The following is a 47,951-nucleotide window of genomic DNA, read 5'->3' as shown; positions in this document are numbered from 1 at the left end:
GCAGTAGAAGATTTGCTGAGAAAAGCATCCTAGCACTTAACATTTTTGTGTCCAAGATATTGACTCAGATCCAGATAGTTGAGGATACGTTTTTAATTCATCATTTGAAAAATATTCATTTACCCCAACTTTTCCAGCAGTAATGCTTACCTTATCTGCTTCTTCCTCATTACTATTTGCGATTGATTTGTATTCAGTTTTTACAGTATTAGGTCCTTAATAAATACCACTTTCTTTTCCCTCTTTGTTAAACTTAAAAGCGAAAACATTCACTGTATGTACTGAATTTTCATCAGTTTTAATATCGATTTCACCAGTAATTGCTAGTCTATCTCCTACTGTTTTTTCTTCCAATCGAAGCTCTTGAAGTACCCCTTTAATCACTACTTCATTTGTCGCTTCACGTAAAGTTGTTTGATTTTCACTCATTAATAATAATCCTCCCATTATTTTTACTTTTTAATTTTATAGTCAGATTAGTACTGGAGGACTCTTGTTTACCCCTACCCCACTTGATCACCTCTCTTATACGACTAATATGCCATTATAAATTATATATACATATTTTTATTTTATTTTTTCTATCTTATAAAATGAATCTTTTATTTGGAAGAGAAGAAGGTACACCCCATCTAAACAACTTCTTTGACAAAGATAGTTATTTTGAGCATGGCTAAATATAATTTTCAGCCATGCTCAGCTTTGATAATTAATCATTTGCAATACTCTCTTCTAGCATCTCAACATCTTTAGCTTCTATTAATATTAAATTAAGCTCTTTTAAATCATATGATTTTATCACCGCCAAATTTGAATTAACGTCAACTTCTAGTATTTCGTCACCGTTATATTCCTTTAAAAAGAATGTGGATATATTATTCGAGCTAATTTCAAATTTTGATACCTGTTTGAAAATTAATTGTCTAGGAATAATTTCTGGTTCAGTTTCTTTATACCCCCGTTGTCTCCAATTAAGCAAGTCAAGGCTAATAACCACCATATTATCATCAGGTTTATACTCGATTTTATTGATTAAACTATCGTGAAAATCATACATATAAAACAGTTTTTCTATTTCCATATTATTGTCCTCCCGGAAGTATATGAGAAGCGTTTGACCCTTTGCTAACTGGATTTCCATTTACATCCAAATATAAATCTCTGTTGCTTGTAGAATTTGGATTAAAGATGTGATAATGATCTTTGCCCTCAAAACCTGGTGCGCCTTCTCGCTTTTTATCAAATCTGACTCTGAGTCCTGATTTGGGGTCGTAATATTCTCTAGAGCTAGTATTGCGTTTTAATTCTGGATGGGTCACATCCTTCCATCCATTTTTTAATAATTGTTGAGGATCTTTGGGCAGCTTAGAAAAATCGAATTGAGTCTTTGGCTTCGGCTGATTGCTGCTTGGGCGAGGAACACCTCCGCCTTCTAATTTTTTCCGCAAATTACTTGCAATTGCAGGACCTTTTACAAATTTGTAGCTTCTTGTTGAACTAATGCACCCGTTAGTTGAAGAATAAATCAATATTTGAATGAAGGATTTTCTCTTATATTCAGAAAGACTTCATCTAAATCCGATGGCTGTAAGTAGGTTGTATTATAGAAAAATCGTTTATCTATTCCTTTAATTTCAAATTCATTCACTAATTCTAAACATCTTACTCCCATCTGATGTTCTTTAATCCTTAAAGCATCTCTTCTCAACAGTTCACCACTATCGACCCATAAAACAACATATATAATTTCTACGTTTTTTACCTCAGCATAAATCTTTTGAGAAAATTTTTCTACTTCTTCTGGGAAAGCAACATAATCAATGATTACATCCTTATTTGCCTGTACAAAATTGATACTTAAATCAGCTATATTTTCCCAAACTAACGATAGTGATTCTTTACTTTCCCAAGGTGGAAGATATCCGCCAACAACCATATGATTTATTAAATCACCTTCAATATAAGCACTATGATCAAACTGTTCTGCAAGACCCTTTGAAGTTGTGGATTTACCTACTCCTGCTGGTCCAGATATAATATAAATTTTATTCATTATTTCCCCCCACTTTTTATATGTACATATGTAATTCAATGTTAAAACCTTGAAGTCCTTGTTCAACTAAACTGCCCCGTTAGCCACTCATGCAGCGCTGCTGCACCAAAGATGATGAAAATGGTTTGAATCGGTCCATACTTCTACTACGGCTGGAGAGGAAGGTCGTTTTAAGTTGGTGCTACGAGCCCATCCGTAAGCTATTTGACGTTTGAGCTGTGCCTCTAATTTTTATTTTTATCGTTGGAAACTTTTGAATAAAAGAATCAACCTCTATTAAATACTCCTTGCTTGGTTTCAAGTCTACATAATCGGACTTGGTTACATATCTCTTTTTCCCTTCAGATCGAGCAGCTTCTTCTTGATCATATGTATGCGACCAGCTATAGAATTCTTTTAACTCTCCATCTTCCAACACCAATGAATTACATTCTATTGAATTTGAAATAAATAATTCAATCTCTTCCTTTTCTTTAATTTTAATACCGATTTTCACTATCGAAACTAACTCTCGCAAACACTCTCTATCCCTCCATATCTTTCAGATCATCAAACCATTCCCTGAAGAAATCTTCAAAACTCATTTTTTTTTTATTGAAGATTCATGGTTCTTCATTGCCGAATGTGACTTCTAATCCCAATTGCTTCCTCAACTCCACTGCTCGTTGTTATTCTTCATCAGTCACAATGTTCTTCTCTCCTATCCAATGAAAGTCAGGTTTTATTGAAATTATATGTATACATATTTTTATATTATTATCTTAATGTATTCATCATCAGTTGTAAATATCTATTTGATAAAATAAAAAATAAAACCCCTAGAGGCTAGGGGATAAACTTAAATACTATACAAATCATTTATTGCGTCTTTATTGACTAATTCTTTCAATCTAGAAAAGTTATAATCAAAGCTATTGCCGCTTTGGACTTTAGGAATGTTAAATCTAATACAAATTTCAGTTAGCTGCTCTTTATCTAATATCCCATCCCTCTTTAACAATTCATAACCCATATAAATCATTCCTGAGCGAATAATTTTAATCGCAGTAAAGCTGTTAATACCAAAATACTCCCCTAAGCTAGTTAATCGTCTTGAAATAACATGCTTACCAATCGAATCCATATTAGCAACTCTAGTATTTGCATTCTTTAACACAAATCCAGTGTCTAAAAGTTCTAGCGTTTCTTTTCGATTTCTTGAGCTATCTGGGAGTTCATGACCATTATTTTTGTAATAATCCTTCTGGTTATAAGCTAGCTTAATATATCTCATTAACATATCCGAAACTTCTATTTCTCTAGCTGAACCATCAACATTTCTTACCAGTACTTTATTTAGCTCTTGATCAACATCTTCCCATTTTAAATGCCTAATCTCAAAATTTTCTTTGCCCGCAAATCCCTCAAATAGTGCTAGTGGAATTACTGTATCTTGGGGATTTACCCCAAAGTCTACGATATCGTAAATCTCTTTCTTCGAAAAATATTGTCTGAAAGTCTTATCAATAAATGATTCCTCAAAACCATGAGTGTTTTTTACTAAACTAATTGGATTAATGTTGTTTTCTCTATGTCCATTAACAATTGCCCAGTCAATGTAGCTATTTACAATACTGATATTATTCCTGCTTGCTGCTAAAGTTGTTGGACTTAAATGATCAAAAAGATCTTCTATTTCACTAATATTAAATCTGGCAAGATCTTTATTTTTCTCTTCCTCAATGTCTCTGCTTGCTTTCAATATTCTTGCATAGGTTTCATAAGTTCTAATCGTATCTACAAATTGACTCAAAAAGGCTATTTTTAATTGTTCATTATAATAACCATCCTCATATTTAATATTAGACATGATCAATCTCCTCTTTGAAAATCAAATTTCTAAAATATTTTTTTATTTTGTTCTTTGGATTAGTGGTAATATTCTTTTTCGCATCTAATATACCCAAGTCTTCCCATAGTTGATTATCCCTAGAAAAATCTACTTGTTCTACAAACTTCAAAATATCATTAGCAGGAAGATCTTTATCTTTCAAGCGCTTTGCCATTATCACATACGCATAAAACATCTGATTTGAATTAATCAATGTTTTTTTCTTAGTCTGAAGTATATTCGTAACAAATTCTTCAGGATATCCTAGTGCAATAGCATCAAACGCTTCTTTCAAATACTCTACTGCTTTTTTTGCCTCAATAATATTTTCTGGATTAAAAACTTCGTCAATTACCGAATCAAGCACATTAAAACTAACTAGCTGATCATTAACTAAAACATCACTTGATGATATTTTATCACCAATAATACACTCTTCTCGCAGTTGTTTAACAACATAAGAAGACTGACTTTGACGCATTTCAGCAAGTCTAGATATACTTTGACTGGTAAATGTATTAATTTGCGAGAATAGACTTTGTGCTTTTTTCGTACTGTAATTAACTACTCTTAAGCCAAAAGTCATTTTAATTCCTGGATTAATCTTTAAGGCGTTAATTGTTGCGGTTAATCGATGAAATCCATCTAAACAATCCAATTTAGTACCTTCAGTTACAGTTAGGGTTCTATTCTTTGTGTCATAAATGAGTTCCTGTCCAGTATCTGACGAATTCAAACGAGCATTAAAAGTAATTACTGTTCTAAATAATTTTCCTTCTATAATTAAATCAGTCATTTCTTTTACTGATTTCTCGTTTAGCTTAGGAACTCTAATGATTCCGGTTGGAGTTTTGCTAGATTTAAGAATCTTAGCTTCACGTTGAGTGTCAAAGTTATATTGAATAATATTCCCTTCTATTAATGTAAGAAGTTGTTGTGCATGTATTGAAGTATCATAATCGTCTAACTCAAATTGTGTAACATTTTCAAAAGTATAGGGCAATATATCTGGATCACTAGATGAAAAGTCTTGTAATTTTGCTTCCTTAATTTCATTTTCAGTAAAATAATTCATTGGATTACTTTTAATTTTCAAATCATAATCATCAATAGTTTTAGATAAACCTAAGAGCAACAAGCATAATACACTGTCACTAATGTTTTCTAGTGGAGTCTTATTACTAATAATTCTTTGAGTATCTGCAAGACCTATTCCAAACTCTGACATAAATTTTTTTAGTTGGTTTACTTTTTTTCTATTTGAGTGTATTTCAAGAGAAAATGCTTCTGATACAACTGACTCAATCATTTCTCTAGTTATCCCTGTTTGCATTTTTCCAACTCCCTACCATATACATATCTTACTATTATTCTTTATTAAACAATTATAGGTATCACTACTGTTAGTATACCATGCAAGGCGATCATTACAATATTATATAATTTTATTTAGTATATTCTATCGAAGAAGAATAGACTTTAAAACTGTGCTCATGCGTAGCAAAATGTAAGTCAATAAACGCTAAATCCATATTCAGATTTGAGAGCATCCAGTAAGCACATGTAATGGGATCTTCCTCTTCTATCTCACTTCTATTACTCAAAATAAGTTTGACATGAATATTTAAACTATAAAAGTTGTAATCATCGCATTCTGATTGAATTTTTTCACTCTCAATATTCATAATTTCAAGACTGAGTTTTTCGCCATTAGTTAAATGTATTGATATATTTTTATTCAGTATAGGAGAAAGAATACTAAATTCTGAATCATCAACCCCTACTTTTATTTGTCCGAAAATACTAACCAAGTTATTTCTGTATTCACATAAATCGAAAATCATCATGTACTCTCCCACTTTTCAGGAACGTACGTTTGTATATTCATATTCTATATCTTTTCTGAGACCGAAGCAATTAAAAATATGTGTCTTATATAAGTAAAATAGATAATATCCATTTACAATAAATCACAAAAATAAGCCTGTAGAAAGAATAATAGGGCGCTCAAATGAGCACCCTTATTTATTGTTAATGTATTTCATTACATTATTTTAAGAAATGATCATGGTAGTTTCCTGCCCTATAAAAGTTCCCAAATGAATCTCTATTAGGAAATCCATCTTTGTGAGTAGCTTTAATAGGCATTCTACTACTACATGAATGGCACCATGTCTCAGTTGAACCTTCATAAACATAATGATTTCCTTTATTCATACAGATAGGACATTCATATCTCAATCTAAATCTTTTTTTACCATTGTTATCAATTTTTATGCCAGTTTCTATGTAATCTGTTGCTGTTTCTTCTTTCGTTTCTTCTTTCGTTTCTTCTTTCGATTCTTCTAACTTTGTTAATCCTTCAATCATTTTCTCTCGTATATCTTCACTATTCTGAATAGGTTCGGTTTTAGTTTTATCTTCCTCTTGTTTCATTGCTTCAAAAAAATTGCTATATGCTTTACCAATCTTATCAAATTCTTTTATAGTATCTAAAATGTCTCTTTCAATCCCAAAAAGATTAAATACATTTTGTATAATGACTAATTTGGATAGATTCTCAGTTTCTTGAAGCTCAATTTCTGCTGCTTTACCTTTATCATCTTTAATGGAAATCTTTACAGTTAATGACATGTAATCACCTCATGGAAATGATTATAAATCACTAACTCATTACATAGCAATGTAGAACTGCATACTATAAAACTAATCTTTTATTGGAATATCTCAAATTTCCCATTCTTGTTTAAATAGCACTTTTTTAATGTGTGAAGAACTTTATTTGGAGATAATATGTAATCTGGCTGCTTTGATTTTGTTAATCTAAAGCATTTCAACTTATGATTATTGTCTCGCAATAGGTTGAGAAAATCTTCATTCTTGGTTGTAACAGAATCATTACCCCAAAATAATATTACCTCGTCTGCTTTTACTACTGCATCATGAATGAAGGTAAAATTATACTCATCAAAATAACGATCGTGCTTTATATCGTCCTTTTTTGGGCTAACCATTGGATACAAATTGACTACCTCAATGCTTCCGAACTTATCTTCAATATGTTCAAACACCTTTGATAACGTTGAGCCAAGTCTAAATGCATGTGGGTTCAATCTAGCAGGATTATACATTATTATAGTTGCTTTTGGTTTGTTTCCATCCCATTCTCTATACAAATTGTACCGATGTAGCTTAGTTTCATCGCAAATATTTCTGGCTACAATTTTATCCCACATATCTGACATTGCAATGCCTCCTCATAAAACCCTCATTTCATTATGACTAATACTTAGGTAGTGTAATTATACTCTCAGGAATTTTCTCTATTGGTAAAGTAGAATAATATGGGATAGTGTCTAACAGTTTTTCATTAAGGCTACTTAAAGCCTTACTAGATTCTTTAATAATATCTTCTTTATCGTAGTTATTGCAGTCAAAAACATAGTCATAATAGGGTGTTCTACTTGATCCTTTTAAAGTTGAACGAAATCTATTTTCAACTCCAAAAATGTCCTCAATTCCTAATTCTCTAAAAGGGGCAAGATAAATTCTTAAAGTGATTCCAGCTATTAAATTCTTTTCATAACTACTCCTTCCACCAATATATTGGACTGCTGCAACTTGAAGGTGTATATTTTTTGTGCTATGCTCACTTCGGATCTTGGAAGGAAATAAAAAAGGAACACTTTCAACTCTCTCTCTTTCAAATTTCATTGTATCCACTACAAATTTCAAATCATTGAGTTGTTTACAAATCTCCCAAAATAGTTCTTTTCCTTCCGGATTCAATTTCATCTTATACCCACCCCTTATATGATTAATATTTGAATCAATTGAAATCCCCATTTTACCCCGAATAAACAAAGGGATTATTCTCAATCATGCTTGACCACCTACGCCCAGACACCTCTGGCATTAAACTTCAATTAGTTTCCCAGTTATAAACGTGTATATCTTCAACGTCGCTCTCATTAATCCTATTAATAAATTGTGAGTTACACGCTGGTGCATGAGCATAAATTAGTAACTTTTCTACACAGGCAATTTGTCTATTCCATTCTTCGTTCTTGGGTGTGGCATTACCACACAATCTCCCTACGTATATTTCACCGTTGTTAGCATCCATATTTAAATACCAGGTTTCCTGTCCAATTCTAGTGTAGAAAGTTTAGTTAGTTCTTCTAACTTAGTCCTCCACTGAAGATCAATTTTCAAGTTTTTCTCGACCGTCCTTCCGATCAAATTACCCTTTGATCAGATTTTTCCAGTTTTTTATTATATATTGCTTATCATTAATGTGCGTTGAATCAATTTTAATTACTTCGAATTTGGTGACTTCTCCAGTACTATAAATATTTTCAGCAATTTGCTCAAGCCATTCATATACTTCTTCATAAATATTCTTATTCGCATTGATCACGGCGGCTGCTGTGCCAGATAACCTCACTTCAAACTTAGGAATTCCATTTTCTTGAATTCTAATCCCACAATAATCTCCAACAGGTAATTCATATCCTTGACCAATTTTTATAAGTTGCATATTATCTTCCCCCTAATTAAATCACCGTTTTATTTACCTTCAACGAAAACCACTTCAACTCCAGTCTCATGTAGTTGGCTCACAATATTTGCAACCTCTTGTGGTTTCCTAGAAAAATGTGAATGGTCAGCTACAATTACTTTCTTAAGTTCTCCGTACTTTGCCTTCTCAATTAGAAGATTCAATCGAGGCTTATTAACGGACAAGTCTGATACTCCACAATCTGAAAATATTATTAAATCACCATCTTTAACATCATATATACATTTTGAAATTTGTCGCTGTATTGCCTCCGTGTCATGTGTTCCAGTACGTGCATATATAGCTACCATATATCATTTTCCTTTCAAATCTTTTCATTTGTTCCTCGTCATAAGTTTGCAATAAGGAGTCTAATAAATCTGCATCCAGAGAGACATGAAAATAAACTCCTGGACTACTGCTGCCTTTATAAGCTATCGATCTCCGTTAGTTCAATCTAAGCTCCATTCTTCTACTCTTCGTTGTCATTCCGATTGATTCATAAAATAAAATTGCAGAAGCATTTTTCTCCGATACCCCTAATTCAATACTATCAACCTTCAGACTTTCCCCGAAATCAATAACATATTGCATAAGTCTCTTTCCAACACCCTTATTTCTGTACGTTTCGGAAACACACAAACTATTTACAAATAATATCTTTCTCGCTTTCACAAATGAATTTTCAGTTATGTCTTCTTCCTTCGTCACAACTACTCCGATTATCTCTAAGCCTATGGTAGCCACAAAAATATGCTGTTTGACATCAATTAGCTGGCTTTCGAAGATTTCTTTCCCGACTGGAGTTGGGTTTTCTATATACAAATCTGGTCTTTCAAAAACGTGTAGATCATGAACCTGCCTGAACAAAGACAACAAAGACCCGTAGTCATCTTGATGAGCGTTTCGGATAGATATATCCATATTTCTCCCTCCCCCGGTCAGTTAACGTATTTTACCACGCTTACTCTTTAACCAAAATAGTTTTATTGAGCATTTCTGCCCGTTAGCGTAATGACTACAGTTAGCCCATATCTTTATTTTCTTAATCTACAACATTATTTTCAGTGAACAACAGGTTCCCGATACTCAGATATTGTGCAGTGCCGTTAAAGCTGGAGTGCTCCAATTCTATAGAAGTCCAGGGAATAAAGCTGGCTTCATGCCTATAACAGGTGGTTTACCTAAAGGTCATTCCTCAAATATCATATCAATAGCTCAGTTTTAACCCTACTCCAACTTCCTGTAAATAAGTCACCCTAGAAAGAGCTATTTTTGCTCGTAAATCTGTACAATGACAGGCATGTATGGTCAAAGGTTTTAGTTGCTTAAAATAATTTACTGTTTCATCTAATTGGTTTTTCTCTGTTTGTAGTAAATGGAAACCACCTATAATATCAACAATACGGTCATCGCCACATATCTTTTTAGCATATTCGACAATATTACAGATACCGGCATGTGCACAACCAACGATAATGATAAGACCCTCTTTCATTTTATAAACTAATGCGCTATCATCTATTAAATTGTCTGGTGTTCCATCTTCTAAAAAGCCAATTGTATCATGTCCTTCATAATCAAAGTATCGAGGGATTGTACTTAAAAACACGAGATTTTCTGTTATCCATACAGGTTCTCTCGACAACTTTATTCGAAAATGGTGTGATAGTTTTTTTTCGCTAATAATACTGCCTATCTCCCCTATATTCGGCTCTAGTTTGCTTTGGAAAGCTTGCTTATGTGCAATAATTGTTGGTGAATTAACAGGTAGATTTTCCAACCTCGCTTCAAAATGAAGTTGTACTAAATGGAATAACCCCCATGTATGATCCACATGACCGTGTGACAAGGCAATAAAATCAAGATTTCTTAAATCAATGGCTAGTTTTTGAGCATTTTTTAAAACCGCATCCGAATAACCCGTATCAAATAGAATTCTTTTCCCATCAGCTTCAATAAATGCAGAAAAAGCAGGTTCAGCAATAAAATATTGATCGATAAATGTATTATTATCAACAAGTATTGTCAGTTTCATTTCCATGGTTTCTCCTCCAATAAAATCATAGTTTTATTCTGTGCGTACTTTATTTGGCACCATAGTCCTATTATATCACCCGTAAAAGATAGCCAGGATTTTATTATTTATTGAATAATTGAGTAATTGTAAAAAATAGAATTCCTACCACAAAAACCACTCCTATACGACCATAATATTTTCTGCTCCACTTGTGGCAATTTGGTAGGGCTGCAATCCATGCATAGCCTTTTTATCAATAAGCCCTAAATTAACCATCATAGAATAGTTAATCTGTTCCATAGTCTTTTCGTCAAAGTGTGCCACTTTTTCGATGAGTCGTGTTTTATCAATACATCTCAATTGTTCCATCAATACTACTCTATCTTTCTCCAGCCCATTTTCTTTTGCGTTAATCTCAACATGTGTTGGTAAATTTGTCTTCTGAATCTTACCTGTAATGCAAGCAACAATTGTTGTTGGAGAAAACTTATTCCCAATATTATTTTGTATTACTAACACTGGACGTAGCCTACCTTGTACTGATCACGTCTCGGGAAGATCTTGCCGAATTAATTCAGTATTCATATGAAGCTAACCAACCAGATATCAGAGTTATTAGAATTGGTAGAACTGATAAAGATGCTGATGATGCTGCATATAAGATTTTTAGAGACTCAGTAGATCCTGACACAATAGAATTAAGACCAAAAGAAACTTATACTGGTAAAACAAGGGATGGGGTTATAGTTACATATCGAGGTTGGTCAAAGTCTGGTGAACCAACGTTATCCTTTGGAGGAATAAAAGGTTTAAGAAAGTTAAAATTCATAGCTGAATATTTTTAAAATAAGAATATTAGTTGGGAGGAAATGTTCTTGTCAAACAAGATCACACATATAAAGGACGAGAATGAAATTAATCAAATAGAGAAGATTTATAGGAGTGTTTTCAAAGGAAATGACGCTTATGAGGAAATGTTCCAATAAAATGATTCTCTTTCTTTTATTATTTACCCCCAACCTAGTTTTTATATCGACGAAGATTTATTTCACATTGTAAAAAATACTTCAATTTCCATGGGAGATACCTATTTCTATATCTCTGAAGTAGAAATAGATTCGATAGATCAAATTTCCGAACAAAATCATTGAAAAATTCCTGTTACTACTACTTACGAAGAATATTGTTCGACTGATCCTCTTATTCTTTATGAAAACGTGTTTTATTCACCTAAAGGGAAATGGGGGTTATTTATCTGCCAGAATGATTTTGCAATCGTAGGTGGCAATCAGGAATTCATTAATTTAATTAAAACTGGGTACCCACATTGGGAAGAAGGTTTAAGCTCGTATTATAATAATTTACATCCACGCTTTAGGACAAACGATAAAAAATGGGTTCAACAATACCTACAACAACGAGAAAACCTTTTTATAGCCGCCCAAGAATTCGCCAAATTCACTCCTCCTTCGGTTCCCTGTTGGAGGGTAATATCATTTTCTCTCTTTTTTTGACATTCCTACTAACTAAGTAATTGTTTGCATCTCATCCAATGCCAACAGTTTAAAGTAATAATAGTGAAAAACAAACATGCCATTTAGTGAATGATTTGTTGATCCACTAAATGGCAATGAAATGCGTATTTTATTTAATTCAAAATTGCAGTCTCTTAATTTCTTCATAAATTTCATCTAGTGTTTTAAAAACACCAATTTATTCAATATTCATATCCTTTACTTCATGGCTCTGATATTCTTTCTTCCCAACTCCGAACATTTCAATCAACTGTCTCTATTTTTTATTTCTTTTCTTTTTATCTAACTTTTTCTTTAGATTAGCTAAATCTTGTTTCAAGGTTCTATTTTCCGCTTCTAATTTATCTACCTTCTCGTATAGTATAAGTTTCTCATTGTTCTGCTATTCAGTTCCTTTTTTCTTATAGCTTAATAAGTCTTTTAAGAAAACACCCATTGAGATTGCCAGTCCAATAAATCCAAATGAGGCACTGAAAATGGTAACAAAATTGGGGTTGAATGATCCCTTTTGTTGAACAACTATACTATTGTCTGATTTTGGTTCGCCATTTACTTTCACTACTGTACCATCATTATACTTTACCACTACTGTGTCAGAATAATAAAGTTGTTCATTCGTTTTAGCTAACTGCATTGCAAAGAATACTATGATTGCTATTTCAATTATCATAACTGCTGCGAGCAAAAATAAGATTATTTTTTTCGGAATTCCTAAAATTTTACCAAACACAAAATCTCACCATTCTCACCTTTTTTCTTCATATTACTTTACAACCTAAAATTGTTTAATTCAACTGAATAACAATTTAATTCACAGGATAATCTTATACTTTAGACTTATTTGACCTCATCTCACTTACAAAACTAACACCATGATTATGTTAAACGACCTTCAAGAATCGATTGAAAAACTCTGATTTTTTATTAGTTTCAATTCCCCTCCTCTTATAGTATAAAAAGACCTTATATCCTTCCTCTGTATTATAAACTTTGACGTAATATGGAGTTTTCTTAATTTGAAACTTGATGTCAAGAATCATTATCCAATCCCCTTCTTCTTGTGGATTGCAAGAACAAAGAAAAGCTCTTCAAAGAATGAAATTCCACTTTTATTGGCTAGTTTGGTATAAATCTATTATCTAGGAATATACTATTAATAGAACGTGATAACCTGTTTATTTACTATTTGGTAAGTAGGCAGGTTATCGTTTTTACAAACTAAATCTTGTTGTCAGGATAGTAGAGAAAATTTGTTTGTCTTTAAATTTGCATGAAGTATCACCTTATGATAGTCGCTCAAAAAAATCTTACAAAATATTAAGCGTGAAGCACCTACTATTTTAGTTCATCTTTTGATATTGGACTCTGATTAATTTTGGTTTTGGTGCTTTTTTTACTAATCTAAACAATAATATTCCTTTTCTCAGTCTCACTGAGTTAAGGAATATTATTGTTTAGATTAGTATATTTATTTTCTTTCATTAAGACCAGTAATATCCCAATCACTTTTTTTAATCTTGAGACTTAAGTCTGTAGGAATAAATTCAAGGGAATAGACAGAATATCCAAGATTAAAAAAATCTTTAGGAGAGTATTCTATTTCTGCTTCTTGATCACAAAATCCATATTCAAAATTTACATATTTATATATATGCCTAACCATAGAGCAGATGAAATCTTCAGCTTCTAGAATCAAAGATTCACTATAATCTGGTATAATGTCTTCCTCTGAAATGTCAAGGAGAAAGCCTTCTACGTTTTTTTCTCGAATGATACGAAGGACGGTTGAAAATGCATTATCTTTAAAGCTTTTAAAAGATAGGCTAATTTGTACCATAAAAATAGATTCAATTTCTGAGTAAAATTTGTTCAATGCAGCATTATCTGGATTATCTACTGTTATCCAATTAGCCGTCTCCTTTTCGGTACTATATTGAATTCGATCAACTTTTATATCATATTTGGTTTTTAGTGCATTAATAAGATTACTGCACTGTGACTTTAGATTTTGTTTATTAGGGTCGTACACCAAACCAATCGAAGTATTAGCCCCCATAGAAGCCCTCCTTATTAAGAAAATGTCCTCTAAAAGGAATGTGTAAGATTAAATATTATCAGGTTTCAAACTCTTCCTTTTAGAGGACTATTTTTGATGTTAAATCTTTTTACGCATGTCTTTCTCTTTTAATCGCCGCACCATTTTCCCGATGAAAATTTAACTGATCTTTAGTAGCTTTCCATCCTGAAATAAAATCTCCATCCATTTCAGTATATACCATTAAGTCGTTTGGTTTAATCCAAACAAGAACCTGCTGTCCATGATATGTAGATACATAGATCTCAGTTGCTGTTTGAATATGCCAGTCAACTGCATCTAGAAATTTTTTTGCATTTTCTTTATTGTATGAACCATACACGCCAAAATCTTTTGCATGTTTATATTTTGCTTGAATCTGCTTATCATCAAAATAAGGTTCGATTGACTCTGTTATACCATTAATGATTAATTTGATTATCTTACCCCATACCATTGGTTGAATTTCATCATTATTTTTTCTTTCTGCATTAAAGTCATAATCTGATAGCTCTTCTTCGATTTTATCAACAATTTCTTTTTCTTCAGGAGTAGTATAGTTGGTAAGCTCAATATTTTTTGGAGGTTCCTCTTCGCTAGCATAAGTGTTTTGCATCGGTAAGATAGACGTTGATACAAGAATGACAGTTAAAGCAATAAGTAACTTTTTTGATAAACTTTTAAATAAATTCAATATTTTCCACACCTTTCTTTTTTTTCCAATTATAAAACCATTTTATTTAATTGCAACATAAATTCATAAAATTTGTTGTTAATAAAATATTCTCAATATAGATCATTGTATTATTCATCAAGGTTTTTTGGAGGTTAGTATAGTTACTAGGACCCATCATAGTTAAGTTCTTACAATGAACATGGGAAGAGATAAGTACAGTTATATAATTCTACGAACAAGAGATTTAACGAAATTTTTAAGAGAGCAGTTGCCTAGAATTTTATCATACTGGTCAAAGGTAAAGAGTTTACCTAGCAAATACTACATATACAGCGGGAATGGGTAACAGATATTATCTGTATCCATACTCCACTGTTAGGTGTGTCTATTACTGGTTTAACCCATCACCAATTCCCCTCTTAAAAAACATTATCTTTTTTATCATCAGAAGGTACTATAATTAAATTTTTGTTAACTGGAACGACTATATTTTTACAAGGGCTACATGGTTGATGTTTAAGTTCCTTATCTTGTATCTAGATTCCTTAACTAGAATTCTAGATTAGCTTTTCTTCCTTTGTTAAATTTAAACATTATATATTTATTTTATTTAAATCATATACGTAAGTTTCGCATCAACTTGGAAAGGATCATAATCTTGACTTGCTGCCATAATATTATGATTCTGCCCAAGTGCTTCAAACACAAAGAAGCCAACCCAATTCTCTCCGAGTTTTTGCATATCAATTTTTTCCGACATTCTATCGCCCCATTCTCAACAACATAGATTTATATTTATTCATCTTTAATGAACTGAATGCAAATTTCTTTATCGTAACCATAATTTCTACATGCAACCCATCTGCAATTTTTACATGTAAGCACTTTTCATTACCTCCCTTGTAAATAAAATCGAGATTTTATTTACTCACTTCTTCAATCAGAATACCATTATACCCATCCTCGCCATTCAGCAGAAGTAAAGGTCATAACCAACAAACTGGCGAAGAAATTGACATCCCTGAAACCAAGGCTCCTGCATTTAAAGCATCTAAACCACTAAAAGAACTTATTAAATAAAATAAAAATATTATTATTCAATAAATATAAAGTTGTCCTTGAGACTATTTTGATTTTGCAAGAGGACAGAAAGGTTACCGTCACGCCCTAGTGGTTGAAAGAGATGTGGGATACGCCGCCCCACCCTGCAAGTTTTCAGAACAATTGTGGAAATATCATCTAATTCGTAAAGGGTTACACCGTCCCTCAAACGGTGTTTACTTATTTTTAGGATAACAGGAGGATTTTTATGGCAAAACGTGTTCACTCTTTAAGTTTAGAAGGGAAATTCAGTCATGAGATTGGTTTAAGTGAAGAGGCAGTAAAAAATATAGACACAAAAGAAACTATGATTCTATATTATAAACTCTATGATCTGCTTAAAGAATTTGATGGTAAACAAGTCAGTATCACTATCAAAGAAGAAGATGAAATCGAAGCTGCCGATGCTGCTGGGTGATTAATCACCGTGCCCTCGGTAACGATCAAGCCCACTCCCTTTTCCGCCCGTCGCCTGTAGTAATGTAAGACATCCTCGCCCGGCACTCCGTCTGGTGAAAATGCTCGTGTCTTTGGCGCCATAACAATTCGGTTAGATAAAGTAAGTCTGCCTATTGTAAGAGGGTGAAACAATGATTGAACTGAGTGATTTTCTTTCAAAAGATGCCTCCTTTTGGTTAGCCCAACAGTAAAATAAAGCTCTACATGTTTCTTTCCACTCCCTTTTTGAAAGTCGTTCAAATTATATTGGCACATACAACTTGACAACATAATTAATTTAGTAAATAATTTATTTTTATAATAAGTTAAAAGGGGCTTGAGTTTCATGAGCACAGACAATAACACAGAACTGGATAATGATAACGTAACGAAAGAACTTGCTCTTGTATTCGGGCAGTTGAAACGCGTCGGAAATGTATTCATTCCCTCAAAGGATCTCCGACAAAGCGAAACAAACTTGCTTGTTTACCTGACCTATCTATGTCCTCCGGGCTCAAACGGTATAAAAGTCTCCGAACTAAGTAAGCAGTTAAAAATAACCTCAGCAGCAGTTACACACGTCATCCACAAGCTTGAACAGACCGGGTACATTACACGCACGATCGCTCCTAATGATCGACGGTCTGTTCTCGTTACGGCCACTGAAACCGGACACAAGTTTGTCAAATCAAGAGAACAAGAGCTTTTTGATCGTTTTCAGCAGTTACGCGAACATCTAGGTATTGATGATACCAAACAGCTGATTCGGATTTTAGCTAAATCCGTACAATTCCTTAGCTCTTATCAGGATATTCACGAGGCCAAAGCATAGTCCAATCACGGGCTATGCTTTTATCATGCGTTAACCTTATAAGATCCTTCTTCAATCTCTTTGAGAATCGATTTTGAAGTGGCTTTCCATTGTAGTTGCTGTTCAGCTCTTGATCCAGATATTCTTTGATTAATACTGGACCCCCAAGCAGCAGGTCCGATTACTTTAACCGCTTCTTCATACGTCCACGATTCAATTTTGTTTTCTACTCCGGCTATTTTTCCAATGGAATTCATGAGCTCTTTCGTTGTAATCATTTCTCTGGATGTTGCATTAAATAATGAGCCAGGTTGTGCTTGCGAAAAAGCGCATACATAAAGGTTCGCCAAGTCATCGACGTCGATTGTTGACCATGCATTTTGTCCATCATTTATATATTTTGCAGATTGCAATTGCTTCGTTAGTTTAATTGTTGCTTGAACTAACCCACCTCCGCGTCCATAGACTAGAGTTGGACGAATTACAACCGTACGGATATTACGCCCAGCAGCTGCCACCACTTCTCTTTCCTGATTAGCTTTCCAATTCAAAAAAGGTAAAGGATTCAGATCCGAATCCTCGTCAACGATATTCTGAAAGGTATCGTTATAGATTAAGGTTCCGCTTGTATAAATGAATGGTTTTCCACTACCTTCTAAACCATCCAACATTGTCTTAACTGCGGATACGTCGAGCTTTTCCATGTCTGGAGTATGTGATATTGCCGTATGAATAACACCGTCGACTTTCCTTACACTTTCCTTTAGCAAAGATAAATCAGCAAGATTTCCTATAATCGGATCGATCCCCATTTTAATTAACCGCTCAGCTTTCTCTTGTGATCTTACGAGTCCAGAAACCTGATAACCTTCAGATAGGAAATGTTGTGCTATTACTGATCCAACATACCCCGTGACCCCTGTAATGAATACTTTCAATATAAAACCTCCTTCACATATAATTAATTTAGTAACTAATATACTTTATGTATTATTTAGTAATTTTAATATTTTGTCAATACATGAATAAGAAACATTTAAATATTCCGCCAAATAAAATGCTATCTCCGTTGAATAAACATTATCATCATCCACTTCCCCAGATTTTCCTCAAACCAGTATTTCTTTTTATACAGATTTTCCAATTCCCTGCGTATACATATAGTATGTACTACGGAAAGCGGGTGAGCGAAAATGAAGCAGAGTGCTATCGTACCGTCCAAAGCGATTATGACCGAATCAACGGAGTCACCCAATCGGATTCAGGTCGTCTTTCATCATCCAGCTTCTCAGCCTGTCAAGGAAACAGATGCTCTCGTGGATACCGTTCGTTCAACTGCTCCTGACCAGGTTAAAGTGGCAATTAATGAATTAGAAAAAATGATTGGGCTCGGGGAGGCTAAACGAGTTATGTATGAGATCTATGCTCTCCTTCGCACCAATCGTGAAAGATTGAAGCACCAACTACGAACGGATCAACAGGTATACCATATGGTGTTTAAAGGTAGCCCAGGTACTGGTAAAACTACGGTAGCTCGCATATTTGGGAAAATACTTAAAGAAATGGGGATTTTAAGTAAAGGGCATCTAATTGAAGCAGAGCGTGCCGACCTGGTGGGTGAATATATTGGGCACACTGCTCAGAAAACACGCGATCTAATAAAAAAGGCGATGGGAGGAATCCTGTTTGTCGATGAGGCGTATTCGCTTGCACGCGGTGGCGAGAAGGATTTTGGCAAAGAGGCGGTGGATTGCCTCACAAAGGCGATGGAGGACCACAAGAATGACTTTATCTGTATTCTTGCTGGGTATACAGAGGAAATGGAGGAATTTTTACAGATCAACCCGGGTCTCCCCTCACGTTTTCCGATACAGATTCACTTTGAAGATTATCAGGTGGAGGAACTACTGGAGATTGCGGAAATGATGGTGTTGGAAAAAGAATACCTGCTTTCTCCTCCGGCTAAAGAAAAAATCCGGACTCACTTACATAAGCTGCTACAAGATCCCTTTTTAGTTTCGTTTAGCAATGCAAGATACATACGGAACGTGTTGGAGAAAGCAGTCCGGGCTCAGGCAATGCGATTGTTAAAGAATAACCAGCTCACCAGAGATGACCTCATGATATTACGTGCAGAAGATATAATGCTTGGAACGGTAAGGCCTTAAAGTAATTGTTTACTGATAATGTCCCATTTAAAAAGCATCTCGGTGATCCACTGAATATGCTTTTTACATAGTAAGTAGTACAGAAAAAAGCGATCAGCTAGAGTAGGTAATCTGCCCCTGATCGCTTTTTTGTCCCTTCATCCAATTCAACCTTGCACAGACATTCTTTACCCTACTATTTTTTTACCGTAACTCTTCTTATCGCATACTCTGCGGCTGACGTTCCCGCCAATTTTCCAAATACAGCACCAGACATTAAGCCTGAACCACCTGGATAATTACCGTAGAAGATGCCTCCGATCATTTCACCTGCTACGAACAGACCATTTATTGCCTCCCTATTTTCATCCAACACTTCCCCCATTGAATTAGCATGTACTCCTCCAAAGGAGAATGTGATGCCACACGTTACAGGAAAAACGTAGAAAGGACCTTTTTCAATACGTAATGCCCAGTTTGACTTCGGAGGTGTAATACCTTTTGTGCCTTTACCATCTTTTTCAGTAGGGTTATAACTCCCCTCTTGAACGGAATCGTTATACTTTTTGATTGTTTGTAAGAATTGCTCCTTGTCTACGGGGAGTGCTACAATCTGATTGTTTTCCTTACATAATTTATATGCACGAGATTCATACCATATCTCGATACCTAATTGTTTGGCACGAGCATTCAAGTGCTGAATTAAGCCAACACCTTTATTTTCCGTTTTAACAGGAAGACCTCCCCAGAAATGATGGATACCGCCTTTTTCAAAGGATTGATTATCGTAAATGAGTTGAAAGTTTATTCCATGACTTTTCATCCAGGCAATGGTTTCATACGATTTTGTAACGAGCTGCTCTGCCAATTCAGGTGTACTCTTGCCCCCTGTCACTCTCATCAGATCTTTCAGATACTCGGTCGTATTGTATGGGGGAATATATATGTTTGCTGCTTCTTCATCTGTCATTTCCGGCATGATTGCTCTAATATCCTCCAGCCCATTGAAGGCGAACCGTATTGCACCATCCGTAAAGAAGGAATTTCCCCCTCGTTTGTGCTCTGGACCTTTTTCTAACACTAGTACCTTTGCGCCCTTTTCCCTTGCAGAGATGGCCGCACACAGGGCTGCATTACCTGCACCAACTATTACAACATCGCTTTCATATGATTGGCTTATAACACCTCTAGCCCCCAGATTAGATAATTGATTTAATTTTCCGAAAAATCATTTATAATTACATGGTAATGCCTTTTTTAAAATAAATAAAATATGCTATTTTTATCATTATCAATAAATATTTTTTATGAAGTATGGAGGATATCTATATGGATGAAAAGGACTGGCTACTCCTTCGTATCCTGTACGAGGAAAAAAATATTACGAAAGCAGCACAGCAATTATTTATGTCTCAGCCAGCTATTACATATCGACTACAGCAGATTGAAAAAGATTTTAATACACAATTGGTTTCTCGTACAAAGAAAGGTGTCGAATTCACGGCACAGGGAGAAAGACTTGTTCAATACTCTACTGAAATGTTACTACAACTGCGGAAACTGAAAGAAGAGATTATTAATATGGATGGACAAGTACGGGGGATGCTTAGATTAGGGGTTTCAGGCAATTTTGCCCGTTATCAATTCCCTCCCCTGCTTAAACAATTTCTCGTTCTCTATCCAGATGTAGAGATTAATTTACTTACTGGTTGGAGTACCGAAATCATGCAATACATTCATAGAGAAGAGATTCATATTGGAATCGTACGTGGAGACCATCATTGGCTAGAAGGCAAGCATCTACTAGCGGAAGAACCCATGTGTATTGTCTCCAAAAATGAAATTGATATCGACAATCTTCCTGCGTTACCAAGGATAAATTACAAAACCGACCCATCATTAAAGAATACGATCAGTGCTTGGTGGCAAGAGAAATATGACGCTCCACCTCTAGTAACTATGGAGGTAGATCGGATTGAGACATGCAAAGAGATGGTGCGAACCGAGTTGGGATACGCCATTTTTCCATTAGCATGTCTGACTGAGAGTGATCAGCTACACTATAGCCTCTTAAGAACCTCAAACAACGAAGTTATCAAGAGAAAAACCTGGGTCATTTATCGCAAGAGCTCCATGGAACTATCTATTATAAGAGCCTTTATTGAGTTTATTACCAGTATGAACGTGTCGGTTCTAGTTCCTAGTTCAGTCAAGTAATCTATTCTTCTGAAAACAGCCAAGAGAGGGCCACTTTTTTTCAAGTAGTACCCTCTCAGTTTTTGTTTAGCCTACTATCGAAACTGTTATTTAGCCATGTCTAATGCTACTAATAATTCTTTAATCATCTGCTCCTGATCCTGTAAAAAGGCTGAAAAATCTACTGAGTTTTTATAATCGCCTTCCCAGCCATTTGATTCGAGTACTTCCTTCCATTCTGCCGATCCTGTTAACTTATTGATTTTATCATTCCAGAACGTTAACGCCTCTGGACTCATTTCTTTTGGTCCAAAAATACCTCTCCATATCGCAAATTCTGCATCAATACCTAACTCCTTCATTGTTGGTACATCTTTTAGCTCACCTCCCAGGCGTTCAGGTGATGCGACTGCTAACACTCTTACTTGTCCTGCTTTTACAAACTGTGTTACCGATGAAGCATCCGTTGCAATTACATCTGCATTTTCACCTAGCAGGGCAGTCATCGCTTCACTTGTTCCATCGTAGGAGACGTATTTGATCGATTTATGATCAATCCCAGATTTATAGGCGGGCAAAATGCCTACCAAATGATACATGGAACCAGGAGCAGAACCGCCAGCAATGGTAATTTTCGAAGGATTGACTCGCAGGGCGTCCAGTAATGAGGAAAGGTCTTGATATTTGGAATCTGACTTAACTACAATAGAACCAAAATCCTTGGTTAGTTGCGCTAATGGAGTAGAGTCTTTATATCCAAAGGGACTATTTCCATCTCGTTTTAAATGATTGATCAAGATTGGAGGAGAACTTGTGAACAGTTTATAATCATTCTTAGTATCCTTTGTAGCATATTCCGCCATAAATACCGCTCCGCCACCACCAGGCTTATTTTCTACAAGCATGGGTTGTACAACAAGCTTAGTATCCGCCATTCCTTTCACAAAGGTTCGTGCTGTTCGATCCCAGCCACCTCCCGCTCCAGATGGTGCTACGACAAGGATTGGTTTAATGGGGTAGTTACTCTTTGCCTGCGCTGATGCATTCGATTTATCGGAATTATCCGAATTAATACCACAAGCAGAAAGGCTTATTGCCAGGATGCAATATAGTACCCCTGTTATCCAAGTGCGTCTTATCTTTTTCATGAAAATCCCTCCAATTCCAAGTGATCGTAAGCACTTCCAACTATATTTACTCGTATTCTGTGGGTATTGCGCTCCGGTTCCCCTTTACATTTATTAGGTAGAAATAGAAATTATCATAATAGAATCAGGAGGTATTTTACAATATTTGTATTTTAAATGAACCTTGTCCCGCTCTTTTCCCAGATAAACTAAAAACCGTCCCCATAAAGAGGACGGTTCACATCGAGCTCAGGCGTATTAAGGACTAGCGGTAATTTTCTTTAACTCATCTACCTCCATTATAGAGTAGACCCATTAAAGCCAACCGTAACCCACACTTTGGTGTATCATTTCATTGTCCACGGCACATCAACCTCCATCAAAGACTGTTGCGCGTATCTAATTACATGACAACCGAGCTCGATGATAATAGTATGACCACTGTCCCCATTTCTATGCAAAGGAAATTCATTTGTTTTCCCTCTACTCTCATGTTACACTGTTCAATGATTTCCAATTTTCAGCAATTTATTGAGGGGGATTTTTTTGAATCAACTGACACAGGGTGCTTATGCCTCTAAAGGTTTGAATGTCAAAGAGATAGCCGGGATTACTCAGCTACATTCCATGTGTAACGATCATGATCAGATTCAGATCAAAATTAATCAAGACAGCCTTAACAACCGCCCCGCCGATCAAATCCATGATTTTATTCATGTAGAAGACGGTAAAGTCGTAGGCTTCCTTGGCTTGTACATTTTTAATAACAAAGAGGTCGAAATTAGCGGAATGGTTGACCCTGCCTTTCGTCGCAGTGGAATTTTTACTAACTTGCTTACAATGGCTGAAGAAGAAATCCGCAACCGAAAGATTCCAAAAATGATCTTCATGTGTCAAGAACATTCTCACACGGGAAAAGCATTTCTAGAATCAATCGGTGCCACCTATTCTTTTTCTGAGTACTGGATGCAATGGAACGAAACATATGGGATTAAAAAAATTATACAACCTCGTATTGCCTTACGAAATGCCACCATCGATGATTTACCTTTTATCATGAAAGCGGATACAGAATGTTTCAATGAAATAGAAGGTGAAATCAGCCGTAAGTTTGCCATTGATTGTATCGAGGGACCTTCTCAACATGTTGAGATTGCTCTTGTGGATAATCAGCCAATTGGAAAGATAGCGGTCATGTTAATACCTGAACGTGCATTTATTTTTGCTTTTGCCGTACTCCCGGAATTTCAGGGGAAAGGCTATGGCTCTGAAATCTTGCAAACCGTCGTATGTGATCTACAAAAACATTTACCTAGTAAAATAGAATTGGAGGTTGCAACGGAGAACGTAAACGCCTTGTCCTTATATAGACGTTGCGGATTTGAAGTCCAATCAGCTAATCTCTATTACATCAAACAATCGGATGTAGCGAAACAAGCATAATTAATACGAAGAGAGATGATTGCTTCCTTTGGCTGTAGTCACTTCTACACCTAATTTTTCCATTTCATCCTGAAGTTGCTTAGGTGTACCCTCATCTGTAATTACTACATGGATGGACGATAATGGACAGACTTTTGAAAAAGCATCCTCACCCATTATGTCATGGGACGCTAGACAAAATCGTCTACGTGAGACCGCCATCACAGCTCTGCTAAAACTGGCAAGCTCAGGTGTAGAGGTACTTAAGCCATTCAAGCTGACTGCATCCGCAGTAAGGAAGCAGATATCAATAGTAAACTGCTTAATCATCTCATTGGCGATTATATCTGTCATTATCCCTGATTTCTTAACTAATCCGCCTACCACATAAACGTCTATTTTTTCCCACTCTCGCAAATGTTCTGCAATTTTAATCGAGTTCGTAACCACTGTCATTTGCAAATGTTGAGGTAAATAGGAAAGCATGCTGTTGTGAAATTGGCTACCTCCCAGAAAGATCGTATCATTTTCCTGAATGTAGGAAACGGATGTTTTTGCTATTGCATTAATATGCGGAACACCGTCTTTCTGGCGATAATTGGTGGAATGTGAAGACTTGCGCACAGCCGAAAAGGGAATTGCGCCTCCATGGGTTTTTTTTAGAAGACCTTGCTCCTCTAAAATAGATAAATCCCTTCTAATTGAATCAATGGATACTTGGAATTGATCAGCCAGATCTTTTACAAGAACACGTTGGGAATTATGTAAAATCTCAAGGATTTTCTCCCTTCTCTCTTCAGCAAACATAGAAATCTCCTACTTTCCGAGTATATTCATTTCCATTTTATTCCGTTATGCGCAATTAAGTCAATATTTACCTCGAAGTCCTTCGCTATTATGCATGTTTTCATGAAAAAAATCAGGGTACCCACAGGGCACCCTGATCTCTTTTCTCACGAGATTGCTATTGCTGTGATTGTTGAGTATCAGACATCAGAGAAACGGGACGTTGTGGTGTAAATGTAGAGATTGCATGTTTATACACCAATTGTTGTTTCCCTTCCGTATCAATGACGATCGTGAAATTGTCAAAGGCTTTGATATAACCACGCAATTGGAATCCATTTACCAAATAGATGGTAACTGCGATATTTTCTCTGCGAAGATGGTTCAAAAACGTATCTTGAATATTGATCGTCTGTTTCATGGACAATACCCCCTAAAAGGACTTGTAAATTATATATTCTGCGAAAACGGGAACATTCCTTCCATCTCGCAGGTAATTGTTTGAAACACTTGCTCGTGAGACTCAGGTTCTGTCAAGTCATACCACGATATTTCAGGCATACGCCGGAACCAGGTAAGCTGTCTTTTGGCAAAATGTCGCGTACGCTGCTTAATATCTGAAATAGCTTTATCAAGGGTTATTTCTCCGTACAGGTACGGAATTAGCTCTTTATACCCGAGACCCTGCATCGCTAACAGATCAGGTGAGTATCCAAGATCAAGCAACTGGCGAACTTCTTCCACCAATCCCGCTTCAATCATGAGGTCAACTCGGTGATTGACGCGTTCATACAGTTTTGACCGTTCCATGGTTAACCCAATTATCTTTAGATTGTAGGGAGAATAGGCAGCCTGATGTTGATGATCTGACATACGTTTGCCCGTTAGTTCATAAATTTCAATCGCTCGAATTACCCTGCGGACATCATTAGGATGAAGCCTGTCAGCCGTAATCGGGTCATGTTCGCGAAGTCGCCGATGGAGTGCTTCAACCCCTTCTGTATCTGCAAACAGTTGCAATCGATCCCGTAATTCAGGATCCTGATCCGCCTCCGAGAATTGGTATGAGTGGGTAACGGACTGTATGTATAATCCTGTGCCTCCTACAATGAACGGTAATTTTCCACGGTGATTTATTTCAGAAATTAACTGACGTGCTTTCGCTTGGAAAATCGCGACAGAGAACTCTTCATCCGGCTCCATTATATCAATCATATAGTGGGGAATAAGAGAGCGCTCTTCCTCTGTTGCTTTTGCTGTTCCGATATCCATCTGTCGATACACTTGCATCGAATCACCGGAAATAATTTCTCCATTAAAATGTTGGGCAAGAGTGAGACTTAAAGCTGTTTTGCCAACAGCAGTAGGCCCAACTATCACGACCAGGTTTTCTTTTTTATGCATGATCAACTCCCCTCCATTTTATCTATATAGCTATAAATCACTTGATGCTCTCGTTTACGATAAGGAGTGAATCTCAACTGTTCGTGTAAGGTTCCAGTTGGTTCTTCTTTTAGAACAACACGACGCCTAGCAACCCGTAACGCCTCTTCAATGGTTGCCATGGTGACGGCGGATTCATTGGCATGATATCGTAATGTGGATATTCCATTTGACTCTGAGACGGCACTTGTGAACATCGGATCAAAATAGACGACATCAAAAGAGTTGTCTGGGTAAGAGGATAAGATATGTGAATGATTACCCTCGATTACCTGTACTCTTCTCATGGCTTCCAGTAGACCTGAAGTACCATTCGTCCAATGCTTCAGACCATCCCTTACCAATTTGGCAATCATCGGCTCTGATTCAATTCCTACAACTTTACCCTGTGGACCTGCCCCATAGGCAAAAACGATAGAATCTGCCCCTAAACCAAGGGTTGCATCTAAAATTGCATCTCCTGGTTTAATTTGGCAAACGCTCAACATGATATCATTATCGCCGCGTTCCAGCCTCTTTATACGGAAGGAAGCAGTGTTTGGATGAAAAAAGAAGGCGGGCTGCCCTTTTCTTTCTAGCCTCGCTCCTTTGGTTGTTACGATCAGAATATCATCCGTTTGGTATTTAAACTGAAGACGCTCTACCGAATCGTCACCACGTTTTACTAAAGGAGCTTGAAACAACTGGGCTAAATCTTCAGCGTGTTTACGTACTTCATCTTTTGGATCGCTGTTTGTGGTAACAATCATTTCATCACTCGTTTCTTACATTCATGCTAAAATATTTATGCTGAGGTGTGTGACATAATATGTACCTCATGCTTTTACATACTTCCTATAGTAGCAAAAAAAGTTACCTCAAACCAATTTATATTGAACTTTCTTAAAGAAAAGGTTCAGTTAAATGATAATGTTAATTTATCAATGTAAACAGGACTCATTTTCAGTCCTTTTTTACTTTTTACCTGAATGTATTTTTTCTTTCTTTCATATGGCTTTTTGACAACAAAAAAATTCTTCGCAAAAAGCAATCACGATGAAATGACTGATTCTCACAAAGAGTTGGTTACCTTACATAAATGTTATCGAGTAGGTTGCGCAAAATTAGCAAACCCCTATTGCCTACGGATACTTCAAAAAAATAAGGGAACTTAAAAACAGTTCCCTTTCGTATTCCATAAAAGCCATTTATGGAATACGTGTATTCATGTTAGTTTAATTGTCTAGTTTTACTAATGATTTGAATAAAACCTTTGCACTTTTTTCAATGTCTTCTTCAGATGTAAATTCTTTAGGATTATGACTTATTCCATCTTTAGATCTTACAAAGATCATTCCAATTGGGAAGCATTCTTTAAATTGCATCGCGTCATGGCCGGCACCGCTTGGTAATGAGATAACTGTTTCATCAATTTCTTGAATACTCTCTTTAATAACGTTTTGAATATTAATATCACAATGAACTGGATCTACACGTTGTAATTCAGTCACATGCAACTGTAATTGACGCTCATTTGCGATTGTTTCAGCAAATTGTATTATGTCTCTCTCTACTTGATTTCGCTGGTTTTCATCTATATCTCTAATGTCAATTGTCCATTCAACTTCACCGGGAATAACATTGACACCATTTGGTTTAACAATTAATTTTCCAACAGTCGCCACCGAAGAATCATATTGTTTAGTAATTTTCTCAACTTCAGCGATGATTAAACTTGCTCCTACTAAAGCATCTTGACGTTGATTCATTGGGGTGGTGCCTGCATGTTCAGCCAACCCTGTTAATTGAAATTTAAGCCATAAAGGTCCGGCAATTCCAGTAACATTTCCAACTGCCACCCCATTACTTTCTAGTACTTTTCCTTGTTCAATATGGACTTCTAGATATAATTTAATATCCTCTAATTTAGCACTTGAGAGAGGTTTTTTATCGAAACCGTACATAGCAATCGCTTGTTCAATTGTTACTCCGTCTTCATCCATTCTTTGTAAATCAATTGTTGATAATGTACCTGCAATAGCTCTACTCCCAATCATACCAAATCCAAAGCGAGTTCCTTCTTCATCTTTAAAGGCAATGACTTTCACTGGATGTCTGAGATTTATTCCTTGTTCCTTTAATGAATGAATGACTTCAATGGCTACTAAGACTCCTAAACTACCATCAAATCTTCCTCCACTAGGTACTGTATCTATATGTGATCCCAATAGAATGGTAGGTAAATTTTCGGTTCCGCCTTGACTTCCAATAAGATTACCAACTGTATCATAGTGAACAGTTAACCCAGCTGATTTCATATATTGTTCAATTAGTTCGTTGGCCCTTTTTTCATCATCTGTATAAGAAAAGCGATTAATTCCTCCATCGGTTGCTCTTCCTATTAATGATAATTCTTCTATATGTTCGCTTAATCGTTGTGTATTAATCATTTGAATCCGATTCCTTTAATGTAAATCTGAAATGGCAGTTTCCTTGTTTTAAAACATATTGATCATGTTCAACTTCAAATTTAGGATTGTATCCGCGAGCTACAGCAGGGTCAATCATTTCACAATACAAAATGCCATATTCGTGCATGTTGTCGTCTCCCCATTGTTGCCCAAAAGGACAGGCTGTAAAGTTTTGTTCGATTTCTTCAGGTTTGAAATCAGATGTATATGTGAATAAATCACTTCTACCCATATCATAATTAGACAAGTAGTTAATAATCGTATTTTTTTCTCCATTTGCACGAGCTCTTTGAGCAATTCCTCGGCCTCGTTCTTCACCGAATGTGCGAACCCCTTCACGAATAGTGTCTTTTCCTTCATCGTCAAATTGTTCAACGACTGCTTTGCTTAGTTGTGCAAATAATTTTGCCATTAATGCATATATGGTAAGGTCTTTATATTTGTTCCGAGCATTATGATTACTTGGAATATAGTTGAATAATGTATGGTTTTCTCCATCAACAGTTGCTGTTTTTGCAATTTCTTCTGCATCTTTATATCCGAAACATTCGACTGCTTGTTGAATAGAGTCTTTTCCTTTTTCACCATATTTAGAAACGACTGATCTTTCTACATGCGTAAAAAGTTTAGCTGTGATCGCGTACATGGATAATGGTGGGATGATCATTTTTGTATCATTCAAATCGAACACTCCTCTATTTATGTTTACACAATAAAAAATCTTTCAAGTGAACTCCCTATAATCAGTATTATATAATCTTCTATTATTTATTTCAATTCGCATCTGTTTACTAGGAATTAAATATTGACAATTACTATTATATAACTTAAATTTAATTTACTTAAAACAGATAAGTTTACTAGAGATTAAAAATGAGGGGAATAAAATGAACTTTACAGGTAGCTTTATCATTTATTTAGAAGTAGTAATCTATTTACTAGCAATGTTAGGAATTGGCGTTTATTTTAGTAGAAAAAAATTAGATCATGATGATTATTTTTTAGGTGGAAATAAATTACCTGGTTGGGCATTAGCTTTTTCTGAAAGAGCAACAGGTGAATCTGCCTATATGTTTTTAGGAGCAGTAGGTTTCATTTATGTGACTGGTCTATCAGGCATTTGGATATTGTCAGGTATGTTTTTAGGGGTGGTTTTTTCCTGGTTACTATTAGCGAAGAAATTTATGAATGAAAGAAAAAAATATAACGTCTTTACATTACCAGATTATTTAGCTGTTAAATTTCCAAAACACAGTAACATAATTCGGGTATTATCAGCCCTAATTATGGGAACATTTTCAGTCTTTTACATAGCAGGCCAATTTTCGGGTACGGGTAAAACCCTATATTCGATATCCGGTGTGGATCTTACAATTGGAACTGTGGTGATTGCATTAATTATTATTGCCTACTCTTGCATGGGAGGTTTTATGTCCGTTGTATGGACGGATACGGTACAAAGTTTTTTAATGGTGTTAACATTTATCATCGTTCCGATTGTTGCATTTATCCATATTCAAAATAATGATTTATCCATCTCTCTTGCTTTGACTGAAATGGGGAATGGGGCTGATGATTGGTTTGGAGGATTAACTGGGTTAGCCTTAGGAGTAATGTTGATGACCAATTTCTCGTGGTTCTTTGGTTGGCTTGGTGGACAACCTCAATTAAGTTCACGCTTTATGGCATTAACAAATGAAAAGGAACTTCGAACAGCGAAATGGGTTGCATTTATATGGACACTGATTGTTTATGTAGGGGCGTTTTTAGTAGGGATTTTCGGTTCAGTTCTCTATAAACAAGGTACAATTAATGATGCTGAAATGATTTTGCCTTATATGGTTTCGGATTTATTACCTCCTTGGATAGCAGGAATTATTATATCTAGTATATTAGCTGCCATTATGTCTACAGCTTCATCCCAACTTTTGGTGGTTACTACATCAGTGAGTGAAGACATTATTCATAAGTCCATGGGAATCAAGATGAAAAGTAGCACATTAGTTAATTTATCTCGTCTCGTTGTTATTATAGCTGGGATATTAGGTCTTATTATCTCGTTAGTTTCTGAATCCGTCATTTATGGTGTTGTAAGTTTTGCTTGGGCAGGCATAGGTAATACGTTTTCTTCTGTGATTTTGTTAATTTTCTTTTGGAAAAAAACATCGGGTATTGGTGTAATTGCAACAATTGTTACGGGTTTTCTCAGTGCGATTCTGTGGTCGATTTCACCGTTAGAAGCTATTGTTTCGGCGAAGTTTAGTACTTTCTTTATCTGTATCATTGTTGGTATAGTTGTAAGCTTATTGTTCCCCGATCATAAATCAGATGCAGTGCTTGAATCCGCAAATTAATCAAAGGGACTCTCTTAGCATAAGAAAGGGAACTTCTAATCAAATGAAGTTCCCTTTCCTTATAATAAATTCAACAATAATCTTACTATTGCCTTCCGGAAAAAACCTTGATCACGGATGATGTGTGGCATAGAAATGAAAATCTTCTCCTCCGGGGGTTACTGGTGGGACACATAGTACTTCTTTTCCTAACAATTCACTGGTACCCCTCCCCATTTTGCTAGAACTAGTAGAGCATTATCAGGAATGAAGCGACATTTTTGCCAACTGGCGTGAACCATAAGACAATCGGTGAACCGTTTGACTCGCATTTCTAATAAATCGAATCGCTACATTCAATCGACCACGAATGAAGATGAAGCTATCTTCCGCTACGGAACGAAGCGGATAAGAATCTTCTCCACATACGAGAACCAATGATTCCCCTTCCATTCTGATCTCTACCTTTTCTCCCTCTCCCGATTCATATCGCCCAAAGTAATCTGATATACATTCTTTTTCGAGCGGGTAATCATAGTAGGTTCCTGGAAGTGCATCCATATGACGTCCTTGAAGCGAATTAAGTGCACCGATCATCAATTGTTTAGAGGGTCCACCATCCAGATTCGTTAACACAACACCAGTTAGAGAGTGTTCCGGAGTGAAGAATATCTGGGCAGCCACTCCCTTAATTCCTCCACCATGTTCAATCATCGTTACACCATGGTAATTGGGAGTCACCGCTAGTCCATATCCGTAAAATCTGTCTCGATCAACTTGCATATGTGGTTTTATCATTTCTGCTACACTATCTGCAGAGAGGATTTGTGTATTCTCCATTGAACCGTGTAAACGGAAGATTTCAATGTATCTCAGCATATCTCTTACTGTTGATTTGAGAAATCCAGCTGCTCGCATAACAGGGGACTCCCACCAATTAGGGGAATACACTACTTCCGTTCCATCCTTTGTTTTTCGTGGGGTATAGAGGGGAGCCACTTCCTGAAGTTGGTCCAATTCCTGAGGTAGAAACACACTGTTAATCATCCCGATAGGCTCCAAAATGTTCTCTCTCATATAAACTTCATATAATTGCCCACTCACTCGCTCAATGATGGCACCCAGTAACGCATAGGAGTCATTGGAATAACTAAACTCAACTCCTGGTTCACCCAATAATTCAATCTCTAACTCTGCAATAAAATCCAATAGTTCTTCGTACGTATCAATTGGTTTTAATGTAGCAATTTCTTTATAATCCTCATTCTCTAAAGACTCCTTATCTTCCATCATACTGCGCTGCGTCGCATTGAAGAGAGTTGGCAAGGGAGGCAAGCCTGTTGAATGCGTCATTAAGTGATGAATGGTCATTTTTTCTGTCCATTCAGAACCACGAATACGGAATTCCGGAAGATATGTCACTACCGAGTCATGAACAGAAAGCTTCCCTGCTTCCTGCAACTGCATGATTGCCACACAAGTCATCGATTTGGTAATAGAACCAATTCCAAAGACTGTATCTATTGTTATCGGCAATTCGCCAGCAGGATCTCGAAAGCCTATATTCTTTTCATATACCAGCTCGCCACCTTTTGCGATACCGATTGAAGCACCAGGTAATTTGAATTCTTCTATCAACGTCTTTGCATAATCCTCAAAGTTGAGAAATGATGTTGCCATATTCATACCGTATCATTCTCCTTATGGGTTCGATTTTTCAATGACGTAATAATGTACAGGATCGGTACTTCGCAATAATCCAGTCACCAAATAACCTTTCGAAAGAGCATGTTGGAATTGATCTCTCAAAGCGAATCGCCATTCTCTGATTACCTCAGGCTGCTCTTTTTTCATCTCGTGTAGATGGAGTGGGACGGGAACAAGATATCCAGGCTCAGCCTTAAGCTCATTGTTCTTGCTACACTTCGCATAGTTACCCAAGCGGGACCACTCCATGAGTGAAGGATAGTACTTCCACTCTTCTTTTTCTAATATTGTTCCTTCAGAAGCTTGCAACACACGGGATGCGGCTACATCCCACTCAAGTAAAAAGCGATCTGTAGGCAGTCCTTTATTAACTTCATCATTCATTTCTCCGTAATAAGAAGGGATATAGGTACGAATGATTCCTCCTAACTTGCAGAGGTTGAGAAACGCATTTCGTGTTTCTAATGGATCGAACGTCCATGTGATTTTCTGATAGCCGTAATCACTTGCCCATACTCGCTGTTGTTGTTTTAATTGATAGCCGATTCCCAGATCACGATATGCTGGATCGATCGCCATCATATGAGAACACATGGTAACTTCCCCATCCTTAAAACCAGGAAAACCGTAACAAAATCCAATCAAATTTGACTGATCGTAGGCTCCGATAACGACCCCGCCATTGGAGATACTTGCGATAAGTTGTGGAGTAGGTGTTATATTGTTGTTTCCCCAGACGTTACGTTGTAATTCCTCAACATCGTACATAAGACTTGCTTCCGTTATTGTTTTAAACTCAATCGATCTACTCACACCTACACTCCTTATCCCACACTCTCTGTAGTCTTCTTGCTGTAGCTTTTTTGGTGGACAAGAAACTTTTTGACGCTATCCTCTTTAATCTCATAGCCGATCCCTGCACCTGTCGGAACTGCAAGCATTCCAGGTTCGATGAGAGCCACTTCTGGTTCAACGATGTCTTCGATCCAATAACGATTAGAAGCAGAAGTATCTCCTGGTATCGTGAAATTGGAGAGGGAAGTAATGGCAATATTATGAGCACGTCCTACACCTGTTTCAAACATTCCTCCGCACCAGACTGGGATGTTTTTCGCTTTACATAAGTCGTGGATACGTTTTGATTCAGTCAAACCACCCACTCTGCCTACCTTTATATTGATGATTTTGCAGCTTCCCAGTTCAATTGCTTTTCGCGCATCTTCTACAGAATGAATGCTTTCATCTAGACAAATAGGCGTTTGCAGCTCTTTTTGCAGTTTAGCGTGATCAATGATATCGTCATGCGCTAGTGGCTGTTCAATCATGATCAGGTTAAATTGATCCAATTCTTTTAATGTTGCGAGGTCATGCAATGTATAGGCGGAATTAGCGTCAGCCATCAATGGAACATCGTATCCAAATTGCTTTCGTATTTCTCGCATCGGTTCCACATCAAATCCGGGCTTCACTTTTATTTTTATTTTCTTGTAGCCTTCTTGAATAAAGCCTTCAACTTTTTCTAAAAGCAAATCAACTGTTGGTTCTATGCCAATACTCACACCAACATCGATCTTTTCTTTCTCTCCGCCCAAGCCTTTGGCTAGTGAGATGTTTTTCTGCTTGCAATATAAATCCCATACCGCTCCCTCAAGAGCAGCCTTTGCCATATTATTTCGACGAATGGGAGCAAACAACTCTGCCACTTCTTCTGGTGACGTAATCTCAGCAGTAAGTAATTTGGGGATGAGAAATTGCTCTAGCATATACCAAACTGTATCCGTGGTCTCTTCGTTATACCAGGGAAATGCCATAGAAGTACTTTCTCCGTACCCTACTTTACCGTCACTACTATAAACGCTGACCAGTACTAAATCCCGTTTTGACATGCGTCCGAAACTGGCTTCAAAAGAAGCCTTAAATGGAATGTGTAATCGCTTAAGTTCTACTCGTTCAATATTCATCGCTCAGTAATCCCTCTTTCTTTATGGTTGTTTGTATAAATAGCAAGATACGAAATGACCCGGTTCTACTTCAATCGCTTTGGGACGCTCTGTTTTACAAATCTCCATACAGTGCGAACACCTTGGATGGAACGTACAGCCCCGAGGAGGATTAGACGGATTAGGAACATCTCCATGCAGGATAATCCGTTCCGATTTTTTCGTTGGGTCCAGTTTCAGTACGGCAGACATGAGTGCCTGCGAATAAGGATGATATGGTTTTGAAAACAGTTGATCCTTCCTACTAATCTCCACAATTCCTCCCAGGTACATTACAGCGATTCGATCGCTAAAGTGCCTGATTACACTTAAATCGTGTGAGATAAATATAAAAGTCAGGTCAAGACTCTCTTGCAAATCCTTTAACAGGTTAAGAATTTGTGCCTGAATTGACACGTCTAGGGCAGAAACAGGTTCGTCTGCAATAATTAGTGATGGCTGCACGGCAAGAGCCCTTGCTATTCCGATTCTTTGACGTTGCCCTCCACTAAATTCATGGGGGTACTTGTCAGCCTGGTTAGGATTTAAGCCAACAAGCTGCAAAAGCTCCAGCACTTGCTCTCTTCGCTCCATCCGATTCGTATTTTGATTGCGAACAGAAAGGGCTTCCTCCAAAATTGAATATACAGACATTCGGGGATTAAGCGATGCATATGGGTCTTGAAATACTAGTTGCATCCGCTTGCGAAGTTTACGCAACTCTCCCTGTGAAAGACCTGTTACTTCTACTCCTTCAAATTTAATAGAACCACTGGTTGGTTTTATCAGTCTAAGAATGCTTCTTCCTGTCGTCGATTTGCCGCAACCACTCTCCCCAACAATACCCAATGTTTCCCCTTTCTTCAATTGAAAAGAGACTCCATCAACCGCCTTGATGGATCCAGAGTTGTGTCCGAAAAAACTTTTTTGAGAGGAAAAGTACGTTTTTAAATCCTCCACTTCCAATAACCATTCACTCATATCGCCAACTCCTCGTTTGCATACAACCAGCACCTGACTTTTTGATTGGCTACATTATTTAGGGGAGGCTTTTCTTGCAAGCATTTCTCATGAGCATGTTTGCAACGTAAAAGAAACGGACAACCTCTCGTCACCTCTCCTAATACGGGAACATTGCCTTCGATCGGATCAAGCCGCTTATAATCCTCATCCATACTGGGGACTGATTTCAACAAGCCAACTGTATACGGATGCTTTGGCGAGTTGAAAATTGTCTCTACATCTGCTTCTTCAACAATTTCGCCATAGTACATCACCATGACCCGATCTGCCATTTCTGCCACGACACCCAGATCATGTGTGATTAACAGGATTGCAGTACCATAATTTTGCTTTAATTCGTTCATCAGCTCTAAAATTTGCGCTTGAATCGTCACATCTAGTGCCGTTGTCGGTTCATCTGCAATCAAAAGATCTGGCTGACATGCCATTGCCATTGCAATCATGACACGTTGTTTCATTCCGCCAGAAAGCTGATGTGGAAACTCCCGTATGATTTTATCCGCTCGTGGGATTCCTACTTTTTTCAGCATCTCGATGGTTTTTTTTTCTCGCTCAGCCTTCGAATAGGTGGTGTGTAATTTATACGCCTCCCCGATCTGCTTGCCAATGGTATGTACCGGATTAAGAGAGGTCATTGGTTCCTGAAAAATCATCGATATTTCGTTTCCGCGTAACGAGTTCATCTCTTTGCTAGTGAGATGATTGAGTACTTTATCTTTAAAGCGAACGCTTCCGTCAACTAAACCGACTTTTTTAGAAATAAGCCCCATAATAGAAAGAGAGGTTACACTTTTTCCACAACCAGACTCCCCAACTAATGCTACGGTTTCGCCCTTATTTATATGAAAGCTCACGTCATTAACAGCTGTGAGAACTCCTTTAGATGTCTTGAATCGCATGAACATTTTGTCAACTTTCAATAGTGATGACTTCACTTGTCTTCCCCCTTCCTTTCGTCATGTTTACCAAACGGTCACTAGTTAGCTGTTCAGAAAGTGATCATAAGCCACTCGTGCCAATCGTCCAATTGTACGTTCGCCTTCCTCTAGGGTCAGGTTCCCTTCAGAAAGAACAGCGATGGTAAACATTCCTTTATGGTATGGGAGATAAATGATTCCTACATCGTTTACTACACTAGCAAGAGTTCCCGTTTTATGAGCAACTTTAGCTTCAGGTGGCAAATAATAAGGCAAGCGGCTATTAAATTGTTGACGGAACAAAATTTCCATCATGCCCTCACAGGCATCCTCAGAAATGATCTTCCTTGTAGCAATTAGTTCAGCTAATTTTGCCATGTCATGGGGTGTACCTACGTTATTTTCAGGATCAGATTGGAAAGCGATACTGTTCGGATCAAACTTCCACGCTGTTATTCGTTTTAACGCTTCCTGTGAATAGGGCTCTGGCTTCAACCCTACGCTAAGGGAAAGCAAATCCCAGCAGCTATGCCGGATGTAGGTTTTTTCCAGCCCAAGCTCACGCATATAAGACGTTGTCTCATCAGTCCCAACTAGCTTTAAGATACGATCGGTAGCTAAATTGTCGCTCACGATAATCATCAACATCGCCAAATCTTTTACCGTTACTTCAACGCCCGAATCAAGCTGCTGAATAACTCCAGAACCGGGTACGAGATCTTCCTCAGTTATTTTGATACGTTGTGTCAGCGATATTTTTCCCTCTTGAACATCACGATACAAGGTAGCCAGAATAGGGATTTTAAAGGTGCTTGCCAGTTGAAACAAGCGTTCTCCATTTATCGTCGCCGTTTCATTGGTTTGTAAGTGTTTCACCGCAACTCCAAACGTTCCTGACGCACCCTGAATTACACTTTCTAATTTTTGCTTTAGACTCAATCCTTTCTCCTCCGATCATTAAGAATTATCTAGTTCTGTTTCGGATCTAGCGCGTCACGCAATCCATCTCCGAGCATATTAAAAGCCAGAACGACCAACATAATGGCTAGACCTGGAAAGAGTGACATCCACCATGCCTGACTCAGAAAGGTACGACCCACAAAAACCATTGCACCCCATTCTGGTGCGGGTGGTTGCGCACCTAATCCCAGGAAGCTAAGTGCGGCAGCAGACAAGATACTCTCACCAAATAATAGTGTGGTCATGACGATAATAGGCGAAAGAATATTAGGAATAATGTGACGAGATATTATCTTATAATCTCTAATTCCCAATGCTTGAACCGCTTCAATATATTCTTTTTCCCGTATTGATAAAACAGCAGAACGTACAACTCTTACATAGGAAGGGATCGCAGCTATTGCAACGGCAATCATTGCATTCGTTAGCCCAGCACCAAGTACGGCAATGATGACGATAGCAAGTAACAACGCAGGGAAAGACATAAGGATATCCATTACCTGCATGATGAACATATCCAATTTCCGATAAAAGCCTGCGATAACCCCCAACGTAATCCCTACAACGGTAGCTAATGTAACAGAAATTAGCCCCATCATTAATGAGATTTGACCCCCATGCAGGATTCGAGAGAAGATATCTCGGCCAAAATCATCTGTGCCCAAAAGATGAGTGGCACTTGGAGCCAGTAGCCGATCTTCAAATTTCATTTGATCAATGGGATATGGGGCAATATAGGAAGCAAATACGACTCCCCCTATAAAGAGCAATAAGATAACCAGCCCTCCCATTGCCGTTATGTTTTTGGATAAACGTTTCCAGACCAGAATCCAGTAGGCTTGCGACTCTACTTGCTTGGGTTCTTGCGCAAGTAGCTGAATGGGCGGATTCGTATCTACATGCCATTCTGTTACCTTACCATTCACTATTTCCTCTCCTCCCTACTCATACCGAATCCGCGGATCGACAAAACTATAAACGATATCAATCGTCAAATTCACAACAGTATAAATCATTGCCATGAACAGGACCACTCCCTGAACAGTTGGAATATCCCTTTTAGAAATAGCTTCAATAGCAAAATTCCCTATTCCAGGCAAGGCAAAAACAGTTTCGGTAATGACTGCTCCTGCCAAAAGCGATCCAAATTGAATACCAATCAGTGTGATTACAGGGATAATCGCATTTTGCAAACCGTGGGAGAATACTCTGGATAAGCTGGGAGCCCCTTTGGCTTCGGCTGTTCTCATATAATCCTGTTTAATTACATCCAGCATACTGGAGCGAGTCATTCTAGCAATGTTTCCGATGGAGAGCAGGCTCAGTGTAACAGCTGGTAGTACAAGAGAGAAAAATCCTTCGTAACCTGAAATCGGAAACCATCCAAGCTTATAAGCAAACACCCAAATAAGAAACAATGCAATCCAAAAACCGGGAGCTGAAATACCAATTAACGAAAACATGATAATGAACCGATCAAGTAGGGTATTTTGCTTAACTGCTGCTATTACGCCCATCAACACCCCAAGAACTGAACCCAAGATCACACTATAACATGCTAGCTGAAAGGTGATTGGGAAACGGTTTACGATCTCTTCCCAAACTGTGATCCCTGTCATCAGCGATGTTCCTAAATCGCCTTGGATAAACCTCGCTAAGAAATCAAAATACTGCACGATAAGCGGTTGATCAAGCCCAAGCTGTACTTTCATGGCATTAATCGCTTCATCTGTTGCATATTCTCCCATGATATAACGTACAGGATCGCCCGGGATCATGTGGACCATCAAAAAAACGAGAATGGAGACCCCGAGCAGTGTACCAAGTAACGAAACGAAGCGTTTCAATAGATATTTTTGCAAGCATACACACCCCTAGCCTACTTCTTAATCAGCTTGATATCCTGAAAGATAATTCCCGTTGATGTAGATGTCTTGAAGCCTTCCACATCACGATATGCTGTTACGACTTCTTTACTGTACAGCGGAACCCATGGAGATTCTTTCACCAAAAATTCTCCAACTGCTTCATATGCCTGTAGTCGCTCATTCACATCAGTCGTTTGACGCCCTTTCACCAAAAGCGGCTCTAGCTCAGCATTTTCATAATGTAATCGTCGTGAATTTCCTTTTCCGAACATTAAATAAAGAATATCGGGATCAGCTAAACCGTACATCAATAGCGCCATATCATGATTGGCCTTAGTAGCACGATCACGAAGCGTTTGCAGATCAGTAACGTTAATTCTTAGATCTATGCCAACCTCTTTTAGTTGACTTTGTAGTATTTGAGCAATTTGTTGCAAGACTGGCTCTCCTGCAACCAGCAATTCGGGACTAAATGGTTTACCATCCTTATCCAGAATCCCGTCTCCGTTCGTATCTGTCCAACCTGCTTCAGCAAGTAGTTGTTTGGATTTAGCTACATCGCGTGCATACATTTCTTTTGCTATATTTTCAACTTTTTCACTATATCCCGGGATGGTTGGAGGCAATGGTCCAAAGACCGGTTTAGCCAGTCCATTCATTGCGTACTGTACAATTGGATCGCGGTCTACTGCCATAGCAATTGCCTGTCTAACCCGAACATCTTGAAACATCGGATTTTTATTATTAAAACCCAGATACTGAATACCGATATCAAGATTCTTAGCAATTCCAACACCCGGCATGCTTTCTAATTCCTTCACGAAATGTGGAGGGACTTGTTGGAAAACCTGAATAGTGCCTTTTTTGAATTCCAGCATTTTGGTGTCATCGTCCTTAATAAAACGGAACATGACTTCGTCCAAATAAGGCTCACCTTTATTTTCTGCAAATTCAGGTGACCATCTGTACTCTTTATTCACTTTGTAGCTTACAGAGGCACCTCTTACTTTTTCCTTGAAGATTAACGGGCCAGTTCCTGATGGATCGTCTCCGAACTTATCGCCCAATTTATCCAATCTTGTGGGATCAAGTGCACCCATGAAATCAGATACCGTGCTTAAAAATGGCGCATACGGCTCACTCATCGTAATTTTCACAGTATATGGATCTGGCGCTTCTACTTTTACCAGAGGACCAATCAATGATTTATTGGGGGAAATTGCAACAAATCTTTCAATGGACTTTTTGATATGCTCAGCTGTCATCGGTTCACCGGAATGATATTTGACATCCTTGCGCAGGTTAAAGGTCCATACCTTTCCGTCTTCTGAAACACTATATTTTTCTGCAAGATGAGGAACAATTTTACCCGATGCATCGCGTGCCAATAAATTGTCGTACATTCTCATGTTGGCATCATCAACCCAGGTTGACAGCTGGGTATCTAACGTATCAGGCTCCATAGGTGCCGCAATAACCAATGTTCCTCCTTTGCCTGCAACACCCTGACCATCCTGACTCTTTGTCTGTGGCTGTCCCGCGGAAGAACAACCTGCGAGTATTACTGAACAGGTTACGAGTAGCGAAAACGCTTTCTTTAATCCATGAAATGTTTCTTTCATCTTCCACTTCCCTCTTTTCTTCGATAAGAATCAATCTTGATCTACAAACGGGTAAAACTGGTGGCTTGCTTCTTCATATTTGCGTATTCGTTTTTGTACCTTTTCACGATCAACATAAGCCACTCCACTGATCAGAGCGTTAAGGACAGAAAACATCGTGGACATTCCCTTAAGTGTGGTCGGTAATGGAGTCGTAACTTTAAGCAATAAATCTGCCACAACTCCAATGGGAGACAGTTCATCATCTGATATCGCCAGAACCTTGGCTCCTTTTTCTTTTGCAGCCTGGGTAAAACTGATCGTTTCCTGCACATATCTCGGGAAAGAAATGGCAATCACTAGGCAATCCTTGGAAGCCTCTGAAATGTAGTGATTAGCATCATCAACCTGTCCCTGATACAAAAAAGTGTTGCCCTTTACGACATTTAAGGTGAAATACAACCATTGGGCTGGGGCAAACGAGGAACGAAAACCTACCACATATATTTTTTTTGCTCGGATAATACTTTCAACGGCACGATCCATCAGTTGGATATCGATCTGCTCAATAGATTGTTGAATGTGGATCAAATCTTGTTCCATATTGTAGATGAACAGATTAGACCCTTGGCCACCTTGTTCTGTCGAGTCATGATATTTCAAGAGTGGGCTATCCCGCTTCACTGGTGATAGCAAGTGTTTTCTAATTTCATTTTGTAACTCACTATATCCGGAATACTCTAGCGCGTAACAAAGTCTAATGACAGTCGTTTCACTAGTCTTTGTAAATCCGCCAATTACTTTGGCAGGATGCAGGGCTACTTCTTTTGGCTCATCCAAAAAAAATTTTGCTACCAGTTTTTGCTGATTCGTTAAATGATTGAAATGTTTACGGATTCGATCATGTACGTTTTCCAACTTTATTCTCCTTAAGCGTAGGCAAATTCTCTTAGCCGTTAGTATTCTGTTTCTTCATCCAGTGGGTAAATCGGGCGACTTAGATTTTTATAATCAAAGAATGAAAATTGAAGCGTAGTTAAACCAGGCGAGTCAACAGTGATAATCTGTTTGCTAATTGGTTCATAGGCAGCCCGGAAATGTTGACTGGACTTCAACGCAACAATTTTATAGCTTGTAACATCAATGCCATGTAGTAAGAATATTTGTTCATCCAGAACCTGTGTACTGACTGAACAAACGAGGATATCCACTCCCTGAGACTGTAGGCGCACAGATTTTCCTAGATTGAAATGCATACCTTTTCCCATTGGGGAAGAAGTAACATAACAGCCATCTGTTAGAGACTTGACATAAGCTGTAAGCTGAATCGGCTCGCCATGCAGATTATCTACCTTTCCCCCAAGTTTTACTGAGATTGTAGCTCCCACACCAGCATCATGAGCTATTTGGGCAATCTCAGGATCGCAAATGCAGCCAAAGCAGGCATTATCCAACTGTGCCTCTAGCATTGCTCGTAAAAGGTAGGTACCGTCTCCCGGTGTTCCTCCACCTGGATTATCTGAGGTTTCATTGATCACGATGGGCATTTCTTCCGCTGCCAGTGCTTGCTCTATCCCTTCTGCCGGTGTGTTCACAAGAGGGCAGAAGTCATTCCTTCTGGTCCATATTTCATTTGCTACTTCTTCTGCTATCTTTTTGGCTAAATCTTTGTCACCCCTGGTTATAGCAACAACTGAAACTCCAACCTCCGGGATATCTGTATAGGGAAAAGCGTGGAAAAATGCACAATCGATAACGTCAGGATGCTTCTCCCACTCCCAACAGATCGCATTAATATCTTTAGCTGGTGATTGATTCGTGGTAGAAGTCGTAATCATTAAGGGAAGTTTGGTTACATGTACTGCCGTTTTAAGTCCTTCCTGTACCATTTGCCGTGCAAGATCAATTGCCTCCATGCCTCGTTCGTAACAATCGATATGAGGATATAAGTGAACACCCAGTAATGCATTTGCTTCTTGGGCCATTTTTTCGGTCAAGTTTCCATGAAGATCAAGAGTAACGATAAGAGGCAGATCATACCCAACTTCACTTCGAACAACTTGAAGAAGGTCACCTTCCATATCGCTGATTCCTTCAACAACACCTGCTCCGTGAAGTGACAAGCAGATCGCATCCACCTCTCCAGCTGCTTTAATGCCGGCAAGCAATTCATTTTTTATGGCTTCATATGTCTCTCTTGTAATCGTGCCCGATGGTGATGCGGTAGTCGCAAAAGTAGGAACTACCTCTATCCCTAATTCTTCCGCTCGATCAATCATCCCACCCAGAAAATCCCTGACACCTCTATGGTTAGGAAGAATGGCATCTCCACGTGACCACTCCCATTTTTTAAACAAATCAACGGTCGTCTGTACACTTGAAAATGTGTTCGTCTCATGCATGACTTCACCAATTGCAATTTTCATCAGTGGTCTTCCTTTCTAGTTAAAAAATAGTAATCAGAATTAAAAATCTAAAGGTTTTGAACCTTGAATAGCTAGTAGTAACATTGCTTGTAAAACAGGGATCATCTGTTTTAAGTCTCCCGCCTGATATCGAATCGTTCGACCATCCAATAACTCTGTACCAGGAATCCAACTGACAACGAACGCCATGTTGGTTGATTTAAACTCAATCTCAATCGTGTTGCTCGACTCTACTGCGATTGGGCTAATTTGTTTATAATGACTGATTGCAATCGCTGCTTGCTCTCTTATCATGTTCTTTGCAACAGTAGGATGCAGTGAATTTGCGGTAAAGGCATTAATACCTTCCTTCACAGAAACCGTGTAAACACCTGGTATACCAGCGGTTACTTCCTCAGCTGTTTGTGAATCACCCGTTACCAATACTACCGGGACACCATAAGCACCAGCGATAGCAGCATTTAATCCTGCTTCTCCCACTTCGACCCCATTTAATTTAAACCGTTGTATGCAACTTCCGAGCAGTGTATGGTTCAAGACCGCATTCGCCGCACCAGCCATTCCGTGATAGCCGATAAAAAATGCAGCATCAAAGCTTTCATCAATACCTTGCATCATACACATGGGTTTAAAAAATCCACGAATTAACCGAGCCTGTGGGTGCAACTCCTCAACAAGTACATTTTTCATTGGACCGTGGGACTCATTAACCAAAATATCCGTTACCCCTGCCTGTATCGCACCTTCTATCGCAGCGTTAACGTCTTGCGTTAGCATTTTTCTGCCGAATTCATAAGATTTTTTACCAGGAATTACATCGTCCCAATCATGGATACCTGAGATTCCTTCCATATCTACAGAGATGAACAGTTTCATTATTTCACTCTCCAACTTTTCTAAGTAGTGTGAAAATTACGTAACAATTATACTTTTAAAAAATCTAGTTAACGCAATTCACCTAATAGCTTAACTAAGTGATACGCTTGATGGTTTAACAACCTTAGGAATTTGCCTGAACCCACAGCCGATACGGATGATGTTTGCATTGCTATCCCTTATGAAGCGTACCAGTGCTTCTGAACCTCTTCGTTCTACCATAAACAGATCCTCACCTACTGGAATCATCTCACAAGAAAGCGTATCTTCTGTTACCAGTTGAAGCTTATCGTCTTTTACAACAATACTTACTTGCATCCCTTCGCTCGAAAGGAAGTCACCGGTAAATTCCTGAATACGATCTTCAGGTAGTTCGTATTCTTCAATTGGTATGTGCTTTGCAGTAAGTGGTCGTCCTGCATAAGCATTGCAAGCTCCCTTCATCAAGGCGGTAGCTGGCGATCCAGCCATGTTGGTCAGAACAATACCTGTCAATCCTTGGTCTGGTACGATATACATTTGGGCTTGTGCACCTTTAATGCTTCCACCATGCTCAATTAACACTGTGCCATGATAATCAGGGATGATCATTAGCCCATACCCGTAGTGACAACCCGGTTCACATTGGATATGTGGAGTAATCATCTGTTTTATTCCGCCCTCAGACAATATCCGTACGTCGCCTGCCAGTCCTCCACTGCGATAAATGTCTGCATATTTCAACATGTCACGCACCGTTGATTTGATAAATCCTGCTGCTCTCATTGCTGGCGCGTCCCACCAGTTAACAGACAAGCTGACCTCCTTGTTACCCTCTTTTTCTTTGGACTCATAGATGGAGGTAATTTCTTTCCCTTCTAATTCATCCAGAAAAAAACTCGTATCAGTCATCCCAGCAGGTTCCAAAATATGTTCCTTTATATACGTTTCATAAACCTGCCCGCTTACTCGTTCCACAATAATACCCAACAATGCATATGAATCATTGGAATAGCTAAATTCTGTACCAGGTTCACCTAGCATTTGAAAATCCAGTTCTGCTAAATAGTCAAGCATCTCATCATAGGTTTCAATGGCTACGTTTGTGGCAAGCTCATTAGTAGACTGCGCTTCTGAGTTACTTTCAGCATCTAGATCCATACTTTTTTTCATGGCGGGGAATAAGGTTGGAAGTGGAGGCATGCCTGTTGAATGGGTCATCAGCTGATGAATAGTCATCGTAGCTATGCTACTTCCGTTCTTTAAACGAAACTCAGGAAGATAGGTAGTGACGCAATCATTCACTGATAGCTTACCTGCCTCGTGTAATTGCATGATCGCCATACATGTAAATGACTTCGTTATAGAACCAATTCCAAATACGGTATCAATCGTTACCTCCAACATCTCATCAATGTTTCGGTACCCGAATCCTTGTCCGTAGGCAAGTTCCCCATCTTTTGCCAAGCCAACCGCCACTCCTGGCACCTTACTATCTTCTATAACTTTTGCAACATACTCCTCATAGGCTACTTCCCAGTTTTGCTTATTCACTTCATTTCCCTCCATTCAAATTGTTTATAGAAAAGGTAATCATTACTTCCACACTTCACGATAGACCCGTTCGAAGTTTAGTCCCAGAATGAGTTCAATTTCCTTGTCACTATATCCACGTTTTAGTAACCCTTCCGTTAGCTTTGGTACCGATTTATGTCCATGTACCACATCAAAAGGCTTCCGAGGCATGTGTTCCAAACTTGCTTGCGAAATATACTTCAAGAAATCGTCGCATAAATCCAGTCCCAGACCAACGTGTTCTACTCCGACTAGCTTAACGATGTGGTCAACATGATGTAGCAAATACTCAACATGTGCGTCTTCATCCTTGTTTGCCGTAAAAAAGTTATTTGCATTCATTCCAATAACGCCATTTGTATGGGCAAGGTCTTTAATCTGCTGATCTGTCAGATTTCTCATGGAGTCTGCAATGCTTCGGCAATTGGAGTGAGATGCGATTACTGGTTTACGTGCAATTTTCATTACATCTGCAAATCCTTCATCATTTAAATGGCTGACGTCAATGATCATCCCCATTTCCTCAGCTGCTTCGATTACACGAACTCCAAATTCAGTGATACCCCCCTTTTTACCCTCACGTATTGGGGAAAATGTGCTGCCATCTCCCACGTAATTCCGCCTACTCCATACCAAGCCAAGAAGTCTTACCCCCAGTTCATAAAAGATGCGCAAGAGACTTAGATCATTTCCAATCGGTTCGGCTCCCTCTAAGGATAAAATAAACGCAACTTTCTCCTCTTTCCTTGCGATTATTAAATCATGCATAGATTTGCAAAGCATAATTTTATCCGAAGATTCTGAAATTTCATCGTACAACACACTTATTTGATTTAACGCCTTACGTAGCCCCATCTCAGGCAAGAAATCATTGTCAATAAATATCGCTGCAACAATCGTTTTTACTCCACCTTCCTTGAAGGTATCCAAATAGTCGGTTTCAATTACCCTTCTTCTTCCTAATGACCTTTGAATTTCTACATCGATCAACAGATCATAGTGTGCATCAATAACCTGGACATCTCGATGTAGGCTTTTTGCACGTGTTTCCAAGGAAAGACCCACGCTTTTTCCTCCTTCATTTTCAGGACTTCATTTTAGCTGAGCAGGTATGTTTTGAAGTTTACACTTTAAAATTGACTCAATCAAGAAGTTTAAACTGTATTTCCATCATTGTATTTTTTTTCTACTCTTATTTCAAGATTTAAAAAAATTTTTTCTGGTCCCTGCTTGAAACTATTATTCGCTCGTTATCATTAGTGAAGTTTTCTCTGGGATTTTCAATATTACTCATTGAAATATCCTTATCCATATTGGCAGCATAGAAAGTGACTTCCATCTGTGTCGAATAGAAGACATCTACTGCCTTTCCTGCATGTGATATGATGTAGCTGAAAGGAATGGTAAATTTTGAGAAAGTTTGAAGAGATTATTTTATATATTTTCAGTTTTATTTTTGTTCCAATTGGTATTATCTTTTGGATCATTACATTGTTCAAAGAAGATTTACAGATAAAAAAGATCGGAAGAAGAACCATGTACATCTCTTTCGTATCTCTCATGTTATTTATGATGATCGGGGTAGTTAATTTTGTTGTTGTCTAGGTCAGTCTTACATAGTTCTCCAAAAAAAAGAATAAAACCCTTACTCTCAAGGGTTTTATTCTCCTCTCACATCACTCGCTTAAACATTTTTTCCAACTCATACGTCGAAAAATGAATAGCGATTGGTCTGCCATGCGGACAAGTAAACGGGCTTGTCGTTTCACGAAGCTGTTCGAGCAGGGCTTCCATCTCTTTATGGGTTAGGTAGCGATTTGCTTTGATAGAAGCTTTACAAGACATCATGATGGCTGCCTTTTCACGCATTTTGACGATTTGCAGTTTTTCTTGATCACTTACTGTCTGGGCAAATTGAATCAATTCATCAATGACTTCAATCTCACTTAGTATTCATAAAAAATCCGTTCCTGCGCTGCGTGTTGATCTATCAAATA

49 protein-coding genes and 4 pseudogenes are annotated in these 47,951 nt (G+C 37.7%); 8 read left to right on the top strand and 45 right to left on the bottom strand.

Annotated elements, in window-relative coordinates; genetic code table 11:
- Positions 1-36 precede the first annotated feature (36 nt).
- The 20 genes and pseudogenes from LM917_RS24930 to LM917_RS22635 all read right to left on the bottom strand — a co-directional run bounded on the left by LM917_RS24930 (position 37) and on the right by LM917_RS22635 (position 15,549).
- Positions 37-429 (bottom strand): annotated as a pseudogene (locus LM917_RS24930) (YorF family protein).
- Between the two features lie 280 nt (positions 430-709).
- A complete protein-coding gene (locus tag LM917_RS22725) occupies positions 710-1,081 on the bottom strand; it encodes a hypothetical protein (protein ID WP_232699994.1) in 372 nt (123 codons plus the stop codon).
- 1 nt (position 1,082) lies between these two features.
- Positions 1,083-1,448 (bottom strand): hypothetical protein, encoded by a 366-nt coding sequence (locus LM917_RS22720; protein ID WP_232699993.1) that lies wholly within the window; start codon positions 1,446-1,448, stop codon positions 1,083-1,085.
- 77 nt (positions 1,449-1,525) lie between these two features.
- A complete protein-coding gene (locus LM917_RS22715; protein WP_232699992.1) occupies positions 1,526-2,053 on the bottom strand; it encodes an AAA family ATPase in 528 nt (175 codons plus the stop codon).
- 181 nt (positions 2,054-2,234) lie between these two features.
- Positions 2,235-2,570, bottom strand: a complete 336-nt coding sequence (locus LM917_RS22710) for a hypothetical protein (protein ID WP_232699991.1) — start codon at positions 2,568-2,570, stop codon at positions 2,235-2,237.
- Between the two features lie 321 nt (positions 2,571-2,891).
- On the bottom strand, positions 2,892-3,902 hold the full coding sequence (locus LM917_RS22705; protein WP_232699990.1) for a phage lytic cycle repressor MrpR family protein: 1,011 nt from the start codon (positions 3,900-3,902) through the stop codon (positions 2,892-2,894).
- A complete protein-coding gene (locus tag LM917_RS22700; RefSeq protein WP_232699989.1) occupies positions 3,895-5,256 on the bottom strand; it encodes a DNA sulfur modification protein DndB in 1,362 nt (453 codons plus the stop codon). The genes LM917_RS22705 and LM917_RS22700 overlap by 8 nt, the downstream gene beginning before the upstream one ends.
- A gap of 112 nt (positions 5,257-5,368) precedes the next feature.
- On the bottom strand, positions 5,369-5,767 hold the full coding sequence (locus LM917_RS22695) for a hypothetical protein (protein ID WP_232699988.1): 399 nt from the start codon (positions 5,765-5,767) through the stop codon (positions 5,369-5,371).
- Positions 5,768-5,972: 205 nt separating this feature from the next.
- Positions 5,973-6,557, bottom strand: a complete 585-nt coding sequence (locus LM917_RS22690; protein WP_232699987.1) for a hypothetical protein — start codon at positions 6,555-6,557, stop codon at positions 5,973-5,975.
- Positions 6,558-6,637: 80 nt separating this feature from the next.
- Positions 6,638-7,168 (bottom strand): DUF1643 domain-containing protein, encoded by a 531-nt coding sequence (locus LM917_RS22685; protein ID WP_232699986.1) that lies wholly within the window; start codon positions 7,166-7,168, stop codon positions 6,638-6,640.
- A 37-nt stretch (positions 7,169-7,205) separates the two neighbouring features.
- Positions 7,206-7,718 (bottom strand): hypothetical protein, encoded by a 513-nt coding sequence (locus tag LM917_RS22680; RefSeq protein ID WP_232699985.1) that lies wholly within the window; start codon positions 7,716-7,718, stop codon positions 7,206-7,208.
- Positions 7,719-8,166: 448 nt separating this feature from the next.
- Positions 8,167-8,463 (bottom strand): hypothetical protein, encoded by a 297-nt coding sequence (locus tag LM917_RS22675; RefSeq protein WP_232699984.1) that lies wholly within the window; start codon positions 8,461-8,463, stop codon positions 8,167-8,169.
- A 29-nt stretch (positions 8,464-8,492) separates the two neighbouring features.
- Entirely contained in the window at positions 8,493-8,795 is a 303-nt protein-coding gene (locus LM917_RS22670) for a recombinase family protein (protein WP_232699983.1), read from the bottom strand.
- Between the two features lie 136 nt (positions 8,796-8,931).
- Positions 8,932-9,408, bottom strand: coding sequence for a GNAT family N-acetyltransferase (locus tag LM917_RS22665; protein ID WP_232699982.1), 477 nt, complete (start codon positions 9,406-9,408; stop codon positions 8,932-8,934).
- A 286-nt stretch (positions 9,409-9,694) separates the two neighbouring features.
- On the bottom strand, positions 9,695-10,528 hold the full coding sequence (locus LM917_RS22660; RefSeq protein ID WP_232699981.1) for an MBL fold metallo-hydrolase: 834 nt from the start codon (positions 10,526-10,528) through the stop codon (positions 9,695-9,697).
- Between the two features lie 228 nt (positions 10,529-10,756).
- A pseudogene (locus LM917_RS22655) lies at positions 10,757-11,047 on the bottom strand (type II toxin-antitoxin system PemK/MazF family toxin); the annotation flags it as partial.
- A gap of 1,374 nt (positions 11,048-12,421) precedes the next feature.
- Positions 12,422-12,769 carry a hypothetical protein gene (locus tag LM917_RS22650; protein ID WP_232699980.1) on the bottom strand — a complete coding sequence of 116 codons (348 nt, stop codon included), beginning with the start codon at positions 12,767-12,769 and terminating at the stop codon, positions 12,422-12,424.
- Between the two features lie 738 nt (positions 12,770-13,507).
- Positions 13,508-14,095: an Imm64 family immunity protein gene (locus LM917_RS22645; RefSeq protein ID WP_232699979.1), complete on the bottom strand. Its 588-nt coding sequence runs from the start codon at positions 14,093-14,095 to the stop codon at positions 13,508-13,510.
- Positions 14,096-14,204: 109 nt separating this feature from the next.
- Positions 14,205-14,807, bottom strand: coding sequence for a colicin D domain-containing protein (locus LM917_RS22640; protein WP_232699978.1), 603 nt, complete (start codon positions 14,805-14,807; stop codon positions 14,205-14,207).
- A gap of 592 nt (positions 14,808-15,399) precedes the next feature.
- A complete protein-coding gene (locus LM917_RS22635) occupies positions 15,400-15,549 on the bottom strand; it encodes a hypothetical protein (protein ID WP_232699977.1) in 150 nt (49 codons plus the stop codon).
- A 146-nt stretch (positions 15,550-15,695) separates the two neighbouring features.
- On the opposite strand from LM917_RS22635, the gene LM917_RS24850 reads away from it, so the two are divergent.
- Positions 15,696-15,869: an HU family DNA-binding protein gene (locus LM917_RS24850; RefSeq protein WP_373688820.1), complete on the top strand. Its 174-nt coding sequence runs from the start codon at positions 15,696-15,698 to the stop codon at positions 15,867-15,869.
- A 229-nt stretch (positions 15,870-16,098) separates the two neighbouring features.
- Complete coding sequence (locus LM917_RS22625) at positions 16,099-16,308, top strand: YonK family protein (protein WP_232699976.1); 210 nt, start codon at positions 16,099-16,101, stop codon at positions 16,306-16,308.
- Here LM917_RS22625 and LM917_RS22620 read toward each other — a convergent pair.
- Positions 16,293-16,508, bottom strand: a pseudogene (locus LM917_RS22620) (oxidoreductase); the annotation flags it as partial. The gene LM917_RS22625 and the pseudogene LM917_RS22620 overlap by 16 nt on opposite strands.
- A gap of 166 nt (positions 16,509-16,674) precedes the next feature.
- Between LM917_RS22620 and LM917_RS22615 the strand changes: the two are divergent.
- Positions 16,675-17,160, top strand: a complete 486-nt coding sequence (locus LM917_RS22615; protein ID WP_232699975.1) for a MarR family winged helix-turn-helix transcriptional regulator — start codon at positions 16,675-16,677, stop codon at positions 17,158-17,160.
- Positions 17,161-17,183: 23 nt separating this feature from the next.
- Here the strand turns inward: LM917_RS22615 and LM917_RS22610 are convergent, their stop codons facing one another.
- Positions 17,184-18,077 carry an NAD-dependent epimerase/dehydratase family protein gene (locus tag LM917_RS22610; protein WP_232699974.1) on the bottom strand — a complete coding sequence of 298 codons (894 nt, stop codon included), beginning with the start codon at positions 18,075-18,077 and terminating at the stop codon, positions 17,184-17,186.
- 255 nt (positions 18,078-18,332) lie between these two features.
- Here LM917_RS22610 and LM917_RS22605 point away from each other — a divergent pair, with 255 nt between their 5' ends.
- Positions 18,333-19,307, top strand: a complete 975-nt coding sequence (locus tag LM917_RS22605; protein ID WP_232699973.1) for an AAA family ATPase — start codon at positions 18,333-18,335, stop codon at positions 19,305-19,307.
- Between the two features lie 175 nt (positions 19,308-19,482).
- Here the strand turns inward: LM917_RS22605 and LM917_RS22600 are convergent, their stop codons facing one another.
- A complete protein-coding gene (locus LM917_RS22600) occupies positions 19,483-20,466 on the bottom strand; it encodes an FAD-dependent oxidoreductase (protein ID WP_232699999.1) in 984 nt (327 codons plus the stop codon).
- 149 nt (positions 20,467-20,615) lie between these two features.
- Between LM917_RS22600 and LM917_RS22595 the strand changes: the two genes are divergently transcribed.
- Positions 20,616-21,503, top strand: a complete 888-nt coding sequence (locus LM917_RS22595) for a LysR family transcriptional regulator (protein ID WP_232699972.1) — start codon at positions 20,616-20,618, stop codon at positions 21,501-21,503.
- An 86-nt stretch (positions 21,504-21,589) separates the two neighbouring features.
- Here LM917_RS22595 and LM917_RS22590 read toward each other — a convergent pair whose 3' ends face one another.
- Positions 21,590-22,630: a Bug family tripartite tricarboxylate transporter substrate binding protein gene (locus LM917_RS22590; protein ID WP_232699971.1), complete on the bottom strand. Its 1,041-nt coding sequence runs from the start codon at positions 22,628-22,630 to the stop codon at positions 21,590-21,592.
- 525 nt (positions 22,631-23,155) lie between these two features.
- Between LM917_RS22590 and LM917_RS22585 the strand changes: the two genes are divergently transcribed.
- On the top strand, positions 23,156-24,052 hold the full coding sequence (locus LM917_RS22585) for a GNAT family N-acetyltransferase (protein WP_232699970.1): 897 nt from the start codon (positions 23,156-23,158) through the stop codon (positions 24,050-24,052).
- Here the strand turns inward: LM917_RS22585 and LM917_RS22580 are convergent, their stop codons facing one another.
- The 6 genes from LM917_RS22580 to LM917_RS22555 form a co-directional block, all read right to left on the bottom strand.
- Positions 24,053-24,838 (bottom strand): DeoR/GlpR family DNA-binding transcription regulator, encoded by a 786-nt coding sequence (locus tag LM917_RS22580; protein ID WP_232699969.1) that lies wholly within the window; start codon positions 24,836-24,838, stop codon positions 24,053-24,055.
- Positions 24,839-24,995: 157 nt separating this feature from the next.
- Complete coding sequence (hfq, locus tag LM917_RS22575; RefSeq protein WP_232699968.1) at positions 24,996-25,238, bottom strand: RNA chaperone Hfq; 243 nt, start codon at positions 25,236-25,238, stop codon at positions 24,996-24,998.
- Positions 25,239-25,267: 29 nt separating this feature from the next.
- Positions 25,268-26,221 (bottom strand): tRNA (adenosine(37)-N6)-dimethylallyltransferase MiaA, encoded by a 954-nt coding sequence (gene miaA, locus LM917_RS22570; protein ID WP_232699967.1) that lies wholly within the window; start codon positions 26,219-26,221, stop codon positions 25,268-25,270.
- Between the two features lie 2 nt (positions 26,222-26,223).
- Entirely contained in the window at positions 26,224-27,009 is a 786-nt protein-coding gene (locus tag LM917_RS22565; protein ID WP_232699966.1) for a class I SAM-dependent methyltransferase, read from the bottom strand.
- 465 nt (positions 27,010-27,474) lie between these two features.
- Complete coding sequence (locus LM917_RS22560; RefSeq protein WP_232699965.1) at positions 27,475-28,689, bottom strand: Zn-dependent hydrolase; 1,215 nt, start codon at positions 28,687-28,689, stop codon at positions 27,475-27,477.
- A complete protein-coding gene (locus LM917_RS22555) occupies positions 28,682-29,392 on the bottom strand; it encodes an L-2-amino-thiazoline-4-carboxylic acid hydrolase (RefSeq protein WP_232699964.1) in 711 nt (236 codons plus the stop codon). Before LM917_RS22555 ends, LM917_RS22560 begins: the two co-directional genes overlap by 8 nt.
- A 205-nt stretch (positions 29,393-29,597) precedes the next feature.
- Here LM917_RS22555 and LM917_RS22550 point away from each other — a divergent pair, with 205 nt between their 5' ends.
- Positions 29,598-31,064, top strand: coding sequence for a sodium/proline symporter (locus tag LM917_RS22550; protein WP_232699963.1), 1,467 nt, complete (start codon positions 29,598-29,600; stop codon positions 31,062-31,064).
- A gap of 240 nt (positions 31,065-31,304) precedes the next feature.
- Here LM917_RS22550 and LM917_RS22545 read toward each other — a convergent pair whose 3' ends face one another.
- From LM917_RS22545 to LM917_RS22480, 14 genes are all read right to left on the bottom strand, one after another.
- A complete protein-coding gene (locus tag LM917_RS22545) occupies positions 31,305-32,729 on the bottom strand; it encodes a serine hydrolase domain-containing protein (protein ID WP_232699962.1) in 1,425 nt (474 codons plus the stop codon).
- A gap of 15 nt (positions 32,730-32,744) precedes the next feature.
- Positions 32,745-33,563 (bottom strand): GNAT family N-acetyltransferase, encoded by an 819-nt coding sequence (locus LM917_RS22540; protein ID WP_232699961.1) that lies wholly within the window; start codon positions 33,561-33,563, stop codon positions 32,745-32,747.
- Between the two features lie 11 nt (positions 33,564-33,574).
- Entirely contained in the window at positions 33,575-34,711 is a 1,137-nt protein-coding gene (gene menC, locus LM917_RS22535; protein WP_232699960.1) for an o-succinylbenzoate synthase, read from the bottom strand.
- A 21-nt stretch (positions 34,712-34,732) separates the two neighbouring features.
- Complete coding sequence (locus tag LM917_RS22530; RefSeq protein WP_232699959.1) at positions 34,733-35,710, bottom strand: ABC transporter ATP-binding protein; 978 nt, start codon at positions 35,708-35,710, stop codon at positions 34,733-34,735.
- Complete coding sequence (locus LM917_RS22525) at positions 35,707-36,687, bottom strand: ABC transporter ATP-binding protein (RefSeq protein WP_309241976.1); 981 nt, start codon at positions 36,685-36,687, stop codon at positions 35,707-35,709. Before LM917_RS22525 ends, LM917_RS22530 begins: the two co-directional genes overlap by 4 nt.
- Positions 36,688-36,732: 45 nt before the next feature.
- A complete protein-coding gene (locus LM917_RS22520) occupies positions 36,733-37,608 on the bottom strand; it encodes a serine hydrolase (protein WP_232699958.1) in 876 nt (291 codons plus the stop codon).
- Positions 37,609-37,637: 29 nt separating this feature from the next.
- Complete coding sequence (locus tag LM917_RS22515; RefSeq protein WP_309241977.1) at positions 37,638-38,510, bottom strand: ABC transporter permease; 873 nt, start codon at positions 38,508-38,510, stop codon at positions 37,638-37,640.
- A gap of 60 nt (positions 38,511-38,570) precedes the next feature.
- Entirely contained in the window at positions 38,571-39,491 is a 921-nt protein-coding gene (locus tag LM917_RS22510) for an ABC transporter permease (protein WP_232699956.1), read from the bottom strand.
- 17 nt (positions 39,492-39,508) lie between these two features.
- Entirely contained in the window at positions 39,509-41,119 is a 1,611-nt protein-coding gene (locus LM917_RS22505) for an ABC transporter substrate-binding protein (RefSeq protein WP_232699955.1), read from the bottom strand.
- 30 nt (positions 41,120-41,149) lie between these two features.
- Positions 41,150-42,016: a MurR/RpiR family transcriptional regulator gene (locus LM917_RS22500; RefSeq protein WP_255668528.1), complete on the bottom strand. Its 867-nt coding sequence runs from the start codon at positions 42,014-42,016 to the stop codon at positions 41,150-41,152.
- Between the two features lie 38 nt (positions 42,017-42,054).
- Positions 42,055-43,524, bottom strand: coding sequence for a M81 family metallopeptidase (locus LM917_RS22495; RefSeq protein ID WP_232699954.1), 1,470 nt, complete (start codon positions 43,522-43,524; stop codon positions 42,055-42,057).
- Between the two features lie 39 nt (positions 43,525-43,563).
- A complete protein-coding gene (locus tag LM917_RS22490) occupies positions 43,564-44,400 on the bottom strand; it encodes a M55 family metallopeptidase (protein WP_232699953.1) in 837 nt (278 codons plus the stop codon).
- A gap of 90 nt (positions 44,401-44,490) precedes the next feature.
- Positions 44,491-45,933, bottom strand: coding sequence for a serine hydrolase domain-containing protein (locus tag LM917_RS22485; RefSeq protein WP_232699952.1), 1,443 nt, complete (start codon positions 45,931-45,933; stop codon positions 44,491-44,493).
- 42 nt (positions 45,934-45,975) lie between these two features.
- Entirely contained in the window at positions 45,976-47,019 is a 1,044-nt protein-coding gene (locus LM917_RS22480; RefSeq protein ID WP_232699951.1) for a dipeptidase, read from the bottom strand.
- Positions 47,020-47,364: 345 nt separating this feature from the next.
- Here LM917_RS22480 and LM917_RS22475 point away from each other — a divergent pair, with 345 nt between their 5' ends.
- Positions 47,365-47,559 (top strand): hypothetical protein, encoded by a 195-nt coding sequence (locus LM917_RS22475; RefSeq protein ID WP_232699950.1) that lies wholly within the window; start codon positions 47,365-47,367, stop codon positions 47,557-47,559.
- A gap of 66 nt (positions 47,560-47,625) precedes the next feature.
- Here the strand turns inward: LM917_RS22475 and LM917_RS22470 are convergent.
- Positions 47,626-47,898, bottom strand: a pseudogene (locus LM917_RS22470) (DNA mismatch repair endonuclease MutL); the annotation flags it as partial.
- Positions 47,899-47,951: the final 53 nt, after the last annotated feature.

The sequence above is a fragment of the Brevibacillus daliensis genome (genome assembly GCF_021245735.1).
Classification (GTDB): domain Bacteria; phylum Bacillota; class Bacilli; order Brevibacillales; family Brevibacillaceae; genus Brevibacillus_B; species Brevibacillus_B daliensis.
The sequence above is the reverse complement of the archived record's forward strand: the minus strand, read 5'-3'. Positions and strand labels throughout refer to the sequence as shown.

Coding starts and splice junctions, on each gene's coding strand:
- LM917_RS22725 (WP_232699994.1), bottom strand. CDS start 1,081: ATGGAAATAGAAAAACTGTTTTATATGTATGATTTTCACGATAGTTTA.
- LM917_RS22715 (WP_232699992.1), bottom strand. CDS start 2,053: ATGAATAAAATTTATATTATATCTGGACCAGCAGGAGTAGGTAAATCC.
- LM917_RS22705 (WP_232699990.1), bottom strand. CDS start 3,902: ATGTCTAATATTAAATATGAGGATGGTTATTATAATGAACAATTAAAA.
- LM917_RS22700 (WP_232699989.1), bottom strand. CDS start 5,256: ATGCAAACAGGGATAACTAGAGAAATGATTGAGTCAGTTGTATCAGAA.
- LM917_RS22695 (WP_232699988.1), bottom strand. CDS start 5,767: ATGATTTTCGATTTATGTGAATACAGAAATAACTTGGTTAGTATTTTC.
- LM917_RS22690 (WP_232699987.1), bottom strand. CDS start 6,557: ATGTCATTAACTGTAAAGATTTCCATTAAAGATGATAAAGGTAAAGCA.
- LM917_RS22685 (WP_232699986.1), bottom strand. CDS start 7,168: ATGTCAGATATGTGGGATAAAATTGTAGCCAGAAATATTTGCGATGAA.
- LM917_RS22680 (WP_232699985.1), bottom strand. CDS start 7,718: ATGAAATTGAATCCGGAAGGAAAAGAACTATTTTGGGAGATTTGTAAA.
- LM917_RS22675 (WP_232699984.1), bottom strand. CDS start 8,463: ATGCAACTTATAAAAATTGGTCAAGGATATGAATTACCTGTTGGAGAT.
- LM917_RS22670 (WP_232699983.1), bottom strand. CDS start 8,795: ATGGTAGCTATATATGCACGTACTGGAACACATGACACGGAGGCAATA.
- LM917_RS22665 (WP_232699982.1), bottom strand. CDS start 9,408: ATGGATATATCTATCCGAAACGCTCATCAAGATGACTACGGGTCTTTG.
- LM917_RS22660 (WP_232699981.1), bottom strand. CDS start 10,528: ATGGAAATGAAACTGACAATACTTGTTGATAATAATACATTTATCGAT.
- LM917_RS22645 (WP_232699979.1), bottom strand. CDS start 14,095: ATGGGGGCTAATACTTCGATTGGTTTGGTGTACGACCCTAATAAACAA.
- LM917_RS22635 (WP_232699977.1), bottom strand. CDS start 15,549: ATGTCGGAAAAAATTGATATGCAAAAACTCGGAGAGAATTGGGTTGGC.
- LM917_RS22625 (WP_232699976.1), top strand. CDS start 16,099: ATGGCAAAACGTGTTCACTCTTTAAGTTTAGAAGGGAAATTCAGTCAT.
- LM917_RS22615 (WP_232699975.1), top strand. CDS start 16,675: ATGAGCACAGACAATAACACAGAACTGGATAATGATAACGTAACGAAA.
- LM917_RS22605 (WP_232699973.1), top strand. CDS start 18,333: ATGAAGCAGAGTGCTATCGTACCGTCCAAAGCGATTATGACCGAATCA.
- LM917_RS22595 (WP_232699972.1), top strand. CDS start 20,616: ATGGATGAAAAGGACTGGCTACTCCTTCGTATCCTGTACGAGGAAAAA.
- LM917_RS22590 (WP_232699971.1), bottom strand. CDS start 22,630: ATGAAAAAGATAAGACGCACTTGGATAACAGGGGTACTATATTGCATC.
- LM917_RS22580 (WP_232699969.1), bottom strand. CDS start 24,838: ATGTTTGCTGAAGAGAGAAGGGAGAAAATCCTTGAGATTTTACATAAT.
- hfq (WP_232699968.1), bottom strand. CDS start 25,238: ATGAAACAGACGATCAATATTCAAGATACGTTTTTGAACCATCTTCGC.
- miaA (WP_232699967.1), bottom strand. CDS start 26,221: ATGCATAAAAAAGAAAACCTGGTCGTGATAGTTGGGCCTACTGCTGTT.
- LM917_RS22565 (WP_232699966.1), bottom strand. CDS start 27,009: ATGATTGTTACCACAAACAGCGATCCAAAAGATGAAGTACGTAAACAC.
- LM917_RS22560 (WP_232699965.1), bottom strand. CDS start 28,689: ATGATTAATACACAACGATTAAGCGAACATATAGAAGAATTATCATTA.
- LM917_RS22550 (WP_232699963.1), top strand. CDS start 29,598: ATGAACTTTACAGGTAGCTTTATCATTTATTTAGAAGTAGTAATCTAT.
- LM917_RS22545 (WP_232699962.1), bottom strand. CDS start 32,729: ATGAATATGGCAACATCATTTCTCAACTTTGAGGATTATGCAAAGACG.
- menC (WP_232699960.1), bottom strand. CDS start 34,711: ATGAATATTGAACGAGTAGAACTTAAGCGATTACACATTCCATTTAAG.
- LM917_RS22530 (WP_232699959.1), bottom strand. CDS start 35,710: ATGAGTGAATGGTTATTGGAAGTGGAGGATTTAAAAACGTACTTTTCC.
- LM917_RS22505 (WP_232699955.1), bottom strand. CDS start 41,119: ATGAAAGAAACATTTCATGGATTAAAGAAAGCGTTTTCGCTACTCGTA.
- LM917_RS22495 (WP_232699954.1), bottom strand. CDS start 43,524: ATGAAAATTGCAATTGGTGAAGTCATGCATGAGACGAACACATTTTCA.
- LM917_RS22490 (WP_232699953.1), bottom strand. CDS start 44,400: ATGAAACTGTTCATCTCTGTAGATATGGAAGGAATCTCAGGTATCCAT.